54 protein-coding genes and 1 riboswitch (2 of these 55 cut by a window edge) are annotated in these 54981 nt (G+C 73.2%); of the genes, 36 read left to right on the top strand and 18 right to left on the bottom strand.

Translation table 11 applies throughout. The annotated features are described in order from the left end of the window. Together ACFYYN_RS27205 and ACFYYN_RS27200 are read right to left on the bottom strand one after the other, a co-directional pair. Window positions 1–173, bottom strand: the 5' portion of a protein-coding gene (locus ACFYYN_RS27205; protein ID WP_500547860.1) for a chaplin. 97 nt of this gene lie to the left of the window's left edge; 173 of the gene's 270 nt are visible here — the first part of the coding sequence; it begins with the start codon at window positions 171–173; its stop codon lies off the left edge, out of view. 37 nt (window positions 174–210) lie between these two features. After that, window positions 211–1383 (bottom strand): sialidase family protein, encoded by a 1173-nt coding sequence (locus ACFYYN_RS27200; RefSeq protein ID WP_500547859.1) that lies wholly within the window; start codon window positions 1381–1383, stop codon window positions 211–213. A gap of 291 nt (window positions 1384–1674) precedes the next feature. Here ACFYYN_RS27200 and ACFYYN_RS27195 point away from each other — a divergent pair, with 291 nt between their 5' ends. Further along, a complete protein-coding gene (locus ACFYYN_RS27195; RefSeq protein ID WP_500547858.1) occupies window positions 1675–3069 on the top strand; it encodes a C39 family peptidase in 1395 nt (464 codons plus the stop codon). Window positions 3070–3093: 24 nt separating this feature from the next. On the opposite strand, the gene ACFYYN_RS27190 is transcribed toward ACFYYN_RS27195, so the two are convergent. The 3 genes from ACFYYN_RS27190 to ACFYYN_RS27180 form a co-directional block, all read right to left on the bottom strand. Continuing rightward, window positions 3094–3441 (bottom strand): hypothetical protein, encoded by a 348-nt coding sequence (locus ACFYYN_RS27190; protein ID WP_500547857.1) that lies wholly within the window; start codon window positions 3439–3441, stop codon window positions 3094–3096. Further along, the gene (locus ACFYYN_RS27185; protein ID WP_500547856.1) at window positions 3384–5009 is read right to left on the bottom strand and encodes a M48 family metallopeptidase; all 1626 of its coding nucleotides are present in this window, start codon (window positions 5007–5009) and stop codon (window positions 3384–3386) included. Before ACFYYN_RS27185 ends, ACFYYN_RS27190 begins: the two co-directional genes overlap by 58 nt. A gap of 78 nt (window positions 5010–5087) precedes the next feature. Beyond that, a complete protein-coding gene (locus ACFYYN_RS27180; RefSeq protein ID WP_500547855.1) occupies window positions 5088–6755 on the bottom strand; it encodes an IclR family transcriptional regulator domain-containing protein in 1668 nt (555 codons plus the stop codon). Between the two features lie 137 nt (window positions 6756–6892). Here ACFYYN_RS27180 and ACFYYN_RS27175 point away from each other — a divergent pair, with 137 nt between their 5' ends. The 11 genes from ACFYYN_RS27175 (at window position 6893) to ACFYYN_RS27125 (ending at window position 16962) form a co-directional block, all read left to right on the top strand. After that, window positions 6893–7663, top strand: coding sequence for a CoA transferase subunit A (locus tag ACFYYN_RS27175; RefSeq protein WP_500356706.1), 771 nt, complete (start codon window positions 6893–6895; stop codon window positions 7661–7663). Then, a complete protein-coding gene (locus ACFYYN_RS27170; RefSeq protein ID WP_500547854.1) occupies window positions 7663–8319 on the top strand; it encodes a CoA transferase subunit B in 657 nt (218 codons plus the stop codon). The genes ACFYYN_RS27175 and ACFYYN_RS27170 overlap by 1 nt, the downstream gene beginning before the upstream one ends. After that, window positions 8316–9509 (top strand): thiolase family protein, encoded by a 1194-nt coding sequence (locus tag ACFYYN_RS27165; protein ID WP_500323335.1) that lies wholly within the window; start codon window positions 8316–8318, stop codon window positions 9507–9509. The genes ACFYYN_RS27170 and ACFYYN_RS27165 overlap by 4 nt, the downstream gene beginning before the upstream one ends. Before the next feature lie 11 nt (window positions 9510–9520). Further along, window positions 9521–10303: a protocatechuate 3,4-dioxygenase subunit beta gene (gene pcaH / locus ACFYYN_RS27160; RefSeq protein WP_500547853.1), complete on the top strand. Its 783-nt coding sequence runs from the start codon at window positions 9521–9523 to the stop codon at window positions 10301–10303. Further along, window positions 10300–10872 carry a protocatechuate 3,4-dioxygenase subunit alpha gene (gene pcaG / locus ACFYYN_RS27155; RefSeq protein ID WP_500547852.1) on the top strand — a complete coding sequence of 191 codons (573 nt, stop codon included), beginning with the start codon at window positions 10300–10302 and terminating at the stop codon, window positions 10870–10872. The genes pcaH and pcaG overlap by 4 nt, the downstream gene beginning before the upstream one ends. Continuing rightward, a complete protein-coding gene (gene pcaB / locus ACFYYN_RS27150) occupies window positions 10841–12271 on the top strand; it encodes a 3-carboxy-cis,cis-muconate cycloisomerase (protein WP_500547851.1) in 1431 nt (476 codons plus the stop codon). The genes pcaG and pcaB overlap by 32 nt, the downstream gene beginning before the upstream one ends. Window positions 12272–12431: 160 nt before the next feature. Further along, window positions 12432–13607 carry a bifunctional 3-oxoadipate enol-lactonase/4-carboxymuconolactone decarboxylase PcaDC gene (gene pcaDC / locus ACFYYN_RS27145; RefSeq protein ID WP_500547850.1) on the top strand — a complete coding sequence of 392 codons (1176 nt, stop codon included), beginning with the start codon at window positions 12432–12434 and terminating at the stop codon, window positions 13605–13607. A gap of 8 nt (window positions 13608–13615) precedes the next feature. Further along, window positions 13616–14797, top strand: coding sequence for a 4-hydroxybenzoate 3-monooxygenase (locus tag ACFYYN_RS27140; protein WP_500547849.1), 1182 nt, complete (start codon window positions 13616–13618; stop codon window positions 14795–14797). 82 nt (window positions 14798–14879) lie between these two features. After that, window positions 14880–15590: a molybdopterin-dependent oxidoreductase gene (locus ACFYYN_RS27135; RefSeq protein ID WP_500547848.1), complete on the top strand. Its 711-nt coding sequence runs from the start codon at window positions 14880–14882 to the stop codon at window positions 15588–15590. Further along, complete coding sequence (locus tag ACFYYN_RS27130; protein WP_500547847.1) at window positions 15574–16248, top strand: cytochrome b/b6 domain-containing protein; 675 nt, start codon at window positions 15574–15576, stop codon at window positions 16246–16248. Before ACFYYN_RS27135 ends, ACFYYN_RS27130 begins: the two co-directional genes overlap by 17 nt. Window positions 16249–16512: 264 nt before the next feature. Beyond that, window positions 16513–16962 carry a phospholipase gene (locus tag ACFYYN_RS27125; protein ID WP_500323349.1) on the top strand — a complete coding sequence of 150 codons (450 nt, stop codon included), beginning with the start codon at window positions 16513–16515 and terminating at the stop codon, window positions 16960–16962. A gap of 61 nt (window positions 16963–17023) precedes the next feature. Here the strand turns inward: ACFYYN_RS27125 and ACFYYN_RS27120 are convergent, their stop codons facing one another. After that, entirely contained in the window at window positions 17024–17521 is a 498-nt protein-coding gene (locus ACFYYN_RS27120) for a peptidylprolyl isomerase (protein ID WP_499515533.1), read from the bottom strand. A gap of 93 nt (window positions 17522–17614) precedes the next feature. On the opposite strand from ACFYYN_RS27120, the gene ACFYYN_RS27115 reads away from it, so the two are divergent. Beyond that, the gene (locus tag ACFYYN_RS27115; protein WP_500547846.1) at window positions 17615–18247 is read left to right on the top strand and encodes a GNAT family N-acetyltransferase; all 633 of its coding nucleotides are present in this window, start codon (window positions 17615–17617) and stop codon (window positions 18245–18247) included. A 67-nt stretch (window positions 18248–18314) separates the two neighbouring features. On the opposite strand, the gene ACFYYN_RS27110 is transcribed toward ACFYYN_RS27115, so the two are convergent. Next, window positions 18315–19322 (bottom strand): aldo/keto reductase, encoded by a 1008-nt coding sequence (locus ACFYYN_RS27110; RefSeq protein ID WP_500547845.1) that lies wholly within the window; start codon window positions 19320–19322, stop codon window positions 18315–18317. Window positions 19323–19956: 634 nt separating this feature from the next. Beyond that, a riboswitch (cyclic di-AMP (ydaO/yuaA leader) is annotated at window positions 19957–20148 on the top strand. Between the two features lie 2 nt (window positions 20149–20150). Between ACFYYN_RS27110 and ACFYYN_RS27105 the strand changes: the two genes are divergently transcribed. The 3 genes from ACFYYN_RS27105 (at window position 20151) to ACFYYN_RS27095 (ending at window position 24476) form a co-directional block, all read left to right on the top strand. Beyond that, entirely contained in the window at window positions 20151–21302 is a 1152-nt protein-coding gene (locus ACFYYN_RS27105; RefSeq protein ID WP_500547844.1) for a transglycosylase family protein, read from the top strand. Between the two features lie 205 nt (window positions 21303–21507). Next, the gene (locus tag ACFYYN_RS27100; RefSeq protein ID WP_499515537.1) at window positions 21508–22323 is read left to right on the top strand and encodes an SAM-dependent methyltransferase; all 816 of its coding nucleotides are present in this window, start codon (window positions 21508–21510) and stop codon (window positions 22321–22323) included. After that, window positions 22320–24476, top strand: a complete 2157-nt coding sequence (locus tag ACFYYN_RS27095; protein ID WP_500547843.1) for a putative bifunctional diguanylate cyclase/phosphodiesterase — start codon at window positions 22320–22322, stop codon at window positions 24474–24476. Before ACFYYN_RS27100 ends, ACFYYN_RS27095 begins: the two co-directional genes overlap by 4 nt. Before the next feature lie 30 nt (window positions 24477–24506). Here the strand turns inward: ACFYYN_RS27095 and ACFYYN_RS27090 are convergent, their stop codons facing one another. Further along, window positions 24507–25316, bottom strand: coding sequence for an alpha/beta fold hydrolase (locus ACFYYN_RS27090; RefSeq protein ID WP_500547842.1), 810 nt, complete (start codon window positions 25314–25316; stop codon window positions 24507–24509). Window positions 25317–25447: 131 nt separating this feature from the next. Here ACFYYN_RS27090 and ACFYYN_RS27085 point away from each other — a divergent pair, with 131 nt between their 5' ends. The 5 genes from ACFYYN_RS27085 to ACFYYN_RS27065 all read left to right on the top strand — a co-directional run bounded on the left by ACFYYN_RS27085 (window position 25448) and on the right by ACFYYN_RS27065 (window position 29242). Beyond that, entirely contained in the window at window positions 25448–26791 is a 1344-nt protein-coding gene (locus ACFYYN_RS27085) for an aminotransferase-like domain-containing protein (protein ID WP_500547841.1), read from the top strand. Window positions 26792–26926: 135 nt separating this feature from the next. Continuing rightward, window positions 26927–27310 carry a hypothetical protein gene (locus tag ACFYYN_RS27080; protein ID WP_499515541.1) on the top strand — a complete coding sequence of 128 codons (384 nt, stop codon included), beginning with the start codon at window positions 26927–26929 and terminating at the stop codon, window positions 27308–27310. Further along, window positions 27307–28278 (top strand): transcriptional regulator, encoded by a 972-nt coding sequence (locus ACFYYN_RS27075; RefSeq protein ID WP_500547840.1) that lies wholly within the window; start codon window positions 27307–27309, stop codon window positions 28276–28278. Before ACFYYN_RS27080 ends, ACFYYN_RS27075 begins: the two co-directional genes overlap by 4 nt. Before the next feature lie 80 nt (window positions 28279–28358). Further along, window positions 28359–28751 (top strand): roadblock/LC7 domain-containing protein, encoded by a 393-nt coding sequence (locus ACFYYN_RS27070; RefSeq protein ID WP_089223339.1) that lies wholly within the window; start codon window positions 28359–28361, stop codon window positions 28749–28751. Between the two features lie 116 nt (window positions 28752–28867). After that, the gene (locus ACFYYN_RS27065) at window positions 28868–29242 is read left to right on the top strand and encodes a hypothetical protein (RefSeq protein ID WP_500323363.1); all 375 of its coding nucleotides are present in this window, start codon (window positions 28868–28870) and stop codon (window positions 29240–29242) included. Between the two features lie 656 nt (window positions 29243–29898). Here the strand turns inward: ACFYYN_RS27065 and ACFYYN_RS27060 are convergent. Then, the gene (locus ACFYYN_RS27060; RefSeq protein ID WP_499515544.1) at window positions 29899–30333 is read right to left on the bottom strand and encodes a hypothetical protein; all 435 of its coding nucleotides are present in this window, start codon (window positions 30331–30333) and stop codon (window positions 29899–29901) included. 343 nt (window positions 30334–30676) lie between these two features. Between ACFYYN_RS27060 and ACFYYN_RS27055 the strand changes: the two genes are divergently transcribed. Further along, a complete protein-coding gene (locus ACFYYN_RS27055; protein ID WP_500323365.1) occupies window positions 30677–31855 on the top strand; it encodes an acyl-CoA dehydrogenase family protein in 1179 nt (392 codons plus the stop codon). 61 nt (window positions 31856–31916) lie between these two features. Here the strand turns inward: ACFYYN_RS27055 and ACFYYN_RS27050 are convergent, their stop codons facing one another. After that, window positions 31917–32354: a hypothetical protein gene (locus ACFYYN_RS27050; protein ID WP_500547839.1), complete on the bottom strand. Its 438-nt coding sequence runs from the start codon at window positions 32352–32354 to the stop codon at window positions 31917–31919. A 215-nt stretch (window positions 32355–32569) separates the two neighbouring features. After that, window positions 32570–33619 carry a LacI family DNA-binding transcriptional regulator gene (locus tag ACFYYN_RS27045; RefSeq protein ID WP_500547838.1) on the bottom strand — a complete coding sequence of 350 codons (1050 nt, stop codon included), beginning with the start codon at window positions 33617–33619 and terminating at the stop codon, window positions 32570–32572. A gap of 140 nt (window positions 33620–33759) precedes the next feature. On the opposite strand from ACFYYN_RS27045, the gene ACFYYN_RS27040 reads away from it, so the two are divergent. The 7 genes from ACFYYN_RS27040 to ACFYYN_RS27010 are packed head-to-tail and all read left to right on the top strand — an operon-like array spanning window position 33760 to window position 43074. Continuing rightward, on the top strand, window positions 33760–35064 hold the full coding sequence (locus ACFYYN_RS27040; protein ID WP_500323368.1) for an ABC transporter substrate-binding protein: 1305 nt from the start codon (window positions 33760–33762) through the stop codon (window positions 35062–35064). Window positions 35065–35078: 14 nt separating this feature from the next. Then, window positions 35079–36008, top strand: a complete 930-nt coding sequence (locus tag ACFYYN_RS27035) for a carbohydrate ABC transporter permease (protein WP_500547837.1) — start codon at window positions 35079–35081, stop codon at window positions 36006–36008. Continuing rightward, complete coding sequence (locus ACFYYN_RS27030) at window positions 36008–36826, top strand: carbohydrate ABC transporter permease (RefSeq protein ID WP_500323370.1); 819 nt, start codon at window positions 36008–36010, stop codon at window positions 36824–36826. Before ACFYYN_RS27035 ends, ACFYYN_RS27030 begins: the two co-directional genes overlap by 1 nt. Continuing rightward, a complete protein-coding gene (locus tag ACFYYN_RS27025) occupies window positions 36823–39171 on the top strand; it encodes a beta-xylosidase/alpha-l-arabinosidase (protein WP_500547836.1) in 2349 nt (782 codons plus the stop codon). The genes ACFYYN_RS27030 and ACFYYN_RS27025 overlap by 4 nt, the downstream gene beginning before the upstream one ends. After that, window positions 39168–40781, top strand: a complete 1614-nt coding sequence (locus tag ACFYYN_RS27020) for a glycoside hydrolase family 43 protein (protein WP_500547835.1) — start codon at window positions 39168–39170, stop codon at window positions 40779–40781. Before ACFYYN_RS27025 ends, ACFYYN_RS27020 begins: the two co-directional genes overlap by 4 nt. A 13-nt stretch (window positions 40782–40794) precedes the next feature. Then, a complete protein-coding gene (locus ACFYYN_RS27015; RefSeq protein WP_500547834.1) occupies window positions 40795–41760 on the top strand; it encodes an acetylxylan esterase in 966 nt (321 codons plus the stop codon). Between the two features lie 57 nt (window positions 41761–41817). Continuing rightward, complete coding sequence (locus tag ACFYYN_RS27010) at window positions 41818–43074, top strand: MFS transporter (RefSeq protein ID WP_500547833.1); 1257 nt, start codon at window positions 41818–41820, stop codon at window positions 43072–43074. Between the two features lie 83 nt (window positions 43075–43157). Here the strand turns inward: ACFYYN_RS27010 and ACFYYN_RS27005 are convergent, their stop codons facing one another. From ACFYYN_RS27005 to paaI, 3 genes are all read right to left on the bottom strand, one after another. Next, window positions 43158–43952, bottom strand: coding sequence for an ArsR/SmtB family transcription factor (locus ACFYYN_RS27005; protein ID WP_500547832.1), 795 nt, complete (start codon window positions 43950–43952; stop codon window positions 43158–43160). Between the two features lie 130 nt (window positions 43953–44082). Next, on the bottom strand, window positions 44083–45429 hold the full coding sequence (gene paaK, locus ACFYYN_RS27000) for a phenylacetate--CoA ligase PaaK (RefSeq protein WP_500547831.1): 1347 nt from the start codon (window positions 45427–45429) through the stop codon (window positions 44083–44085). Next, the gene (paaI, locus tag ACFYYN_RS26995; protein WP_326571081.1) at window positions 45426–45839 is read right to left on the bottom strand and encodes a hydroxyphenylacetyl-CoA thioesterase PaaI; all 414 of its coding nucleotides are present in this window, start codon (window positions 45837–45839) and stop codon (window positions 45426–45428) included. Before paaI ends, paaK begins: the two co-directional genes overlap by 4 nt. Window positions 45840–45947: 108 nt before the next feature. Here paaI and ACFYYN_RS26990 point away from each other — a divergent pair, with 108 nt between their 5' ends. The 7 genes from ACFYYN_RS26990 to ACFYYN_RS26960 all read left to right on the top strand — a co-directional run bounded on the left by ACFYYN_RS26990 (window position 45948) and on the right by ACFYYN_RS26960 (window position 52057). Then, entirely contained in the window at window positions 45948–47153 is a 1206-nt protein-coding gene (locus ACFYYN_RS26990) for a thiolase family protein (RefSeq protein WP_500547830.1), read from the top strand. Between the two features lie 109 nt (window positions 47154–47262). After that, window positions 47263–48246, top strand: a complete 984-nt coding sequence (gene paaA, locus ACFYYN_RS26985; protein ID WP_500547829.1) for a 1,2-phenylacetyl-CoA epoxidase subunit PaaA — start codon at window positions 47263–47265, stop codon at window positions 48244–48246. After that, a complete protein-coding gene (gene paaB, locus ACFYYN_RS26980) occupies window positions 48243–48551 on the top strand; it encodes a 1,2-phenylacetyl-CoA epoxidase subunit PaaB (RefSeq protein ID WP_319136252.1) in 309 nt (102 codons plus the stop codon). The genes paaA and paaB overlap by 4 nt, the downstream gene beginning before the upstream one ends. A 9-nt stretch (window positions 48552–48560) precedes the next feature. Further along, a complete protein-coding gene (gene paaC, locus ACFYYN_RS26975) occupies window positions 48561–49418 on the top strand; it encodes a 1,2-phenylacetyl-CoA epoxidase subunit PaaC (protein WP_500547828.1) in 858 nt (285 codons plus the stop codon). Next, entirely contained in the window at window positions 49415–49936 is a 522-nt protein-coding gene (gene paaD / locus ACFYYN_RS26970) for a 1,2-phenylacetyl-CoA epoxidase subunit PaaD (RefSeq protein WP_499515562.1), read from the top strand. Before paaC ends, paaD begins: the two co-directional genes overlap by 4 nt. Next, window positions 49936–51045 (top strand): 1,2-phenylacetyl-CoA epoxidase subunit PaaE, encoded by a 1110-nt coding sequence (gene paaE, locus ACFYYN_RS26965; RefSeq protein WP_500547827.1) that lies wholly within the window; start codon window positions 49936–49938, stop codon window positions 51043–51045. Before paaD ends, paaE begins: the two co-directional genes overlap by 1 nt. Window positions 51046–51115: 70 nt before the next feature. Next, entirely contained in the window at window positions 51116–52057 is a 942-nt protein-coding gene (locus tag ACFYYN_RS26960; protein WP_500547826.1) for an anti-sigma factor RsbA family regulatory protein, read from the top strand. Between the two features lie 64 nt (window positions 52058–52121). Here the strand turns inward: ACFYYN_RS26960 and ACFYYN_RS26955 are convergent, their stop codons facing one another. The 4 genes from ACFYYN_RS26955 to ACFYYN_RS26940 form a co-directional block, all read right to left on the bottom strand. After that, window positions 52122–52235, bottom strand: coding sequence for a hypothetical protein (locus ACFYYN_RS26955; protein WP_500547825.1), 114 nt, complete (start codon window positions 52233–52235; stop codon window positions 52122–52124). Further along, window positions 52222–53103: a YhjD/YihY/BrkB family envelope integrity protein gene (locus tag ACFYYN_RS26950; protein ID WP_500547824.1), complete on the bottom strand. Its 882-nt coding sequence runs from the start codon at window positions 53101–53103 to the stop codon at window positions 52222–52224. The genes ACFYYN_RS26955 and ACFYYN_RS26950 overlap by 14 nt, the downstream gene beginning before the upstream one ends. A 167-nt stretch (window positions 53104–53270) precedes the next feature. After that, window positions 53271–54419, bottom strand: a complete 1149-nt coding sequence (locus ACFYYN_RS26945; RefSeq protein ID WP_500547823.1) for an iron-containing redox enzyme family protein — start codon at window positions 54417–54419, stop codon at window positions 53271–53273. Next, window positions 54376–54981, bottom strand: partial view of a carboxylate-amine ligase gene (locus ACFYYN_RS26940; protein WP_500547822.1) — the 3' portion only. 651 nt of this gene lie beyond the right edge of the window; only the last 606 of its 1257 coding nucleotides appear in the window; its start codon lies beyond the right edge, outside the window; the stop codon is at window positions 54376–54378. The genes ACFYYN_RS26945 and ACFYYN_RS26940 overlap by 44 nt, the downstream gene beginning before the upstream one ends.

Below are 54981 nucleotides of genomic sequence, written 5' to 3'. Positions count from 1 at the left end.
TGGATGACGTTGCCGCTGGCGACACCGGGCGAGCCGACGGCGGCGGCCTGGGCCGAGGCACCGCCGTGGTCGTGGCCGCGACCGTGGCCGGTCGCGCCGGCGGCGCCTGCGGCACCCATCACGGTGGCGCCGGCGACGGCGGTCAGGGCCGCGGCCTTCGCGATGCGCATCATTCGTTCTCCTTGTGGACGATCGCTCTGTGGACCCTGATCAACGACCCCTGATGGCACCGGATGTGGGAATCCACCCGTTCGGGCCTTGCGTCAGCCGGGCGAACGTCAACGACTCGTACGGGGAGGTGGTCCCGGTCTCGTAGAGCAGACCGACCGTGCCGTCGGCGAGTTCGACGAGGTCGGAGTAGGCCGCGGGACGCTCGCTGACGGGGGGTTCGGACGTCCACGAGGCGCCCTGGTCCCCGCTGACCCGGAGGGTCATCCTGCGGCGTTTCCCGGGGTCGGCCGGGCCCGAGTACAGCAGCGCCCCGTCCCGGGTGTGCAGGACGCTGCCCTGCACCTCGGGGCCTTCCAGGGCGCCCTGCGGCCGGAAGATGCCGTCGATGCTGAGCCCGCCGTCGGAGCTGTAGGCGTCGGCGCGGGTGGGAGCGGAGAACCCGCGGTCGTCACGGCTGTTGACGTAGACCCGGCCGCCGGGGAGTTCGGCCATCGTGCTCTCGTTGAGGTTCAGCCAGTCGCCGGGGAGCGCCTGGACGAAGCCGATGTGCCAGTCCTGGCCGCCGTTGTCGCTGTAGAGCGCGTGGGCGCCGTGCACGGTCACGCCGGCCAGGACGGACGTGTGGTTGGCGGGCACCAGCAGACGTCCGGCGTGCGGGCCGCTCCTCAGGGCGATGGCGTGCCCCGGACCCGTCGCGTACCAGCGCCAGTTGGCGGGTTTGACCTCGGAGGTGATGTCGCGGGGCGGGGACCAGGTCAGGCCGCCCGAGTCGCTGTGCAGTTCGTAGACGAGCCGTTCCGGGCCGGTGTCGCGGCAGATCAGCAGCACGACGCGCCCGGTGCGGGGATCCACCACCGGGGCGGGATTGCCGAAGGTCTCGGTACCGGCGTCGGCGATCGTCCGGAGCGGCTCCCAGGTGCAGCCGCCGTCGTAGGAGCGCCGGAGCACGACGTCGATGTCGCCGTCGTCCGCCCCCGAGTTGCGGCGCCCCTCGGCGAAGGCGAGGACGGTGGTCCCGCCGATGCGTACGACCGCCGGGATGCGGAAGGTGTGGTAGCCCTGCGTCCCGGACCGGAAGGGCACCGACGTCGCGCAGGGGGCCGGGAGCGGTGTGGCCGCCCCGCCCGCGGACGCCTGCCACCCGGCGGCCCCGGTGAGCAGCAGGGCGAGGCCGGCCAGCGTGCGTCTGCCCCTGGCGGCGGCGAGTGTCATCGGGCGGTTCCTCCGGGCGGCGTGCGGTCGGCCAGCGGCGCCACATTCTCACCGGTCGTCCTGGGTCGCCGTATGACACTCCGTTCGACGTCTTTCCGGTAGTTCAATATGAGGAATTAGGCCGAAACGGCGGCGGATATGCTTGACGGTTTACCGGGTCCCGTCCTTGTCTGTGTCAGAGGTATCGACCAATGAACTTGCCCGGATCCTTTCGGGGCGCTGGTCGAAAAGCCCGCGTGGAGCGATAGTTGTGCACCTGTCGTCCATGCCCATGACAGGGGGACACCCGCCATGACCCGACCGACCCCACGTCGTACGGTGCTGGCCGCCGCCATCGCGGCGGCAGCCGCGGCGACGACCGCCCCGCGGGCCTTCGCCGCGTCCGGCGCGGACGACTGCGACCTGGCCGACGACGTGGTGGGCAGGCCGGGCGCCCACGACGGCGACGCGGCCGCCGTGGAGTACCGGGCCTGGACGCGATGGGCCGACTGGTACCGCGGACGGGGCTCCGGCACCGGTGTCGTACCCGGTCCCCGCCCCGGCGTGGCGATCCTGCGGCCCACCGGCACGATGGAGTACACCGACCCGCACACCCGGATCACCGCCACGTGGGAGACCGCCACCTGGACCTCCCCCGAGCACACCCCGCGGCACCCGGCGACCGAGATCGTCGCCTCCTGGAACGCCCGTACGCCACCCGGCACCTGGATCCAGGTCGAGCTGGGCGCCACGTACACCGACGGCAGCCGGTCCCCCTGGTACGTGATGGGCCGCTGGGCCTCCGGCGACGCCGACATCAAGCGCACCTCCGTCGACGACCAGAGCGACGGCAGGAGCAGCGTCTGGACCGACACCCTCTCCGTCGACGACCCCGCCTCGGGCCTGCGGCTCGCCTCGTACCGCCTGCGGCTCACCCTGCTGCGCACCCCCGGCTCCCGGGTCACCCCCACCGTCTGGCGGCTCGGCGCCATGGCCTCCGACGTCCCGGACCGCTTCACGGTGCCGGCGTCCGTGCCGGGCGTGGGAAGGGGGGTCGAACTGCCCGTGCCGCGCTACTCGCAGGAGATCCACAAGGGTCAGTACCCGCAGTACGACAACGGTGGCGAGGCCTGGTGCAGCCCGACGGGCTCCCAGATGGTCATCGAGTACTGGGGCCGCGAGCCGGCCGCCGCCGACCTGGCCTGGGTCGACCCCTCCTACGCGGACCCCCAGGTCTGCCACGCCGCCCGCTACACCTACGACAGCCAGTACGAGGGCTGCGGCAACTGGCCGTTCAACGCGGCCTACGCGGCCACGTACCACGACATGGTCGCCGTCATCACCCGGCTGCGCGGCCTGAACGACATCGAACTGCTGATCAGGGCCGGCATCCCGGTGATAACGTCCCAGTCCTTCCTCGCCTCCGAACTCGACGGCGCGGGGTACGGGACCTCCGGGCACCTGATGTGCGTCATCGGCTTCACCGCCGACGGCGACGTCATCGCCAACGATCCCGCGAGCCCCGACGACGCCTCGGTGCGCCGCGTCTACAAGCGGTCGCAGTTCGAGACCATCTGGCTCAGGACCAAGCGCTACACCGCCGACGGGCAGCTGCGCAGCGGCACGGGCGGTGTCTGCTACCTCTACTGGCCCCTGCGGCCCTCGGGCCGCCAGGCCCGGGCCCTGCAGCGGATCGGGGTGTTCTAGGCCCCGGCGGCCCGGCGGCCGGGGTCAGCCGCCCGAGGGTACGGGAGCGAGCGGGCGCAGCGAGAAGCTGATGCTCGGGACGGGCAGCAGGCTCGGCAGGTAGGTCGGGTGGATCGGGTAGGTCGGGCGGTACGAGGGGAAGGCCGTCCGCCAGTCCTGGGCCGGCTGGTAGCCGGTCGCTCCGGGTAGGCCCGGGCCGCATTCCAGGCTGCCGTTGACGACGTGACAGGGCGTCCCACCGGGCGGCGGCGTCGTGCCGTCGCCGCCGCCGGCGATCGCCACGACGATCCCGACGAGGGCGGCGGCGCCGACCGTCACGAGCCCGACGCGGGTCTGGTGCTTCCTCTGCTGCTCCGCGTCGGGGTCCACCACGGTCGTGAACCGCCATCCCTGGAAGGACGGCTCCTTCGCGTCGCCCGGTCCCTCCGCCAGCCACGGATGCGCCGGATCGGGCGGTCCCGAGCGGTCGGGGTCCACGTCCAGGAGTGTGAGGTGGAGGCGCAACCGGTCAAGTTGGGGCGGCTCGGAGAGCGCCTCCGTGACGAGCACGCGCAGCCCGTCGTCGGCCAGGCCGTCGCACACCAGGCGGGTGCTCCCGCCCCACAGGGGGACCCAGGCGGCCCGCCCCTCCCGAAGCAAGGTGTGGCCCACCAGCGCGTGCAGCGACTGCGCCAGCTCCTCGCCGGTGCCGTCGACTCCCGGGCCAGCGCGCCCGGTCCGTCGTCGGCGAGCAGGCGCAGCACGGTGTCCAGCCCCGGGAGCCGCTCGCCGGTCGCGCGCGACGCGGCACGCAGGAGGTCCCAGGCACGCGTGCCCGCAACGCGGTTGGCGGAGAGCTTGATCCAGCGCTCCCACGGGACGGTCGTCCGGCTGTGGGCCAGCGGACCGCGCAGTTCCCCGAGCACACGTCCCACGTCTCCGGGGAGCAGCCGGAGCGCGCCGCTCCCGTCGTCCTCCCCGGGCGGGACGTCGAGTTCCCGCAGACGGCGCAGCCTGAGACCGAGCGGCGGGTGCGAGTCGCGCCGGTGCGGGCGGACGCGGTCGTCGTCCACCGGTACGCGCCGGACGCCCAGCTCGCCGAGGAGCGAACGGAACGCCAGGTAGGGGTTGTCGGGGTGCATCCCCACCAGGGCGGCCGGATCGAGCCATTCCTGCTGGAACCTCCGCCACGCCACCGCGGTGCCGTGCGTCGCGCGCAGCGCCGACGCCGTCACCTCGCGCCCGGCCAGGCGTGCGGCCGTGCGGTCCGCCTCCAGCTCCTGGCGGCGTCGTACCGCGAAGGTGAGCCACCGGAAGACCAGCGCGTACAGCCGTACGGAGCCGCGCATCACGAGGTGCGGGAGGGAGAACCACCTCGTCCCGGTGTTCCACTGGCCGAGGGTCGTGGCCAGGGCGGCGTCGCACCGGTACGCGACGGCCCCGAAGCGCGTGTGACGGTGGGAGAAGTGGCCGAACTCGTGGGCCAGCACGGCCCTCAGCTCCGCGTGGGTGAGGCTCGCCAGCAGGGGCAGGCCCAGGTGGAGCCGGCGCTGCCCGGACAGCAGGCCCAGCGCGGCCCCGTCCTCGGACACGGACGCGTTGGCGTCCCCGGTCAGCAGCAGCACGTCAGGCGGGCGCGCCCCGACCTGCCAGGCGATGCCGGTGGCCAACTCCCACAGCGCGGGGGCCTCTTCGCGGGACACCGGTACCGCGTCCGCCCGCAGCGGCGGCGCCCTGGTGATCGCGCCCAGCCCCTGGACGATGCTTAGCAGCAGCGGGACGGCGGCCGCCGCGACGATGACACCGCGCATGGCGAGGTCGGCGTGACCGTCCCGGGCCGCGAGCAGGAAGAGGCCGAGCAGACCCAGCACGCCGAGCCCGAGCCCGCCGATCAGCACGACCAGACCCGCCAGCAGCACGATCGCCAACAGCGCCCGTAACGACGCCCACACCGCGCCCATCGGTCACCCCCTCGCGTCCCCCGTGTCCCTCGATGATGCCCGCTCGCGGACGGCGTGGACCACTTGTCCACAGGCCCCTCAGCCGACCGGTACGCGCGCGTAACGGCCCACCACGCACAGGTCGTCGCCGATGCGTGCGGCGGCTTCGAGGAGCGGGGGCAGCAGTTCGGAACGCGACTGCTCCACGGAGCGGCGGCTGGCGTGCATGGAGACGTTGATCGCGGCCACCACCCGGCCGCCGCGGTCGCGGACGGGGACGGCGATGGACCGCAGGCCCTCCTCCAGCTCCTCGCTGACCAGGGCGTGCCCCTCGGCGGCGACCTCGTCGAGGACACGGGCCAGGCGCGGTGCGTCCGTGACGGTGTGCCGGGTCAGCCGTGCGAAGCCGGTGCGCGCGAGGTGTGCCGCGCGGTCCCGGGCGGGCAGCCCCGCCAGCAGGACGCGCCCCATCGCGGTGGCGTAGGCGGGGAAGCGGGTGCCGACCGTGATGTTGACGCTCATGATGCGGACGGTGGGCACGCGCGCCACGTACTGGATGTGCTCGCCGGACAGCACCGCCATCGACGCGGAGTCGTGCACCGCCCCGACCAGTTCGATCAGATGGGGCAGGGCGATCTCGGGGAGCGTCAGCCGCGACAGGTGGGCGCAGCCCAGCTCCAGCACGTGCGGGGTGAGCCGGAAGAGGCGGCCCTCGGAAGCGATGTAGCCCAGGTGCTCCAGGGTGATGAGGGAGCGCCGCGCGGTGGCGCGGGCCAGCCCGGTGGCCTCGGCGACGGCGGTGAGGGGGAGTTCGGCCCGGCCCCCGCCGAAGGCGGTGAGCACGGCGAGCCCGCGGGCCAGGGACTCCACGAACTCCGGCCCGAGCTCCTGCTTGGAGGCCCGCGTCCAGGCGGCGGGCGAGGGCGACGCGTCGGTGGGGGAGGGGGCGGGGGCGTCGGCGGGCCGTGAGAGGGCGTCCTCCATGGCCGCGACCGTCTCCCGCAGCCGGGGCAGCACGGCCTCGCGCAGCGACTCGGCGCTGTGCCTGCTGGTGTGGCTGACCACGCTCACCGCGCACACCGGCTGCCCGGCGCTGTCCCGTACGGGCACGGCGACGGCGATCAGTCCCGGTTCGATCAGCTGGTCGTCTGCCGACCAGCCGTGGGTGCGCGCGGCGGCGACCCGCTCCGGGAAGGAGGCGGCGGCGTCACCGTGTCCGCGGGGCAGTGCGGGGAAGCCGGTGTCCAGCGGGTCCGCCGCGCGGCGGTGGCGCCACCGTTCCCATCCGGCGTCGTCCCAGTCGCCCGCGAAGAGCGCCCCGGGGGCGCCGCGCTCGGCCGGCAGCTGGTCGCCGATGCGGAAGGTCAGGGACATCGCGCGGCGCCGGGTCGCCTGGTGGACGAAGCGGACCCCGTCGCCGTCCGGCACGGCGATGGACACGGACTCGTCCAGGCCGTCGGCCAGGGCGTCGGCGAGCGGTCCCAGCAGGTCGGGGAAGCGGCTGGCGGCGAGGTAGGCGTTGCCTAGTTCCATCAGCCGGGGGGCGAGGACGGCTTCGCGGCCCTCGACCCGCAGGTAACCGGTGCGGACGAGCGTGCTGACCACCCGGTCCACCGTGGACCGCGCCAGGCCGGTGGCCCGCACGAGGTCGCCGACCGAGCGCCGGCCGTCGGCCGCGGCCAGCTCGCGCAGCACCGCCAGTCCCCGGACGAGGGGGCCGACGGCCTCCTGCGGCGGGGGCGCGGTCGCGGTGGTCAGCGGTGTCATCAGCACTCCAGCGTGGCGAAACGTCGTCGAAACCGTACCGCCCCGGAACGTTGACAGAGCGGGCGCCCGAGGATCACACTCGGGCACAAGCAATTGTGAACTTAAGTTCACTGGACGAACAAGAAGGTGGGCGCAGGATGGACAAGGTGGTCGCCTCGGCCGCTGAGGCCGTAGCGGACGTCCAGGACGGCGCGTCGCTGGCGGTCGGCGGCTTCGGCCTGAGCGGCGTGCCGAACACGCTGGTCCAGGCCCTCTACGAAGCCGGGGTCAGCGGTCTCGCCGTCGTCTCCAACAACTGCGGCGCCCTCGACTCGGGCCTCGCGGTCCTGCTCGCCGCGCGCCGCATCGCCCGTGTCACCGGCAGCTACATCGGGGCCAACAAGGAGTTCGCCCGCCAGTACCTGGCCGGCGAACTGGAGCTCGAACTGATCCCGCAGGGCACCCTGGCCGAGCGCCTGCGCGCCGGCGGCTGCGGCATCCCCGCCTTCTACACCCCGGCCGGCGTCGGCACCCAGGTCGCCGAGGGCGGCCTGCCCTGGCGCTACGACGGGGACGGAGGCGTGGCACTGGCCTCCGAGCCGAAGGAGGTGCGCGCGTTCGACGGCGTCGAGTACGTCCTGGAGCGCGGCATCACCACCGACTTCGCGCTCGTCCGCGCCGCCAAGGGCGACCGCCACGGCAACCTGGTCTTCAACAAGGCCTCCCGCAACTTCAACCCGCTCGCCGCGATGGCCGGCCGGATCACCGTCGCCGAGGTCGAGGAACTCGTCGAGCCCGGCGCGATCGACCCCGACCAGGTGCACCTGCCCGGCATCTTCGTCCAGCGCGTGGTGGCGCTCACCCCGGAGCAGGCCGCCGACAAGAAGATCGAATTCCGTACGGTCACGGCCAGGGAGGTGCGGGCCTGATGGCCTGGACACGCGACGAGATGGCCGCCCGCGCGGCCCGGGAACTGCGCGACGGCGAGTACGTCAACCTCGGCATCGGCCTGCCGACGCTGATCCCCAACCACCTCCCCGAGGGCGTCGAGGTCATCCTGGAGTCCGAGAACGGCATCCTCGGCACGGGCCCCTTCCCCGACGAGGACGAGGTCGACCCCGACCTGATCAACGCGGGCAAGGAGACCGTCACCGTCCTGCCCGGCGCGGCCTTCTTCGACTCCGCGCTGTCCTTCGGGATGATCCGCGGTGGCCACATCGACACCGCCGTGCTCGGCGCCATGCAGGTCTCCGCCCGCGGCGACCTGGCGAACTGGGCCGTCCCCGGCAAGCTCGTCACCGGCATCGGCGGCGCGATGGACCTGGTGCACGGCGCCCGGCGGGTCATCGTCACCATGACCCACACCGCCAAGGACGGCAGCCCCAAGATCCTCCAGGAATGCGCGCTGCCGCTCACCGGCCGGGCCTGCGTGGACCGGATCATCACCGACCTGGGCGTCCTCGACGTCACCGACGGGGGACTCGTCCTCGTGGAGACCGCCCCCGGCGTCACCACGCAGGAGATCCTGGACAAGACCGCGGCCCCGGTGCACGTCGCCCTCGCCGCAGAAGGGAGCGTCCGATGAGCGGGCAGCTGCGTGAGGTGTACGTCGTCGACGCGGTCCGTACCCCGGTCGGCAAGTACGGCGGCGCCCTGTCAGGAGTGCGTCCCGACGACCTCGCGGCGCACGTCGTGGCCTCGCTGGTGGCCCGTACGCCCGAGCTCGACCCGGCCCGGATCGACGACGTCTTCTTCGGTGACGCCAACGCGGCGGGCGAGGACAACCGCAACGTCGCCAGGATGGCCGCACTGCTCGCCGGGCTGCCCGTCACCGTGCCCGGCACCACGGTCAACCGGCTCTGCGGCTCCGGCATGGAGGCCGTGATCCAGGCCGCCCGCGCCGTGGCCGTCGGCGACGTCTCCGTCGCCATCGCCGGCGGTGTGGAGTCCATGAGCCGGGCCCCCTGGGTGCTGCCCAAGCCCGAACGCGCCTTCCCCGCGGGCCACCAGGAGCTGTACTCCACCACCCTCGGCTGGCGCATGGTCAACCCGAGGATGGACCCGCGGTGGACCATCCCGCTCGGCGAGAGCGCGGAGCTGATCGCCGACCGGCACGGCATCACCAGGGAACAGCAGGACGCCTTCGCCGTCGCCAGCCACGAGAAGGCGGCCCGCGCCTGGAAGGACGGCCTGTACGAGGCCGAGGTCGTCCCGGTCGACGGCGTGGACCTGCCGCGCGACGAGACGATCCGCGACACCACCTCCATGGAGGCGCTCGCCCGCCTCAAGCCCGCCTTCCGCAAGGACGGCGGCACCGTCACCGCGGGCAACTCCTCGCCCCTCAACGACGGGGCGGCCGCGCTGCTCGTCGTCGACGAGGAGGGCCTGAAGGCCACCGGACGCGAGCCGCTCGCGCGCATCCGCGCCTCGGCCGTCACCGGCATCGAGCCCGACTACTTCGGCCTCGCCCCCGTCGAGGCCGTCCGCAAGGCGCTGGCCAAGGCCGGCAAGGGCTTCGGCGACCTCAGCACCGTCGAGCTCAACGAGGCCTTCGCCTCGCAGGTGCTCGGCTGCCTCGCCGGATGGCCCGAGCTCGACCCCTCGATCGTCAACCCGCGCGGCGGCGCCATCGCCGTCGGCCACCCGCTCGGCGCCTCCGGCGCCCGCATCGCCGGCGCCGTCGCCCACCAGCTCGCGGCCGCGGGTTCGGGCACCGGCCTCGCCGCCCTGTGCATCGGCGTCGGGCAGGGTCTCGCCCTCGTCCTGGAAAGGTAGGAGCCCTCCGCATGAGCAGCCCCCTCACCCAGGGCGAGATCTCCGCCGAGATCGCCGACGAGCGCGCGGCCTACGCCAAGCGACGTGCCGACGGCGGCGCCGCCGAGGACCACCCCGACCGCGGCTACGCCCCCTACCGGAGCAGCGTCCTGCGCCATCCCAAGCGCCCGTTGGTGGCGGCGGGGCCGGCCGCCGGCGACCCCGAGGCCGTGGAGCTCTCGGGCCCGGTCTTCGGCGTCACCGACGTCACCGCCCTCGACCACGACCTGACGCGGCAGCACCAGGCCGAGCCGCTGGGCGAGCGCATCAAGGTCACCGGGCGCGTCCTGGACCGCGCGGGCCGGCCCGTGCGCGGCCAGCTCGTCGAGATCTGGCAGGCCAACGCCTCCGGTCGCTACGCGCACCAGCGGGACGACCATCCCGCCCCGCTGGACCCGAACTTCACGGGTGTCGGCCGCACCCTGACCGGGGACGACGGCACCTACGAGTTCGTCACCATCAAGCCCGGCGCCTACCCCTGGCGCAACCACCTGGGTGCCTGGCGCCCGGCCCACATCCACTTCTCGCTCTTCGGCCCGGCGTTCACCCAGCGCCTGGTCACCCAGATGTACTTCCCCGGGGACCCGCTCTTCGCCTACGACCCGATCCTGCAGTCCGTCACCGACGACTCGGCCCGGCAGCGGCTGGTCGCGACGTACGACCACGACCTGTCCACCCCCGAATGGTCGCTCGGCTACCGCTGGGACATCGTCCTGGACGGCCCGGCCGCCACCTGGATCGAGGAGGGTCGATGAGCGGCGAGGCACCCGGCCCCACGCCCTCGCAGACCGTGGGCCCCTTCTACGGCTACGCGCTGCCGTTCCCCCAGGGCGGCGACCTCGCCCCCGCCGGGCACCCGGACACCGTCACCGTCCACGGCTGGGTCTACGACGGCGCGGGGCAGCCCGTCCCCGACGCGCTCATCGAGGTCTGGCAGCCCGCCCCCGACGGCTCCCGGCACGGCGCCCCCGGTTCGCTGCGCCGCGACCAGGTCACCGGGGCGGTCCTCGGGCGCGACGGACTGGTCTTCACCGGCTTCGGGCGCGTCGCCACCGACGCGGACGGACACTACGTGATCCGCACGTTCCCGCCCGGCGGCGTCCCGTACCTGTCGCTGATCGTCTTCGCCCGCGGTCTCCTCCACCACCTGCACACCCGGGTCTACCTCCGCGACGCCGAGGGGGACCCGCTGCTCGGCTCCCTGGAGCCGCAGCGGCGTGCCACCCTGGTCGCCACTCCGGAGGGCGGGCGCGTCCACCGCTTCGACGTGCGGCTCCAGTACGACGGAGTGCATGAGGAGACGGTCTTCCTTGCCTTCGACTGACCCCGCCGCGGACGTCGGCCTGCTCTCCCCGGTCCGGGCCGGGTCGGCCGCCGAGGAGGCGACCGGGGACGCGGCCTTCGTACGGGGCATGCTCGACGCGGAGGCCGCACTGACCCGGGCGCAGGCCGCGCTGGGTCTCGCGCCGGTGTCCGCGGCGGCCGCGGTGACCGCCGCCGCGGCCGAGCCCGGCCGGTTCGACCCGCGCGACCTCGCGCTGCGCGCCCGGGCCGGCGGCAACCCGGTGATCCCGCTGGTCGCCGACCTGACCGAGGCGGTGGGGGAGCGGGACGCGGACGCCGCCCCCTATGTGCACCGCGGCGCCACCAGCCAGGACATCCTGGACACCGCGGCGATGCTCGTCGTGTCCCGCGCGCTGGGCCTCGTCCTGGACGACCTCGCCGCCGCGGCCGGGGCGTTCCGACGGCTCGCCACGGAGCACCGCGACACCCCGATGCCGGGACGCACGCTGACGCAGCACGCCGTCCCCACCACCTTCGGACTCAAGGCGGCCGGCTGGCGCTCCCTGGTCCTGGACGCGTACGACCGGCTGACCGCCGTCCGTGGCGACCTGCCCGTGCAACTCGGCGGTGCCGCCGGCACGCTCGCCGCCTTCGGCGCCTTCGCCGAGGCGGACGGCACCGCCCCCGGCGTGAACGCCGCCGCCGCTCCGCGGCTCCTCGCCGCCTACGCCGCCGAGACCGGGCTGGCGGAACCCGTTCTCCCCTGGCACACCCTGCGGACGCCCATCGCCGACCTCGCGGGGGCACTCGCCTTCGCGGCGGGCGCGCTGGGCAAGATCGCCGCCGACGTACTGGTGCTGTCGCGCACCGAGGTCGGCGAGGTCACCGAGGGCGCCGGCGGCGGTTCCTCGGCCATGCCCCACAAGGCCAACCCCGTCCGCGCCACGCTCATCGCCGCCACGGCCCGCCAGGTGCCGGCGCTCGCCGCCGTGCTGTACGGCTCCCTGGCCGCGGAGGACGAACGCCCGGCCGGCGCCTGGCACGCCGAATGGCAGCCCCTGCGCGAGGTGTTGCGCCTCGTCGGCGGCGCCGCCCGGGACGCCGCCGGACTCGCCGCGGGCCTGCGCGTCCACCCGCACCGCATGCGCGAGACCCTCGGCACGACGGGCGGTCTGGTGGTCACCGAACGTCTCGCCGCGGCCCTGACCGCTCTCATGGGCCGCGGCGAGGCCAAGTCCGCCCTCGCACGGGCCTCCAGACGCGTCGCCGAGGAGGGGATCGCCCTCGACGACGCCCTGGCGCAGGACCCGGCCCTCGGCGGCCTCCTCCCCGAGGGGCGCCTCCGGGAGCTCACCGACCCCACCCGCTACACGGGGTCGGCCGGCGCGCTCGTCGACCGCGCCCTGCGCCGCCCCGGCCCCGCGGGGACGTCCTCGTGACCGCCCCCGCCCCCGCCCCCTTCCGCGACCCGGGCCGATCGGGGTACGCCATGTCCGGGGGACTTCGGCCCCGGGCGGGCGCCCGCCCGGCCGCCGGGCCCTGAAAGGGCGCCGTGACACCGCCGTACGCACCCGTCAGCACCATCCGCGAGGAGCCCGCATGAGCACGCCGCACGAGGCCGTGGAGCCCCGACTGCCGCACCACCGGGTGGACGGCGCGCCGGGCCTGCCGCCGCTGATCCTCGGGCCGAGCCTGGGCACCTCGCTGGCCGTGTGGGACCCGCAGGTCCCCGCCCTCGCCCGCGGGCACCGCGTCATCCGCTGGGACCTGCCCGGCCACGGCGGCAGCCCCGCCGCGCTGCTCCCGGAGGACGGCACGGTCGAGGACCTGGCCCGCTCGGTGCTGGCCCTCGCCGACGCGCTCGGCGCCGACCGCTTCGCCTACGCCGGCGTCTCCCTCGGCGGGGCCGTGGGGACCTGGCTCGCGATCCACCACCCCGAACGGGTCGCCGCGCTCGCGATCGTGTGCTCCTCCGCCGACTTCGGCGACCCGGACGGGTGGCGGGAACGCGCGGCCCTGGTCAGGGCGAAGGGCACGGGACCCGTCGCCGACACCGCGGCCACCCGCTGGTTCACCCCGGAGTTCGCCGGCGACCGCGCCGTCGGCGCCCTCCTGGACGACCTGCGCGCCGCCGACCCGGAGGCGTACGCGACCCTCTGCGACGCCCTCGCCGCCTACGACGTACGCGCCGACCTGTCCCGGATCACCGCGCCCACCCTCGTCGTCGCGGGCCGCGGCGACCCGGCGACCCCGGTCGCGGACGCCCGTGTCCTCGCCGACGGCATCCCCGGGGCGAGCCTCACCGAGGTGGCGCACGCCGCCCACCTGGCCGGCGTCGAGCGCCCGGCCCCCGTCCTCGCGGCGCTCCTGCAGCACTTCGCCACCGAGCCGGCCGCCGACGACGGCGCCCGCCACACCGAGGGCATGGCCGTCCGCCGTGCCGTGCTCGGCGACGCGCACGTCGACCGGGCGGTCGCCCGCACCACCGCCTTCACCGCGCCCTTCCAGGACTTCATCACCCGCTACGCATGGGGTGAGATCTGGACCCGGCCGGGCCTGAGCCGCAGGACCCGCAGCTGCATCACCCTCACCGCGCTGGTGGCCCACGGCCACCTGGACGAGCTGGCGATGCACGTGCGCGCCGCGCGGCACAACGGCCTGACCTGGGAGGAGATCCAGGAGGTCCTGCTCCAGTCCGCCGTCTACTGCGGCGTTCCCGCGGCCAACGCCGCGTTCGCCGTGGCGAACCGCATCCTCGAGGAAGAAGAGGAGTAGGAGAACACATGCAGCTCCACACCACCGTCGCCATCGTCGGTGCCGGTCCCGCGGGCCTCCTGCTGGCCCGTCTGCTCCACCGCTCCGGCATCGACTGCGTCGTCCTGGAGAGCCGCGACCGCGAGTACGTCGAGCAGCGCCAGCGCGCCGGGATCCTGGAACAGGGCACGGTCGACGTGCTCCGCTCGTCCGGCGCGGGCGCGCGCCTGGACCGCGAGGGCCTCGTCCACGACGGCATCGAGCTGCGCTGGGACCGCCGCTCCCACCGACTGGACTTCCCGGCCCTCACCGGCGGACGGCGCGTGTGGGTCTACGCCCAGACCGAGGTCGTCAAGGACCTGATCGCCCTCCAGCTCCAGGACGGGGCGCCGCTGCTGTTCGGCGCCCATGTGCACGCGGTCGAGGGGGCCGATACGGACCGCCCGGTGGTCCGCTACCGCCACGAGGGCCGGGAGGAGACCCTCACCTGCGACTACGTCGTCGGCTGCGACGGCTTCCACGGCGTGACGCGCGCGGCGGTCCCGGAGCACGCCCGGCGGACGTACGAGCGGGTGTACCCCTTCTCGTGGCTGGGGATCCTCGCCGACGTCGCGCCGTCCTGCGAGGAGCTGATCTACGCGCACTCGCCCCGCGGTTTCGCGCTGCACAGCATGCGTTCCTCCCAGGTCAGCCGGCTCTACCTGCAGGTGCCGGGCGGCACCGATCCCGCCGAATGGTCCGACGAGCGGATCTGGGACGAACTGGACGCCCGCTTCGCCGTCGACGGGGACTGGAAGCTGGAGCGCGGTCCCATCACCTCCAAGGCCGTGCTGCCGATGCGCAGCTTCGTGACCGAGCCGATGCGCTGGGGCCGCGTGCTGCTCGCCGGCGACGCCGCGCACATCGTGCCGCCGACCGGCGCCAAGGGCCTCAACCTGGCGGCCGCCGACGTCATCGTCCTGGCCCGTGCCTTCGCCGCCCTGGCGGAGACCGGTTCCTCCGCCCTGCTCGACGCCTACTCCGACACCTGCCTGCGGCGGGTGTGGCGTGCCGAGCACTTCTCCTGGTTCATGACCACGACCCTGCACACCGACCCGGCGCAGAGCGATTTCGACACCCGGCTGCAGATCTCCCAGCTCGACCGCATCGCCGCCTCCCCGCACGCGGCGGCCGAACTCGCCGAGAACTACGCGGGCCTGGAGATCGGTTAGCCCGGGACCGAACCTCTTACGCCTTGCTTACGTGCGGCCCCGGCGGTCCGCAACCGCCTCGCGCGGGCTTACGGTGAGGGGTATGGAAGGCAAGGGCACGCCGGTCGGCCGGCGCGTGGTGCTCGGGATGCTCGGGCTGGGCGCCCTGGGGGTGGCGTTCGGCAGCCGCGCGCAGGACGGACTGGACTCGGCGCTCTCCCAGGTGGCGGGGAAGGACCCCACCGGGCTCAGCGGACTGCTCCCCGGGGGCGGCGGCTTCCGCATCTACAACGTGGCGGACTCCGTTCCCCACCGGGACGCGACCGACTACCGCCTCACCGTCTCCGGCCTCGTCGACCGGAAGGCCACCCACACCCTGGCCGAACTGCGGGCGATGCCGCAGACCAGGATGGTGCGCGACGTGCAGTGCGTGACCGGGTGGCGCGTGCCGGGCACGCCCTTCGAAGGGGTGCGGCTGTCCCACCTCCTCGACCTCGCGGGCGTGCAGGACGGTGCCGGCGCCGTGCGCTTCACCTGCTTCGACGGGGTGTACAGCGAGAGCCTCACCCTCGAACAGGCCCGCAGGGACGACGTGCTGGTCGCCCTGCGGATGCAGGACAAGCCGGTGACCACGGCCCACGGCGGCCCCGTGCGGCTGTACGTGGCGCCGATGTACTTCTACAAGTCCGCCAAGTGGCTCTCGGGCATCGAGGTCACCCGGGACGTGCGGCCCGGCTACTGGGAGCACTACGGCTACGACGTCGACGCCTGGGTCGGCCGCTCGAACGGACGCCACGATGACCCCACGTCCTGAGACCGTGCGCCGCTTCACCCGTGGCGAGCGCTGGGTGCACCGCAGCACGGCCGCCCTGATGCTGGTCTGCCTCTTCACGGCGGCGGCCCTCTACCTGCCCCCGCTCGCCGAACTTGTCGGCCGCAGGCGGCTGGTGGTCACCGTGCACGAATGGTCCGGCATCGCCCTGCCGCTGCCCGCCCTCGCGGGCCTCGCCTCCCGCGCCTTCCGGCGCGACCTGCGGCTGCTCAACCGGTTCGCCCCCTACGACCGGGGCTGGCTGCGGGACGTGCTGCGCCGCGTCCCCCACGACCGTCGTGCGGCGGGGAAGTTCAACGCCGGGCAGAAGCTGTACGCGTCCTTCGCCGCGGGCGCGGTGCTCGTCATGCTCGGCACCGGGCTGCTGATGATGTTCCCGCACCTGAGCGGCTTGGTGTGGCGTACCGGCGCGACCTTCGTCCACGACTGGCTGGCCCTGGCGGTGGCCGTGGTGGTCGCGGGACACCTGTGGATGGCGGCCGACGACCCGCAGGCGCGGCTGGGGATGCGCACCGGGTTCGTCACGCCGGAATGGGCGCGCCGCCACCATCCGCGGTGGGAGCGTACGGAGTCCGAGGAGCCTGGGGAGCACGGCGGGTCCGGGGAGCCCGGGGACCGGCCGCGCACCCCCGCGGCCTGACGCCCCGTAGGGGCGGACGTGCGGCCCGCGGGTCCAGCGGGTCAGTGAACCAGACAACGGTGTCAGCTTCTTGACGTGCCGTCGACGCCCGCCGTCGGCGGCACGTCGTCATGTTCATGTAATTTTTGCCGTCCGGCATCTACTCGCATAGACCCCTGGGGCCCCATCCTGGCTTCGCACACCAGTACCACCTGTTCGGTTCCGCATCCGGTTGCACCGCCATGCCCGCGCGTCACACCGCGCCCGTCAGTGACTGGAGTCCCCATGCGCCGAATCACGACCGGCTTCGCCGCCACCGCGGTCGCCGCCGTCGCCACCGTCGTCTTCACCGTCCCCGCCCAGGCCGCCCCCGCCGACAAGGCCCAGGTGCTCGCCGGTTGGACCCAGACCAGCGCCTCGAGCTACAACGCCTGGTGGTCCGCCCGCGGCAACCAGGGCGCCTGGGCCGCCTACGGCTTCGACTGGTCCACCGACTACTGCAGCAGCTCCCCGGACAACCCCTTCGGCTTCCCGTTCCAGAACTCCTGCGCCCGGCACGACTTCGGCTACCGCAACTACAAGGCGATGGGCTCCTTCTCCGCCAACAAGAGCCGCCTCGACAGCGCCTTCTACGAGGACCTCAAGCGCATCTGCGCCGGCTACAGCGGCGCCACCGCGACCGCCTGCAACAGCACCGCCTGGACCTACTACCAGGCGGTCAAGGCCTTCGGCTGACCCGTACGCCGAGCGGCCCGGCACCGGTCGTTCCGGTGCCGGGCCGCTTCGCGGAGCCGGGTCAGGCGACCGTACCGGACTTGGCGATCTCGACGCGGGCGCTGGTCGCGCCGGTGCGCGAGCCGAGCGACTCGATCTTCTTGACGACGTCCATGCCGTCGACGACCTCGCCGAAGACCACGTGCTTGCCGTCGAGCCAGTCGGTGACGATCGTGGTGATGAAGAACTGCGAGCCGTTGGTGTTCGGGCCCGCGTTGGCCATGGAGAGCTGGCCGGGCTTGGTGTGCTTGAGCTGGAAGTTCTCGTCGGCGAACTTCTCACCGTAGATGCTCTTGCCACCGGTGCCGTTGCCGGCGGTGAAGTCGCCTCCCTGGAGCATGAAGTCGGGGATCACGCGGTGGAAGTGCGAACCCTCGAAGCCGAAGCCGTGCTCGCCGGTGGCGAGCTCACGGAAGTTCCGCGCGGTCTTGGGGACCACGTCGTCGAACAGGGTGAACACGATCCGTCCGGCGGGCTCGCCGTCGATCGTGATGTCGAAGAACACGTCGTTGCTGTTCATGCCCCCATTTTCGCATCCATCACGCCCGGCCTCCGACGCGCCCCGCGGAAACGCGCTTGACGGGTGACCCGGCCGGACACCAGCATCCGGGGCATGCCCGAACCCGTGACCCTGGAAGGCAAGCACGTCCGCCTGGAGCCGCTGAGCGCCGCCCACGCGGACGGGCTGCTGCGCGCCGCCGACGAATCCCGCGACACCTACGCCTACACAAAGGTGCCGGCCGACCGCGAGGCGATGGCGCGCTACGTCGAGGAGGCCCTCCAGGACCAGGCGACCGGGGCCGCGCTCCCCTTCGCCGTGCGGGACGTCCAGCGTGACACCCTGATCGGCTCCACGCGGTTCCTCGACCTCGACCACTGGACGGCCACCCCCGCCTGGCCCGCCGGCCGCTCCGTGCCCCGCAGCGGCGCGGTGCCCACCGTCGCCGAGATCGGCAGCACCTGGCTCGGCGCCTCCGCCCAGCGCACCCCCTGCAACACCGAGGCGAAGCTGCTGCTGCTCACCCACGCGTTCGACGTATGGGACGTGTTGCGCGTCACCCTGAAGACGGACGCGCGCAACGCGCGCTCCCGCGCGGCGATCGAGCGCATCGGCGGCCGTTTCGAGGGCATCCGCCGCGCCCACACCCTCGCCGTGGACGGCACCGTCCGCGACAGCGCGTACTACTCCATCGTCGCCGGCGAGTGGCCCGGCGTCCGCGCCGCGCTGGAGGCCCGTCTCGTCTGAGCCGGGCACCGACGCGGAAGGGCGGGCCCCTGCGGGGGCCCGCCCTTCCGTACGTGCGGAGCGGCCGTTACGGGATGCGGACGCCCGCCTCCGCCGAGAGGCGGTCGATCTCGGCGAGCTCGTCCGCGGTGAGCGGGCCCGCGTCGAGGGCGGCGAGGTTCTGGTCGAGCTGGGCGACGCTGCTCGCGCCGATGAGGACGGAGACGACCCGCGGGTCGCGCAGCACCCAGCTCAGGGCCAGCTGCGCCAGGGTCTGACCGCGCTCGCCGGCGAGCTTGTTGAGGGCGTGCAGGAAGGTGAGCTTCAGCTCGGTCAGGGCGTCGCGCTTGAGGAAGTGGCCGAGCGCCATCCGCGAGTCGGCCGGCACGCCCTGGAGGTATCGGTCGGTGAGCTGGCCCTGGGCGAGCGGCGAGTACGCGATGAGCGCGGTGCCGGTGTCGCCGACGGCGTCGAGGACCCCGGCCTCCGGGTCGCGCTGGAGGATGCTGTAGGCGGCCTGGTGGATCAGCAGCGGGGTGCCCAGCTCGCGCAGGATCTCCGTCGCCCGGCGGTGCGCCTCGGCGGGGTAGTTGGAGATGCCGGCGTACAGGGCCTTGCCCTGGCGGACCGCGGAGTCCAGGGCGCCCATGGTCTCCTCCAGGGGCGTGTCCGGGTCGAAGCGGTGCGAGTAGAAGACGTCCACGTGGTCCAGGCCCATGCGGCCCAGCGACTGGTCCAGCGACGAGAGCAGGTACTTGCGGCTGCCCCATTCGCCGTACGGTCCCGGCCACATGTCGTACCCGGCCTTGGTGGCGATGAAGAGCTCGTCGCGGTACGGGCGGAAGTCCTGGGCGAAGAGGGTGCCGAAGTTGGCCTCGGCCGAGCCGGCGGGCGGGCCGTAGTTGTTGGCCAGGTCGATGTGGACCACGCCGCGGTCGACGGCGCGGCGCAGCACCGCGCGCTGGTTCTCCAACGGCGAGGTGTCGCCGAAGTTGTGCCACAGGCCCAGGGACACGACGGGCAGCAGGACCCCGCTGCGCCCGGTCCTGCGGTATTCCATCGAGGCGTAGCGGTCGTCGGCGGCGAGGTAGGGCACGCGAGGTCTCCCGGGCGATGTAAGAAAATGTGCGGGATTGGGAGGCTACCGTCGCCCAATCGGCGCTGTCACGTCCGTTCTCCGGACGGCGGCCGTCGTGCACGTCCCCTTTCTCGCCCCGCCGGAGGGGTGGTTGTGGCGCACGCCACACCGCGGAACGCCTCGGCGCGGCCCGTCCGGGAATCGCGGACCCTCCTCGGCGGTTGCATCCGGGGGGCGTTCCTCCGGGGGGACCTCAGGACGGCGCGGTCCGGGGCGGGTTGGACCGGAACACGTCCTGTCTTATCCGGCATTAAGCCGCCTAACCGGACATATGCGGCCACAGTGCATGCGTAGGGAATCGATGCGTGATGGGTGTCACGCGCCGAACACGCAGCGGAGGCCATGGGCCACGCAGCGTCTAATGTTCCCGCCGAATTTCACCGGGTGATATCGCGCAATTACCGTGGGACAGTTTTCCGCCTACACAGAGCGGACACTTCTCACCTAAAGTCACAGAAGCGGATGATCGACTTGCGGTCCGCCGGGGGGCGTGATTCTGGTCCTTGCTCCGGGACGATTCCGTCGTTTAGCTTCCAGATCTCGCAGGACAAATTCCTGCGAGATTCTTCCGGGTAGAACGCCTAGTCCTGCCGCTGCCCGGACGCCGGATGACAAGACCGCACGGCAGGAGCGGGGGACCCAGGTAGTTTGCCGTTCCCGTTGGTCTCGGGACGGCTAGGGGTGAAGTCGCAGCGACATGCCTTTATTTGGCATGCCCCATTGCGGCCGGGCATCTCCAGCCCGAACCCGACAGCTTACCTCGCAGGCGTCGGAGAGGAATTCGGCATGCCCGGTAAGGGAAAGCACCGTCGTCCGCGGAACACCCGCATTACCCGTATCAGCGCGCTGGCCGGCACCACCGGCGCCGCCGTGGCGCTCCCGATCGTCGGCGCCACCGGTGCCCACGCCGCTCCCGTGAGCGTCTGGGACAAGGTCGCGGCCTGCGAGAGCACCAACAACTGGTCCATCAACACCGGTAACGGCTTCTACGGCGGACTGCAGTTCACCCAGAGCACCTGGGCCGGCTTCGGCGGCACGAAGTACGCCCCGCGCGCCGACCTCGCGACCAAGGCGGAGCAGATCGCCGTCGCGGAGAAGGTCCTCGCGACCCAGGGTCCGCAGGCCTGGCCCGTGTGCGGTCCCAAGGCCGGTCTGACGAAGGCCATGGCCAACCCGTCGGCCACCCCGCAGAGCGTCTCCGGCACCGCCGCGAAGCCGGCTGCCAAGCCCGCCGCCCCCGCCAAGAAGGCCGAGGCGCCGAAGGCCGCCACCGCCAAGCCGAAGAGCGCCGGCGGCTCCTACAAGGTCGCCGGCGGCGACACCCTCTCCAAGATCGCCAACGCCCGGTCGGTCGAGGGCGGCTGGCAGAAGCTGTACGCGAACAACGAGTCGGTCATCGGCGGCGACCCGAACCTGATCTACCCGGGCCAGGTCCTGTCCCTGGGCGAGAAGGCCGCCGCCAAGAGCGCGCCCAAGGCCGCGAAGGCCGCCCCGGCCGCCAAGCCGGCCGCCGCCAAGGCCGCCAGCACCTCCGGCTACACCGCCCCGCTCGACCACGTCACCCTGGGCACCGCCTACCACCAGGCCGGTGCCATGTGGTCCAAGGGCTACCACACCGGTGTCGACTTCATCGCCTCGACCGGCACCAAGGTGAAGTCGATCGCCGGCGGCACCGTGGTCTCCGCGGGCTGGGGCGGTTCGTACGGCAACCAGGTCGTCGTCAAGCACGCCGACGGCCGGTACTCGCAGTACGCCCACCTGTCCGCGCTGTCGGTCTCGGCCGGCCAGTCGGTCTCCGCCGGTCAGCAGCTGGGCCTGTCGGGCGCCACCGGCAACGTGACCGGTCCGCACCTGCACTTCGAGGTGCGCACCACCCCCGACTTCGGCTCCGACATGGACCCGCTGGCGTACCTGCGTGCCCACGGCGTCAACGTCTGATCGGACTGATCGACCGTCATCCGTCGGTAGGCTGTGCCCTGTTCCCCGTTTGTAGGGAACAGGGCACATGCCTTTGGTCTGTGACCGAAAACGGATCGAATATTTCCATTTCTTGTGTCCTCTCGAACGGTCGATCAGTAGCCTCTCTCGCACGTGGTCGTGTCCACGACCACGAATCCTGATCGCCGACGAGCTGGAGCCGTTGATGGAACGCCCTGCCTGGGCCCCCCAGGGGATCGATCTTTCCGTGCCGAGCGTGTCCCGCATCTACGACTACTACCTGGGCGGTTCGCACAACTTCGAGGTCGACCGGGAGGCGGGACGGCGGGCCATCGAGGCCTTCCCGGGGCTGCCGAAGATCATGCAGGCCAACCGGGCGTTCATGCGCAGGGCCGTGCGTTACTCCGTCGACCAGGGCATCACCCAGTTCCTCGACATCGGCTCCGGCATCCCCACCTTCGGGAACGTCCACGAGGTCGCCCAGGCCGCCAGTCCCGGCGCGCACGTCGTCTACGTCGACCACGACCCGGTCGCCGTCGCCCACAGCCGTGCCGTGCTGGAGGGCCACGAGAACGCCGCCATCGTCGCCGCCGACCTGCGCTCGCCCCGCGACATCCTGGACAGCGCGCAGGTGCGCGGGCTCATCGACCTGGAGCGCCCGGTCGCGCTGCTCCTCGTCGCGGTCCTGCACTTCCTCGAGGACGCCGACGAACCGGCCAAGGCCGTGGCCGAACTGCGCGACGCCATCGCCCCCGGCAGCCTGCTGGTCGTCACCCACGCCTCGGTCGAGGGAGGCCCGCGCAGACCCGAGGAGGGGGAGCGGGTCGAGAACGTCTACCGCAGCGCGAGCTCGCCGCTGATCATGCGGTCGCGGGCCGAGGTCGAGCGCTTCTTCGACGGCTTCGACCTCGTCGAACCCGGCCTGGTCTCCGCGCCATTGTGGCGCCCCGACGGCACGGACGACGACGAGCTCGACCCGGTCGTCTTCAGCGGGTTCGCGGGCGTCGGCCGCAAGGCGTGACCGTGAGCAGGGAGCCCGGCCCGGAGCCGGAGCCCGCCGACAGCCTGCGGCGCTTCGCGATCATCTGGAGCCGGGCGATCTACCCGGCCACCGCCACCTCCATGACACGCGGCGAGTTCGAGGAGTACCTGCTCCCGCTCGCCGCGCGTCTCGACGCCACGCTGCGCGCGCAGCCCTTCGACCCCCGCCCGGCCGCGGAGGTCGGCGCCGCGCTCGTGGCCGCGCACTGCACCGACCCCGAGGCGCTGCCCCGCATCCTCGACGTCGTCGACGCCTACCTGCTGCTGTACTGCCCGCCCGGCCCCGCCCTGTTCCCCGAGGACGGCCGCACCCGCTGCAACCGCCTGCAGCACTGGGTGGCCGCCGGGTACGCCCGGGCCCTGCAGGAACGCACGCGGACCGAGCAGGAGGCACTCTCCAAGGCGGCGCTCGCCGCCCGGGCCGCCACCGAGCAGGCCCTGCACGAGAGCGAGGTCCGTTTCCGGGCGGTCTTCCAGGACGCCTCCATAGGCATCGGCATCGCCGACATGGACGGCCGCATCCTGGACGTCAACGCCGCCCTCACCACCATGTTCGGCGGCCTGGAACGCCACATCCGCAGCAGGAACGTCTACGACTGGGCGCACCCCGACGACGCCCCCGAGGTCTGGGAGATGCAGCGCCAGCTCAACCGGGGCGAGCGCGACCACTACCGCATCGAGAAGGCCTACTACCGGCCCGACGGCACCGCGCTGTGGACCAACCTGACGGTCTCCCTGCTGCGCGACGCCGGCGGGACCCCGCAGTACATGCTCGCGCTGATGGAGGACATCACCGAGGAACGCCTGCTCAGCGAGCGGCTGCGGTACGAGGCGACCCACGACGCGCTCACCGGCCTGGCCAACCGCAACCTCTTCTTCGAGCGACTGGAGCAGACGCTGAACGGCCCCGAGGGCGTGGGCGTCGGCGTCTGCTACCTCGACCTGGACGGCTTCAAGGACGTCAACGACAGCCTCGGCCACGCCATCGGCGACCGGCTCCTGGTCGCCGTCGCCGAACGCCTCCAGGCCTGCGTCACCTCGCCCGACCAGCTCGTGGCCCGCATCGGCGGCGACGAGTTCGCCGCACTGGTCGTCAACCCCGCCAGCCGCGCGGACATCACCGGCCTCGCCGACCTGATCCTGGCCGCGCTGGCCGACCCGATCCGGGTGGACGGCCGCGAGCTGTCCGTACGGTGCAGCATCGGCATCGTCGAGGGCCAGGCCGGCTCCCTGGGCCCCGCCGAGGTGCTGCGCAGCGCCGACATCACGATGTACCGGGCCAAGGCCGCAGGCGGGAACCGCTTCGAGCTGGCCGACCCCGACTCCGACGCGCGCGCCATCACCCGGCACGGGCTGACCAATCGGCTGCCGACGGCCCTGGAGCGCGGCGAGTTCTTCATCGAGTACCAGCCGCTGGTACGGCTCGGCGACGGCAGCGTCCGCGGCGCCGAGGCACTGGTGCGCTGGTGCCATCCGGTGCACGGGATCCTCGGTCCCGACCAGTTCATCCCGCTCGCCGAGAGCACCGGGCTGATCGTGCCGCTCGGCCACTGGGTGCTGCAGCAGGCCGCCTGGCAGGCCCGGGACTGGCAGTTCCCGCGCAGCGACGGCCACCCGCTGCGGATCAACGTCAACCTCTCCCCGGCCCAGCTCGGCCACCCCGGCCTCGTCCCGGAGACCCTCGCGGTGATCAAGGACGCCGGGCTGGAGCCGACCGCGCTGTGCCTGGAGGTCACCGAGAGCGCCTTCATCGGCGCCGACGAGGAACTGCTGCGCCCGTTGCGGGAGTTCGCCGAGCTCGGCATGGCCATCGCCCTGGACGACTTCGGCACCGGCTACTCCAACCTCGCCTCGCTGCGCCGGCTGCCCATCACCACGCTCAAGCTCGACCGCTCCTTCACGCGCGGGATGCAGCAGCAGCAGGCCGACCCGGTGGACGTGAAGATCGTGGAGATCGTCGTCGACCTGGCGCACACCCTCGGGCTGTCGGTGACGGTGGAGGGCGTCGAGACCGGCACCCAGGCCGAGCACCTGCGCGCGCTGGGCTGCGACACCGCGCAGGGCTGGTACTACGCGAGGCCCGGCCCGCCCGACCGCCTCCACTCGCTCTCGCTGGTCGACACCACGCCCTGAGCAGACGGGCGGGGTACGGCGCCCACCGGCTCAGGGACGCACGTCGAGGACGTCGAGGAACCGCCGCAGAGCGTCGTTGAACTCCTCGGGCCGCTCCAGGTTCGGCAGGTGCCCGGCGTCCTCGACGACCACGAGCCGCGAGCCGCGGACGGCCGCGTGCATGGCCTCGGCCTCGGCGACGGGGGTGTACACGTCGTCCCGGCCGACCACGATCAGCGTGGGCACCCGGACCGCGGCCAGCACGGCCCCGTAGTCGGGCCGCCGGGCCCGGCCGCGCAGGGCCGCCGCGGCGCCCTCGGGGGAGGTGCCGCGCATCATCCGCAGCACGTGCGCGGCCACTTCGGGGAGCGCGGTCACGTTGCGGGGCGTGATCATCCGGTCGAGCACCTCGCCGGCGTAGCCGTCCATCCCCTCGGCCAGCAGCCGCTCCGCCATCGCGTCCCGGGCCTGCCGCCCCTGCGCCGTCTCGGCGCCGGGGAAGGTGTCGGCGAGCACGAGCCCGGCCACCCGGCCGGGGAACAGCCGCTGGAACTCCATGACGATCTGACCGCCCATCGACAGCCCGCCGACGACGGCCTCCGGCACGCCCAGGCGGTCCATCAGGGCGGCGATGTCGCGGGCGAAGGTCTCCAGCGGGGTGACCCCCGGGACCGCCTCGCTCGCGCCGTAGCCGCGCAGGTCAGGCACGACCACCCGGCGGCCGGCCGCCGCCGCGGGGACCTGCGGGGCCCACATCGAGCGGTCGAAGGGATGGCCGTGCACCAGCACCAGGGGGGTTCCGGGCCCGTTTCCCTCGTCGTCGTACGCCAGTGTGACGCCGTTGACCGATGCCGTCGCCAAGGGGATCTCCTCGTCTCGCACGTTCCCCTCCCCGCAGGGGAGTTGACCGCGATGCTAGGTTCCCCTCCGCGCTCGGTGCAATAGCATCTTTGCTCTCGGTGCAATAGAGGAATCGCTTCGAAGGGGGAACGGTGAGGGACGACTACCGCACGATCGCCGACGCCGTGGCGGCCGACATCGCCGCGGGACGGCTGCGCCCCGGCGACCGGCTCGTACCGCAGCGGACCTTCGCGCGGGCGTACGGCATCGCCAACTCCACGGCGATCCGCGTCTACGCCGAACTCGCCCGCCGCGGCCTGGTCGTGGGCGAGGTGGGACGCGGCACCTTCGTGCGTGCCGCATCGCCCGCCACGGGACCCGCCCTCGCCGAGCCGGCCCCCCAGCGGATCGACCTGGAGCTGACCCACCCCGTCGCCGAGGGCCAGTCGCAGCTGCTCGCCCCCGGGCTCGCCGCGCTGCAGCGCCCCGACGTCCTCGGCGCCGCGCTGCGCCCGCTGACGGCCGCGGGCACCCCGACCGCGCGTGACGCCTTCGCCGAACTGCTCTCCCGCACCGGCCCACGCCCCGACCCCGGGCGGCTGCTCTTCGCGGGCAACGGACGCCAGGCCATCGCCGCCGCCCTGGCCGCGCTCGTCCCGCCCGGCGGCCGGCTCGCCGTGGAGGCGCTCACCTACCCCGTGGTCAAGGCGCTCGCCACACGGCTCGGGATCGCCCTCGTCCCCGTCGCCTGCGACGAGCACGGGATGCGTCCCGACGCCCTCGCGGAACTTCACCGGGCCGCCCCGCTGCACGCGCTCTACACCCAGCCCACCCTGCACAATCCGCTCGGCGTCACCATGCCGGAGGGCCGCCGGGCCGAACTCGCCGACGCCCTCGGCCGGCTGGGCCTGCACGCCGTCGAGGACGCCGTGTGGGGATTCCTCGCCGCGGACGCCCCGCCGCCGCTCGCGGCGTACGCCCCCGACCGCGTGGTCCTGGTCGACAGCCTCTCCAAGCGGCTCGCCCCCGGGCTCACCGCCGGCGTCGTGCTCACTCCGCGGGAGCTATCCGCCCCGGTTTCCGCGGCCTTGCGCTCGGCGGGCACCGCGGCCTCCGGTTTCGCGCTGGCCGCCGCCTGCCGGTGGATCGCCGACGGCGCCGTCGACGCGGTGGTGGCGGCCAAACGGCGCGACGCGGCCGCGCGGGCCCGCATGGCCGCCGAGCGCCTCGCCGGGTTCTCGGTCACGGCGGATCCGCGTGCCTGCTTCTGCTGGTGGCGGCTGCCCGGATCCTGGCGCGCCGACACCTTCGTCGCGGCCGCCGCCCGGCAGGGCATCGCCGTCACCCCCGCGGCCGCCTTCGCCGCGGGCCGCGGCAGCGCGCCGCACGCCGTACGGATCGGCCTCGCCTCGCCGTCCCTGCAGGTCCTGGACGACGCGCTGGGCGTCCTCGCGCGGATCGCCAGGGGCGGTCCCGAGGACAATTGCGCCGACTGATCACAAGGGGCGGCGAATCCTAGCGAGTCGCCCGCACATGCCTCCGGAAAATGCCCCAACTCACCTTTTTCGCGTACGGGATGAGTAACGTTCCGTGCTGTTCCGTATACCAGAAGTGGCGGCGAAGGGGTGCGCGTGCCCGGCATAGACGAGTGCCTTTCCGAGGCGCTGGCGATTCCCGGTGTGCTCGGGGCGAGCGTGGTCGACTGGAGCAGCGGCCTGCTCCTCGGGGCGGTCGGGCAGGAGCCGGGACACGGTCACGAGGCGGCCGCCGCGGACACCACCGAGGCGGCGCGGGCGGTCGTGGAGGGCGGCACCTTCACCGCGAAGGAGTCCGGAAGGGTGCCGGTCGAGGACATCATCATCACCGCCCCGGGGAGTTACCACCTCATCCGCTTCCTCGACACCTCCTTCGACAGCGACGTCATCCTCTACCTGTGGCTGGACCGGTCGATGGCCAACCTGGCCGTCGCCCGGCTCGGGCTGCAGTCCATCGCCGAGCGGCTGGTGCTCGTATGACGGGCACGGAGGCGGGGCGGCCGGCACTGGCCGTGCGCGGTCTGCCCCGGCGCATTCCGGCGCGCGGCAGCGCGCCGGCCCAGGTCCGCGCCGGGGTGGTGGGCGCGTACGCCTTCACCGCCGCACTGGCCCGGCTCGCGGAGGCGAGGGCCAGCGGGGCGCTGTACGGATCGGCGGGGGCGGTCTACCTGCGCGACGGGGCGATCGTCCACGCCGAGAGCCCCTGCGCCCCCGACCTCGGGGTACGGCTCATGGCCTGCGGGCTGCTCTCCCCGGACCAGTGGCGCGAGGCGGTCACCACCGCGAGCGCCGAGCGCGGCGTCGGCGGGCACCTCGTCGACACCGGGCGGGTGGCCCGCGGGGAGCTCGAGCTCTGCCACCTGCTGGCGCTCTTCGACGCCTCCTACTTCACCCTGCTGCCCGACTCGGAACCCGACCGGTTCCAGCCGGGTGCCACCTCCCGGCTGGGTCCCATCTCCCGGCCGGTCCCCGCCCAGCGCGTGGCCAGGGAGGCGCAGCGGCGCCGCGCGCAACTGGAGCGGGCCTGGCCGTGGGACGACACCGACGCCGGCCCCGTCGTCCCCCGCTCCGAGGGCGAGGCGCGGGGCGGCCGGGCCAGGGCCCCCACGCCCGCCCAGTTGGCGGTGCTGGCGGCGGCGGACGGATCCCGTACGCCGGTCCAGATCGCCTGGCACCTGGGACGTTCCGCCTTCGCGACCCTGCTGGACGTCCGTCGGCTGGCCGCGACCGGCCGGATCAGCATGCCGGTCCGCGCCCAGGCACCCGCGGCTCCGGCTCCGGCCCGCCCAGCGCCCGTGCCGCCCGCGCCGGTGGCGCCCGCGCCGCTGCCACCGGTGGCGCCCACGCCCTTCGCCCACGGCGGACCGCAGCCGGCGGTCCTGTCGTCCTCCGATCCCTCAGTCGCCCTGTTGCTACGACTTCGTGCCGCCCTGGAGGCCCGCCTGTGAGCGCCCTGCCGACCCGCCCGGCGCCCGCCGAACGACCGTGGAGGAAGGCTCTGCGGCAGCTCGCCGGAAGGAGACAGCTGGTGGCACTCGAAGCCGATGTACTGGCCGAACTCCGGAGCCTGCGGGCGAGGGTGCCGCACCTGACGGGCGGGCTCGTCGCCAGCGTCGACGGCCTGGTCGTCGCGCACGACCTGAGCGGGCCGGAACCGGAGGGGGTCGCCGCGCTGACCGCCGCGGCACTGGGCGTGGCGGCCCGCATCACGGAGGCCACCGAGTGCGGCGGCTTCCGGGAACTGCTCGTCAGGGGCGACCGCGGGTACATCGCCGCGTACGCCGCCGGCGGGGCCATGGCCCTCGCCCTGGTGGCGGGACCCGGCTCCAACGTGGGCCGCCTGCACCTGGAGGCACGCCGATCCAGTCGACGGATCGAGGATCTCGTCGACCTCGCGCTCCAACGTCAGGAGCGGAAATGACCGCAGGACCCAGCTCATCAGCCGACAAGCCGTCGGGCACCGCACGCGGCCGCGCCGTTACCGGACCCAGGCATTCGTCACGTCAGAGAACTCAACGACAAGGAAGTGAGACCGCAATGGCCAACACCGAGACCGCGCTGAAGGATGTCATGACGTCGATCGAGGGCGTCCTGGGCGTCGCTCTCGTGGACTACGGCAGCGGCATGGCCCTGGGCACCCTCGGGGGCTCCAAGGACCTCGACCTGACCGTCGCGGCCGCGGGCAACACCGACGTGGTCCGCGCCAAGATGCGCACCATGGAGATGCTCAACCTCAAGGAGCACATCGAGGACATCCTGATCACGCTCAACACCCAGATCCACATGATCCGGCTGCTGACCGGCCGCTCGGGCAAGGGGCTGTTCCTCTACGTCGCGCTGGACAAGGACCGGGCGAACCTGGCGATGGCCCGCCACCAGCTCAGGCGCATCGAATCCGACCTGGAGGTCTGACCCGCCCCCCACGAGCCCGCGGCCGAGGGCGGCCCGGCACATGAGGCGCAGGCCGACGTGTGCCGGGCCCCGCCCTGCCGCGGCCGGGGGTCACGCGGCCCCGGTGACCGGCAGACGTGCGGCGAACATGCCCTCCACGGCGCTCCGTTCGGCCTCGTCCGGCTGGATGCGGTGGCACGAGGTTCCGGCGGTGCTCCGGGACATCAGGCTGGAGCGGGGCCCGGGCTTCTGCCTGGCGGCAGATGTGGACGGTGCCGCGGCCGGGTTCCTCCTGTTCCGCGTGGGGCCGGCCGTCGAAGGCGACGATGCGGACGTCCGCGAACCGGCCGGGGGAGCACCGGCTCGAACGCCACGTTGTCCACCGCCTCGTTCCACGCGGCGACGCCTCCGGTGACCGCGCCGGTGAACTCGCCCGCGGCCGCCACGGCGGGCAGCACCGAGCGGCGCCGGAGATGGGGGATGCGGGGCATGGGGAGGCTCCTTCGTCCTGCGGGGGCGGGTGCGTGCCGGTCCCGCCGGTCGGCAGGTCGCGCACACGCCTCCCGTAGGCCTTGGCCGTCGGTGCAGGTCACGTCGCTGATGTTCGGGACGTGACGGTGCGGTCCGACCGGCGGTGGCGCTCGCGGAGGGCGACGGGGCGGGGCCTCCCCGGCCCGCTACCGGCTCGTGGCGGACGCGGGTGCCGAGGGCGATGCGGCGGAGTGGCCGCCGTGGTGCGCCCCCTCCTCGACCCTGCCGCCCAGCTTCTCGCGGACCGGCGCCAGCGCCTCGGGATCGGCCTCCACCACCCAGCGCTCCCCGATCAGGTAGGAGCCGCCGTACGGCTCCGCCTCCTCCAGCCACGACTTCTGGCCGGCCTCGCTGGTGAAGGTGAGCATCACATAGGCACCGCGTGCCGTCGTGCACGCCCCCTGGCGCAGCTCCTTCACGTCGGTCTGCAGCTGCGGGGTGCACCCGACGGCCTCGCCGATCCGCTCCAGGGCGACCGGACCGCCCGCCGCATCCGTGTCCTGGCCGCCGCAGCCCGCCACCGCCAGCGCGACGACCGCCACCGCGGCCACCTTCGGGCCCCACGCACGGAACACGGACACCGGCATCACCTTTCCTCGACTCCTGGCGCGGGCGACACACGCCCCGCACGCGCACCGCGCGCGGGACGACGCTAACCCGAACGGCCCCATGACCCGTACAGCCTTGCGAAAAGCCCGCCCATGGGCGCGCGGTATGAAAAAATCCGCCGCCGCACGCTCCGGAGGGCCTGGCACCCCGTGACTCCGACACCTCCGATCGGGCATACTCCAACGCGCCGAAGCCGCAGGTCGGACCATGCCGTGACCCGGCAGGAGACCATCGGTCTACGGTCGACAACCCGGTAGCGCCGCCACACCCTGTGCGGACGCTGCCGCAGCGCCCGACAGGGAGGAGAGTGCCGCCATGTCCCACGACGGCCTTCAGCCGGTGGACCGACAGCTTCCCACCGAGGAGGCCCGCGACCTGCTCGCGCTCGTACGCGAGCTGGCCCAGCGGGAGATCAAGCCCAGGGCGGCCGAGGAGGAGGACGCGGGCGTCTTCCCGCGCGAGGTCTTCCGCCTCATCGGCGAGGCGGGGCTGCTCGGACTGCCCTACCCGGAGGAGCACGGCGGCGGTGGCCAGCCGTACGAGGTCTACCTGCAGGTCCTGGAGGAACTGGCGGCGGCGCGCCTGACCGTCGGTCTCGGGGTGAGCGTGCACACCCTGGCCTGCCACGCGGTCGCCCAGTTCGGCAGCAAGGAGCAGCGCACCGAGCACCTGCCGGCCATGCTCGGCGGCTCCCTGCTCGGCGCCTACAGCCTTTCCGAGCCCGCCTCCGGCTCCGACGCCGCGTCCCTGCGGACCCGTGCCACCCGCGAGGGCGACGCGTGGCGGATCGAGGGCACCAAGGCGTGGATCACCCACGGCGGTGTCGCGGACTTCTACACGGTGCTCGCCCGCAGCGGCGCCGAGGGCCCGCGCGGCATCACCGCGTACCTGGTGCCCGGCGACGCGGAGGGCCTGACCGCGGCGGTCCCGGAGAAGAAGATGGGCATGAAGGGTTCGCCCACGGCCCAGGTCCACTTCGACGGCGTGACCGTCCCCGACAGCCGCCGCGTCGGCGACGAGGGCCAGGGCTTCACCATCGCGCTGGCCGCGCTCGACTCCGGCCGCCTCGGCATCGCCGCCTGCGCCATCGGCGTCGCCCAGGCCGCGCTCGACGAGGCGCTCGCGTACGGGATGACCCGGCAGCAGTTCGGCCGTCCCGTCGTGGACTTCCAGGGGCTGCGCTTCATGATCGCCGACATGGCCACCAAGATCGAGGCCGGCCGGGCGCTGTACCTCGCGGCCGCCCGGCTGCGGGACGCGGGCCGGCCGTTCTCCCGGCAGGCGGCCATGGCCAAGCTGTTCTGCACGGACGCCGCGATGCAGGTGACCACGGACGCGGTGCAGCTGCTCGGGGGCTACGGCTACACCGCCGACTTCCCCGTCGAGCGCTACATGCGCGAGGCCAAGGTGCTGCAGATCGTCGAGGGCACCAACCAGATCCAGCGCATGGTGATCGCCCGCAGCCTCGCAGGGCCGGAGAGCAAGGAGCACTGAGACGGTCGTGCCGCGCCGCCCGACGGGGGCGGCGCGGCACCGTGCGTACGGTGGGCGCGGGTCAGGCCGCGCGCTGGAACGGCACGCGGATCGGCTGCGAACCGGGTCCGCCCACGTGGGAGAACGGCTGCGTGCGCCAGTCCAGCCCGGCGGGGAGCGTCAGCAGCGCGCCCCACTCCGCGTCGTCGTCCCGGGCGTCGCCGGGGGCCGGAGAGGCCTCGGCGGTGGCACGCCCCGAGCCGGGGCAGACCGTCAGCCCGAAGGGGTTCCAGGGCGAGGCGCACAGCGCGTGCTGCGGCAGGACGTCCTCGTCGGTGAAGAGCGCGATCGGGCGGGCGCAGTCGGGGCAGTGCACCCGGAAGATCTCAAAGCCCTCGTCGTCGAAGGCGTCCTCGGCGTCGTCCGCCGTCAGCAGCTCGAACGGCTCGCGACGTTCGTGCTCCTCCTCGAGCGCCACCAGCGTGCGTTCGCCGCGGCTGTGTCGTGCATGGGTGCGCATGGGTGCATCTCCCCCTCAGAAGAACGCCCACCAGCGGGGCAGACCGGGCTCTCGGCCTCGGCCATAGCGAGCATTTCCCGCCACCCGCCCGCGGTAATCACCGCCACTCCGAAAGGCGTTGACATCGGGTGTGGCCTTCGTCACACAGTCGTCCGCGAGGGTGCCCCGCGCCCCCGCCGGCGATGCCGTGCGCCCGCTCCGCGCCCTTCCGGGGGTCAGTCCTCGCGCGTCGCCGCGGCGTCGCGCGGCGCTGCGGTGCTCTTCCTGACGACCAGTCTGACACCCAGCTCCATACGGGTGTTGCTCTTGTCGCCGGCCTCGTCGGGCTGGGACAGCCGGAGCAGCATCCGGGCGGCCTCCTCGGCCATCTCGACCAGCGGCTGGTTGACGGTGGTGAGCGACGGGCTCGCCCACTGGGCGAGCGGGATGTCGTCGTAGCCGACCACGGACAGGTCGCGCGGCACCTGCAGACCCTTGACCCGGGCCGCCTCCAGGACGCCGAGCGCCTGCAGGTCGCTGCCGGCGAAGATGGCGGTCGGCGGGTCGGGCCGCTCCAGCAGGGCGAGGGCCCCGTCGTGCCCGCCCTGCACGTGGAAGTCCCCGTAGCGGATCAGGTCGTTGTCGACGGTGAGCCCCGCCATGCCCATGGCCGAGCGGAAGCCGTCGAGACGGGCCAGGGAGCACAGCATGTCGTCGGGCCCGGTGATGATGCCGATGCGGCGGTGGCCGAGGTCGATGAGGTGCCGGGTGGCCGCGACGCCGCCGGCCCAGTTCGCCGAGCCCACGGACGGGACGTCGGGTTCGGGATCGCCGGCCGGGTCGATGATCACGAAGTTGATGGCCCGTGAGCGCAGCTTGCGCTTTATGTCGTCGGGCAGCGAGGAGAAGACCAGGACGACGCCGAGCGGCCGGCGGCGCAGCACGCCCTCGATCCACTCGGGGCCGGGGGCGTGGCGGGTGCCGCTCTCGGTGAGCACCACGCTCATGTTGCGGCTCTTGGCGACGTTCTCCACGCCCCGGATGAGCTCCATCGCCCAGACGCTCTCGAGCTCGTGGAAGACGATCTCGATCAGCCGCGACTCGGGCTGGGTGGGGGAGGGGCGCTGGTAGCCGTTCGCCTCCAGCAGGCGCTCGACCTTGCTCCGGGTCGGCGCGGCCACATCGGGACGTCCGTTGAGCACCTTCGAAACTGTCGAAAGTGAGACGCCCGCTTTCGAAGCCACGTCGGCCAGGGTGATACGGCCCTCGGTCTCATCATCACGCATGCGGCACAGGATAGAGCACCGCCCTTCGGTAACGGTTTGGTCGCGTCAATTCCACGCTGTTGACCCCGGCGAGGAGGGAGCCTACGGTCCGTCGTCAGGCGAATTTCGGCAAAGCGGCCGAAACTTTCGAGAGGTCGATCATGAAGAAGCGTGCGTGGTTCCCCCGTGCCGTCGCCGGCGGCGCGACACTGGCACTGGGCCTGACCCTGACCGCCTGCGGCGGCGATGGCGCCTCCGCGGGAGGCGATTCCGGGACGATTCACGTCCTCGTGTACGGCGACTCCGCGAACAAGGTGGAGAAGGCGATCGTCGCCGAGTTCAACAAGACCTCGAAGGTCAAGGCCGTCCTCGACACGGTCCCCGGCGCGGACTACCAGCAGAAGCTGCAGACCGTCATCAACACCAAGCAGGCCCCCGACGTCTTCTTCAACTGGGGTGGCGGCAGCATCCAGCCGTTCGTGAAGGCCGGTCTGCTGCTCCCGCTCGACGACTTCATCAAGAAGGACCCGGGCCTGAAGGACAACTTCCTGTCCTCGGTCTTCAACACGGCGGTCGTCGACGGCAAGTCCTACGGCGTGCCGATGCGCGGCACCCAGCCGGTGCTGATGTTCAACAACAAGAAGGTCCTCGCGGACGCGGGCGTCCAGCCCCCGCAGACCTGGGACGAGCTCATCGACGCGGTCAAGAAGCTCAAGGCCAAGGGCGTCACCCCGATCGCGCTCGGCGGCGGCGACCAGTGGCCGACGCTGATGTGGTTCGAGTACCTCTACGACCGCGTCGCCGGCCCGGAGCTGTTCACCAAGGCGCTCGGCGGCGACAAGAGCGCCTGGGAGAGCGAGGACAGCAAGAAGGCGCTGGGCATGCTCAAGGAGCTCATCGACGCCGGCGCCTTCGGCACCAACTTCGACTCGGTGAAGTTCACCGACGGCGGCTCGCCCCAGCTCCTCGCCAGCGGCAAGGCCGGCTTCGAGCTCATGGGCTCCTGGGAGTACTCCACTCAGCAGGACGCCAGCCCGGACTTCGCCAAGAACGACCTCGGCTACACCAACTTCCCGACCGTCACCGGCGGCAAGGGTGACGCCGCGAACGTCGTCGGCAACACCAACAACTTCTACTCGGTGCTGAAGAAGACCGAGCACCCGGAAGCCGTCGCGGAGTTCCTCAAGCTGATGTACTCCGACGACTTCGTGAAGCAGCAGCTGGCCATCGGCAACCTGCCGACCACCACGAACACCACCAAGTTCCTCGACTCGGCCGACAACCCGGACTACCTGAAGTACCAGTTCGACCTGGTCCAGAAGGCACCCTCGTTCCAGCTGTCGTGGGACCAGGCCTACCCGCCGTCGGGCATCACGCCGATCCACCAGGCCGTGCAGCAGTTCTTCAACGGCCAGGTCGACGCGGACGGCTTCATCAAGGCCATGCAGGCCCTGCCCACCTCCTGAGAGCGACGTCCCGCATGGTCTCCCTCACTGCCTCCGTGACGGGCAAGCGGCAGACGCAGCGCCCGGCCGGCCGTACCATCGGCCGGCCGGGCCTCGCCTGGGCGCTCCCCGCCACGATCTTCTTCGCCCTGTTCGCCGTCGTGCCGCTGGTGCTGGTGGCGGTCCTGTCCTTCACCACCTGGAGCGGACTGGGCTCGCCCGAGTTCGCGGGCTTCGACACCTGGGTCCGGGTCTTCCAGGACCCCGTCATGATCAAGAGTCTCTGGCTGAGCGTGCTGCTCACCGTGCTGGGCGTCGTCGTCCAGACCCCGCTGAGCATCCTGCTCGGCGTCTGGGCGGCCGGTCCGGAGCGCAACCGCGCCGTGCTGTCGGCGGTCTTCTTCGTGCCGCTGCTGCTGTCCGCGACCGCCGTGTCGGTGCTCTGGCGCGCGCTGCTCGACCCGAACTTCGGTGTGCCCTCGCAGGCGCGCTGGCTGTTCGGCGACGGCAACCTCTTCGGCACGCAGACCGCCGCGATCGGCGTGCTGGTGTTCGTCAGCACCTGGCAGTTCACCCCGTTCCACGCCCTGATCTACCAGGGCGCGACCCGGGCGATCCCGCAGGTGCTCTACCAGGCGGCGCAGATCGACGGCGCGGGCACCGTACGGCAGTTCTTCCACATCACGCTGCCGCAGCTGCGCAACTCGATCATCACCTCGATGATCCTGATGATCGTCGGCGGTCTCACCACCTTCGACACGGTGCTGATCCTCACCCAGGGCGGCCCCGGCACCGACACCACCATCAGCGCCTACTACATGTACGACAAGGCCTTCAAGGGCTTCGACTTCGGCGCGGGCGCCGCGGTCGCGCTGATGCTCGTCGTCGTCGCCACCGTGATCTCACTGATCGTCGTCCGCGTCTCCGGCTACGACAAGATGTCCGGCACCAAGGAGGGGCTCTGATGAGGCGCCGCCCCAACTACCTGGCGGGCCTGGGCGCCCTGCTGTGGCTCGCGCTGGTGGGCCTGCCGCTGTACGTCATGCTCGGCGCCACCGTGCAGACGCGCGAGGAGTACAGCGCCAACGGCCCGCTCGCCTTCCCCCGCTCCTTCACGCTGGACAACTACGTCCAGGACTTCAGCAACGGCTTCGGGCAGTACTTCCTCAACACGGTCGTCGTCACGGTCAGCGTGGTGGCCATCGTGCTGCTGCTCGTGCCGCCGCTGGCGTTCACCATCGTCCGCAACCGGGGCCGCGGCACCTCCGGGGTGTTCCGGCTCTTCCTGCTGGGCCTGGCCATCCCCGCGCAGGCCGTGATCGTCCCGATGTTCTACGTCATCAGCAAGGCCGGGCTCTACGACAACCTCATCGGCATCATCCTGCCGACGGCGGCGTTCTGCCTGCCGGTGTGCACGCTGATCCTGACCGGCACGATGCGCGACATCACCTCCGACCTGTTCGAGGCGATGGCCATGGACGGCGCCTCCGTCCGGCGGACCTTCTTCCAGCTCGTCCTGCCGCTGTCCGGCAGCGGGCTGTCGACGATCGTCGTCTTCTCCGCCCTGCAGGCGTGGAACGGCTTCCTCTTCCCCCTCGTGCTCACCCAGTCCGAGGAGACCAAGGTGATCACGCTGGGCCTCTACAACTTCCGGACCCAGTACGGCATCAACATCCCCGGCCTGCTGGCCGCCGTGGTGCTGTCCACGATCCCCGTCCTGCTCGTCTACCTGTTCGCCCGCCGTGCCCTCGTGCAGGGGCTCATGGGCGTCGGAGGAAAGTGAACGACAACGTGACCGCCGACTCCCGCGTCGAGGCGCTGATCCGCGACATGACCCTGGACGAGAAGATCGCCCAGCTCTACGGCGTCTGGGTCGGCGCCTCCAGTGAGGGCGCCGAAGTGGCCCCCCACCAACACGACATGGACGAGCCGCCCCGTCTGGAAGACCTCCTGCCGGACGGCCTCGGACAGCTCACCCGGCCCTTCGGCACCGTCCCCGTCGACCCCGCCCTGGGCGCGCTGTCCCTGATGCGCACCCAGCAACGGGTCGCCGCGGCCAACCGGTTCGGCATCCCGGCCATGGCCCACGAGGAGTGCCTCGCGGGCTTCGCGGCCTGGGGCGCGACCACCTACCCCGTCCCGCTGTCCTGGGGCGCCTCCTTCGACCCCGAGCTGGTCCGGGTGATGGCCGCGGCCATCGGCCGCGACATGCGCTCGGTCGGCGTCCACCAGGGTCTGGCCCCGGTCCTCGACGTCGTGCGCGACGCGCGCTGGGGCCGGGTCGAGGAGACCATCGGCGAGGACCCGTACCTCGTCGGGACCATCGCCACCGCGTACATCCAGGGCCTGGAGTCCGCGGGCATCGTGGCCACCCTGAAGCACTTCGCCGGCTACTCCGCCTCCCGCGCCGGGCGCAACCTGGCGCCGGTCAGCATGGGCCCGCGGGAGCGCGCGGACGTCGTCCTCCCGCCCTTCGAGATGGCGGTCCGGGAGAGCGGCGTCCGGTCCGTGATGCACGCGTACACCGACACCGACGGCGTCCCCTCGGCCGCCGACGAGGAGCTGCTCACGGGGCTGCTCCGGGACACCTGGGGCTTCGACGGGACCGTGGTCGCCGACTACTTCGGGATCGCCTTCCTCAAGACCCTGCACGGCGTCGCCGCCGACTGGGCGGACGCGGCGGGCACCGCGCTGCACGCCGGCGTGGACGTGGAGCTCCCCACCGTCAAGACCTTCGGGCAGCCGCTGCGGGACGCCGTCGCCGCGGGCCTGGTCGACGAGAAGCTCGTGGACCGCGCGCTGCGCCGCGTCCTGACCCAGAAGGCGCAGCTCGGCCTGCTCGACCCCGGGTGGAGCCCGGTGCCGTCCGCGCTCGCCGGGGCCGACCTCACCGATCCGCAGGGCCTGCGCGGCACGGTCGACCTGAACTCCGCCGCCCACCGGGACCTGTCGCGGCGCCTCGCCGAGCGGTCCGCCGTCCTGCTGAGCAACGACGGCACCCTGCCCCTGGGGCGGCCCGCCCGCATCGCGCTCGTCGGCCCCCAGGCGCAGACCCCGACCGCCGTGCTGGGCTGCTACTCCTTCCCCGTGCACGTCGGCGCCCAGCACCCGGACACCCCGCTCGGCATCGACCTGCCCACGCTGCGCCAGGCCCTGGTGGCGGAGTTCCCCGGCTCCGAGATCGTGACCGTGGCGGGCTGCGGCGTCGATGACAGCGATGTCTCCGGCATCGCGGCGGCCGTACGCGCGGCCCTGGACGCCGACGTGGTGGTCGCCGCGCTGGGCGACCGCGCCGGGCTCTTCGGCCGCGGCACCAGCGGCGAGGGCTGCGACGCGGAGTCGCTCACCCTGCCCGGCGTGCAGCAGCGGCTGCTCGACGCGCTCCTCGACACGGGGACGCCCGTCGTGCTCACCCTGCTGGCCGGCCGCCCGTACGCCCTCGGACGGGCCGTGGACGAGGCCGCGGCCGTCGTCCAGACCTTCTTCCCGGGACAGGAGGGCACCCCGGCCCTGGCCGGAGTGCTGAGCGGGCGCATCAACCCGTCCGGGCGGCTGCCGGTGAGCGTGCCCCGGCACCCGGGCGTCCAGCCCTCCACCTACCTCGCCGCGCCGCTCGCGCGGGCCAGCGAGGTCTCCAACATCGACCCGGCCGCGGCCTTCGGCTTCGGCCACGGGCTGACGTACACGGCCTTCGAGTGGTCCGCGCCGCAGGTGCACGGCGGCGCCGACGGCCGGGCCGTCACCGGCACCGACGGCGAGGTCGAACTGTCCTTCACCGTCCGCAACACCGGCGGTCGCGCGGGCAGCGAGGTCGTCCAGGTCTACCTGCACGACCCGATCGCCTCCGTCGTCCAGCCGGTGCAGCGGCTCGTCGGCTACCTCCGGGTGCCGCTGGAGGCGGGCGAGGCGCGGCGCATCGGCGTCACGGTCCCCGCCGATGTCGCCGCCTTCACCGGCCGGGACGGCCGCCGCGTCGTGGAACCGGGGGAGCTGGAGGTGCGGCTGGCGGCCTCCAGCACCGACGTCCGGTTCACCGTGCGGGCCGAACTCACCGGCCCGGCACGGCAGGTGGACCACACCCGGCGGCTGCACGCGCTGGTCACCGGCGCACCGGAGGAGTCCGGGTGAGCCTGCCCGAAGGGACGGGGGAGGCGGCCGTGTCGACGGTGGACGTCGCCAACCCCGTCCTGCCGGGCTGCCATCCCGACCCGAGCGTCTGCCGGGTCGGGGCCGATTTCTACCTGGTGAACTCGACGTTCGAGTACTTCCCGGGCATCCCGGTGTTCCACAGCCGCGACCTGGTCCACTGGCGGCCGATCGGGCACGTCCTGGACCGGCCCTCGCAGGTGGACCTCGGCACCGTCGCCTCCTCCGAGGGGATCTTCGCCGCGACGATCCGGCACCACCGGGGCCGCTTCTACGTCGTGACCACCCTGGTGGGCGGCAGCGGGCGGGGCGGCACCTTCGTCGTCACCGCCACCGACCCCGCCGGGCCGTGGAGCGACCCGGTGTGGCTGGACGACGCGCCCGGCATCGACCCCTCCCTGTTCTTCGACGACGACGGCCGCGCCTGGTGCACCGGCACGCGGCTCGCGGAACCGGGGGAGTGGGAGGGGCAGACCGACGTCTGGCTGCGGGAGTTCGACGCCGCGGAGCTGACCCTCACCGGCCCCGAGCACCTGCTGTGGCGCGGCGCGCTGCACGGCGCCGTGTGGGCCGAGGGACCCCACCTGTACACGGTGGACGGCCGCTACTACCTGCTGGCGGCGGAGGGCGGCACCGAGCACGGGCACGCCGTCAGCGTCGCCCGCGCCGACCACGTCACCGGTCCGTACACCGGGAACCCGGCCAATCCGGTCTTCACCCACCGGCACCTGGGCCGTGACTTCCCCGTTGTGGGCGTCGGCCACGCCGACCTGGTGCGCACGGCGCAGGGGCAGTGGTGGGCGGTGCTGCTGGGCAGCCGTCCGTACGGCGGGTACCACCCCAACCTCGGGCGGGAGACCTTCCTCGTCCCGGTGCGCTGGGAGGACGGCTGGCCGCTCTTCGCGCCCGGCGTCGGCACCACGCTCGGCCCGTTCCGTCCGCCCGCGGTCGCCGGGTCCCCTCATGATCCCCACCCGGAGCCGGTGCGCGACGACTTCGACGGCCCACGGCTGGACCCGCGGTGGAACCAGGTGCGCACCGGGGAACCCTTCTGGTCGCTCACCGCACGTCCCGGCTCGCTGCGGCTGCCCCTCGGGCCTTCCACGCTCGCCGACGTAGGCACCCCCTGCTTCCTGGGCCGGCGCCAGCAGCACCAGGACGTCAGCGCGTCCGCGCTCCTCGACGTGGCGCCCGGGACGCCGCAGGAGTGGGCGGGGCTCGCCGTCCGCCAGTCCGAGGCGGACCATCTGGTGCTCGCGGTGGCCGGTGACGGGCGCGGCGACCGCCGCGTGCTCGCCGCGGTCCGCACGCGGGGCGAGCAACGCCTGCTCGCGCAGGCGCCGTTGCCCCCGGGCCCGGTGGTCCTGCGCATCCACGCCGAGGGTCAGCGCTACGGGCTGCGCTACGCCCCCGCCAGCGCCGGGCCCGAGGGCGAGGCCGAACTGACCTCCGTGGACGGCGGATTCCTCAGCTCGCCCCGCGCGGGCGGCTTCCTAGGCGTCTGGCTCGGCCCGTACGCCACCGCCCACGGCGCCTCCTCCACCACCGTCGCCGACATCGACTGGTTCGACTACCGGCCTCTCGCCCCCTGACCAGGAGCCGACGTTGTTCACCGATCTCCCCGAGGCCGAACTCCGGGACCACCGCAGCAGCCAGACCGCGCCCGCCGACTTCGACGACTTCTGGAGCACGACGCTCGCCGAGTCGCGCGCCGCCGGGACCGCGGCCGTCACCGTCACCCCCGCGCCCGGTCCGCGGCTGCACACGGTGCGCGTCTTCGACGTCACCTTCCCCGGCTACGGCGGCGAGCCGGTGCGGGCCTGGCTGCGGCTGCCGCACGGTGCCGAGGGACCGCTGCCCGCGGTCGTCCAGTACGTCGGCTACGGCGGCGGCCGGGGCCACGCCCTGGACAACCTGCTGTGGGCGTCGGCGGGTTTCGCCCACCTCCACATGGACACCCGTGGCCAGGGGTCGGGCTGGAGCCGCGGCGACACCCCCGACTCCGGCGCCACGGGCCCGCAGGCCCCCGGGATGATGACCCGCGGCATCGACGACCCGCGCACGTACTACTACCGCCGCCTGTTCACGGACGCCGTCCGCGCCGTGGACGCGGTCCGCACGCTGCCCTCGGTGGACCCCGGCCGGATCGCCGTCCTCGGCGCGAGCCAGGGCGGCGGCACCGCGCTCGCCGTGGCCGCCCTCGCCCCGGAGGTCCACGCCCTGGTGGCGCACGTCCCGTTCCTGTGCGACTTCCCCCGGGCCACGGTGATCACGGACGCGGACCCGTACCGTGAGATCGGCCGCTACCTCGCCGTGCACCGCGGCAACGCCGAGCGGGCCATGCGCACCCTGTCCTACTTCGACGGCGTCAACTTCGCCGCCCGCGCCCGGGTACCGGCCCGCTTCTCCGCGGCCCTGATGGACGAGATCACGCCGCCCTCCACGGTCTTCGCCGCGTACAACGCGTACGCGGGACCCAAGGAGATCGCCGTCTGGCCCTGGAACGGGCACGAGGGCGGCGCCATCGACGACGACGAGGAGGCACTGGCCTTCCTGCGCTCACGGCTGTGACGCCCCGCCCCGGCAAACCTGTTGCCGGGTACCGGACCCCCGGCTACGGTCGCCCTCATGTCCCTGGGCATGTACCGCCACGTCCTCATCCGGCCCGTCCTGACCTGGGGGGCCGTGGCCGTGGGGGCGCGGATGCCGGTGGCGATGGCACCGCTCGCGCTGGTGTTCCTGGTGCGGGAGCGGCCCGGTGGCTACACGTTCGGGGCGCTGCTCGCCGCCGCCTACGTGATCGGGGAGATCGTCGGGGCGCCCCTGCTCGGCATGCGGCTCGCGGCCGAGCGGGCACGGCCGCAGCTGGCGGTGGGGCTCGCGGCGGGCACCGTGGGCTTCGCCGGGCTCGGGGTCCTGCCCGATGCCCACCCCGTCGTCCTGGCCGGCTTCGCATTCCTGGCGGGGGCCGCTCCCGCCGCGGCCCCCGGTGGCATGCGGCAGCTGCTCACCTCGATCGTGCCGGAGCGGGCCGTGACGCAGGCCCTGAGCGCCGAGTCGGTGCTCACCTTCGGGATCTGGGCGGTGAGCCCGGCCGCGGTGACGGGGCTCGCGCTCGGCGTGGCCCCGTACACCCCGTTGCTGCTCGCCGCCGTCCTCATGGCGGCCTCCGTGGCCGGGCTGTGGGCGCTGCCCGCGGGATGGCGGGCCGACCACCGGGACCGCGGTGGTGAGTCGATGCTGCGGATCACGACCCGGGCCTGGCCGGTCTACGTCACCGGCGCCGCGTCCCTGTCCCTGCTGGCCCTCGCCGAGCTGATCCTGCCGGCGCTCCTGGAGCACCGGGGGATCGCACTCGGCCTCGCCGGGCCGCTGCTTGCCGGGTTCGCGGCCGGGTCGGGGGTCGGGTCCTTCCTCTACGGCCTGCGCGCCGGCTGGCCGGGGCGGTTGCCCGTGCAGTCGCTGGTCCTGCTGCTCGCGGTGTCGGCGTGCGTGGCGCTCGTCGCCGTACTGCCGTCGGCGCCGTGGATGGGCGCGATCCTGCTCGTCGCCGGTGTCCTGCAGGCCGGGGCGATGCTGACCCGGAACCTGCAACTGCGGCAGGTCCTGCCCGCCAGCGCGCTCGCCGCCGGCTACTCGGTGATGTACGCCGCCGTGGGCGCGGGCTACGCCGCGGCGGGCAGCCTCTCCGGTGCGCTGCTCAGGGTGGTTGAGCCGGACGTCGCAATTCTGGCCGGTGTCGGCCTGACCCTCCTGCTCACCGCCGTCGCGGCGGCCGGCGAGCGGTCGATGCGCGGGCGTACCGCCGGGGTCGGCCCGGACCTCGGCACCGCGGCAGACGGCGCGCCGGTGGGCGGTCGCGACGACGCCCGACACAGCCTGTAGCGGCGGCGGAGCGGCCAGGCCGTGGCGGAGCGGCCGGGCCGTGGCGGAGCGGCCGGGCCGTGGCGGAGCGGCCGGGCCGTGGCCTAAGCCTGCGGCCCGGGCAGCGGCTCGCCCGTCTCCAGCAGCGTCTTCAGCCCCGAGATGAGGGCGGGCCAGCCCTGGGAGACCATGCCCAGCACCCCGCTGTCCGGGTCGTGGGCCTCGTGGACGACGGTCAGCCTGACCGTCTCCCCGAGCGGTTCGATCTCGAACGTCACCTGGGAGCGGCGATCCCCGGCCAGGCGGGCGCGGACCTCCTCGCTCACCCCCGCGTTCCGAGCCCACTGCGGGGTGAAGGTGTGCCAGGTGTAGGAGAGCCGGCGCGGCGGATCGGACTCCAGCACGACCTGGGCGGGATCGGCGGTGCGGGCGCCGCCCTCCTCCCAGACCATGGCCGAGCCGGCCGCCCAGTCGGTCTCGAAGGCGACGCCCCAGTAGCGGCGGGTGAACGCCGGGTCGGTCAGCGCCTGCCAGAGGCGTTCGGGCGTGGTGCGGACGTAGGTCGTGTAGACGAATGCGGACTCGCTCATGGGTGCCTGCTCCAATGCCCTCTGGAGGTCGGCGAGCGCCTGCGCGCGCTCGCGGTCGTACCGGTCGATCCATCGTTCGGCGACGGCGTTGATCGGTGCGGCGTTGAGGTAGTGCAGCTTCTCCCGGCCCCGCCGGACCGTGGTGACCAGCCGGGCCTCCTCCAGTACGGCCAGGTGCTTGCTGACCGACTGGCGGGCCATGTCCAGCCCCGCGCACAGCTCGCGCAGGGTCTGCCCGTTGCGTGCGTTGAGGCTGTCCAGCAGCCGCCGGCGGCTGGCGTCGGCCAGCGCCTTGAAGACCTCGTCCATCCCGCTTCCCCGCCGTTCCGGAAATGCAGCCGTCCGGCTGCCTGTCAAACATAGGCAGCCGGACGGCTGCATGTCAACGCGGTGCGGCCGAGAGCGTGGGTGCGGGGGGCGTGGGTGCGGGGGCGCGCCGCTATCCGGCCCGCAGGTCCCGTACGCGGCGGATCTTGCCGACGGACCGCTCCACGGTGTCGGGGTCGACGACCGTCACCTCGACGCTGACGCCCACGCCGTCCTTGACGCCCGCCGCGATGGAGCGTGCCGCCTCCTCGCGCGGCGCGGCCCCGGCGTCGGGGCGCGCCTCGACGACGACCTCCATGTGGTCCATGCGGCCGCGCTTGGTGAGCCGGATCTGGAAGTGCGGGGCCACGCCGGGCGTGCGCAGCACGATCTCCTCGATCTGGCTGGGGAAGACGTTCACCCCACGCAGGATGATCATGTCGTCGGAGCGGCCGGTGATCTTCTGGATGCGGCGGAAGGCGGGGCGCGCGGTGCCGGGCAGCAGCCGGGTCAGGTCACGGGTGCGGTAACGGATGATCGGCAGCGCCTCCTTGGTGAGGGAGGTGAAGACCAGCTCGCCCTCCTCGCCCTCCGGTACCGGCTCGCCCGTGATCGGGTCCACCACCTCGGGGTAGAAGTGGTCCTCCCACACGTGCAGGCCGTCCTTGGTCTCCACGCACTCCTGGGCGACGCCCGGGCCGATCACCTCGGACAGGCCGTAGATGTCGACGGCGTGGATGTCCATCCGCTCCTCGATCTCCCGGCGCATCTCCTCCGTCCACGGCTCCGCGCCGAAGATGCCGATCCGCAGCGAGGTGCCGCGCGGGTCGACGCCCTGGCGCTCGAACTCGTCCAGCAGGGTCAGCATGTACGACGGGGTGACCATGATGATCTCGGGCTGGAAGTCCTGGATGATCTGCACCTGACGGGCGGTCATGCCGCCGGAGGCGGGGATCACCGTGCACCCGGCGCGCTCCGCGCCGTAGTGCGCGCCCAGGCCGCCGGTGAACAGGCCGTAGCCGTAGGAGACGTGCACCTTGTGGCCGGGGCGCCCGCCGGCGGCGCGTATGGAACGGGCCACCACGTCGGACCACATGGACAGGTCGTTCTCGGTGTAGCCCACCACGGTCGGCAGGCCGGTCGTGCCACTGGAGGCGTGGACGCGGCGCACCTGGTCCATGGGCACGGCGAACATGCCGAAGGGGTAGTTGTCGCGCAGGTCGGCCTTGGTGGTGAACGGGAAGCGCGCCAGGTCGTCCAGGCTCGCGCAGTCCTCGGGGCGCAGCCCGGCCTCGTCGAACTTCTTCCGGTAGGCCTCGACGTTGTCGTACGCGTGGCGCAGCGTCGCCCGGAGCCGGGTGAGCTGCAGCTCCCGCAGCTCTCCGGGGCCCAGCTTCTCGGCGGCGTCCAGCAGGCCGTCGGGGAGCGGCTCTCCCAGGCGCGCCCCCGCGGTCGCCCGGTCCGTCGGCTCGCTGCTCATCCGTTCTCCTTCGTGCGTCCGATGCTGCGGCTGCGCCCGCGGAACTCCGCCACCACCTGGTCGCCCCGCAGGATGCTCACGTCGTAGATGCCGCTGCGGCCGAAGCGGGTGCGCTCCTGCGCGGTGGCGACCAGTTCGTCGCCCTCGTGGACGGGGGCGACGAAGGAGATGTCCGCCCCGGCGGCCACCGTCACCGGGCCGTGGCTGTTGCAGGCGCAGGCGAAGGCGGTGTCGGCGAACAGGAAGAGGTAGCCCCCGTGGGCGATCCCGTGCCCGTTGACCATCGCGGGCGTGACGGTCATGCGCAGCACGGCCGTCCCCTCGCCGGTCTCCAGCAGCTCGATGCCCAGGCTCTGCGACGCCTTGTCGGCGGCGAACATGCTCTCCGCCGGGCCCTGGGTCGCGTCCATGGCATCCCTCACGATCGTCACCACCCTTGTGAACCGACCGAACATTCGGTTAGCGTGCGGCACCCAAGGTAATCCAGCATCCGAACTGCCTGTCAAGAGGTGGAACGCATGTCCCAGCACCTCCCCGCGCGACCCGCAGACGAGGTCTTCCTGATCGACGGCGCCCGTACCCCACAGGGCCGTTACGGCGGCGCTCTGGCGTCCGTGCGCCCCGACGACCTGGCGGCCCTGGTGGTCGGCGAGGCCGTGAACCGCGCCGGGATCCCGGCCGAGGCCGTGGACGAGGTGATCCTCGGTGCCGCCAACCAGGCGGGTGAGGACAACCGCGACGTCGCCCGGATGGCCGTGCTGCTGGCGGGCCTGCCGCACACCGTGCCCGGCTACACCGTCAACCGGCTCTGCGCCTCAGGGCTCACCGCCGTCGCCTCTGCCGCGCAGGCGATCCGCTCCGGGGAGGCCGACCTGGTCGTCGCCGGCGGTGTGGAGTCCATGACCCGCGCCCCCTGGGTGATGGCCAAGCCCGGCACTCCGTGGGCCAAGCCCGGCGAGGTGTACGACACCTCCCTGGGGTGGCGCTTCACCAACCCGCGCTTCACCCCCAAGGACACCCTGTCCATGGGGGAGACGGCGGAGGAGGTCGCCGCCCTCGACGGGATCACCCGTGCCGACTCCGACGCCTTCGCGCTGCGCAGCCACCAGCGGGCCGTCGCGGCTCAGGAGGCAGGGCGCTTCGACCGCGAGATCGTGCCGGTGGCGGTCAAGGACGGCGAGGTCACCCGTGACGAGGGCCCGCGGCCGTCCACCACCCTCGAGAAGCTCGGGGCCCTGCGCACCATCTTCCGCGCGGACGGCATCGTGACCGCCGGCTCCTCCTCGCCGCTCTCCGACGGCGCCGCGGCCCTCGTGGTCGCCGGCCGAGCGGCCGTCGAGCGCTACGGCCTCACGCCCCGCGCCAGGATCGTCACCTCCGCCACCGCCGGGGTCGAGCCCCATCTCATGGGCCTCGGTCCCGTACCGGCGACGGAGAAGGCGCTCGCCCGCGCCGGATGGCAGACCGGCGACCTGGACGCCGTCGAACTCAACGAGGCCTTCGCCGCCCAGGCCCTCGCGGTCGTCCGCCGTCTGAAGCTGGACGAGGAGCGGGTCAACGCCGACGGCGGTGCGATCGCGCTCGGTCACCCGCTGGGCTGCTCGGGCGCCCGCATCCTGCTCACCCTCCTCGGCCGCCTGGAGCGCGAGGGCGGCCGCCGCGGCCTCGCCACCCTCTGCGTGGGAGTCGGCCAGGGTGTGGCGATGCTGGTGGAGCGGGTGTGAGCGCAGGCTTCGGGGACCGCGGGCGACCGTCGTCCACAGGGCTTGCCGGGTGCGGCAAAGTTCGTCAGACTGTAACCGAACGAATGGTCGGTAGGGGAAGCTGGTATCGATGACCACACCGAACGCCACCGTGCCGGCGGAGGGCGCGCAGGCGCCGCTCCAGGAGCACTTCGACGCCACGATCGCGCGGGACCAGCGCATCGAGCCGCGGGACTGGATGCCCGACGGCTACCGCAGGACGCTGATCCGGCAGATCGCGCAGCACGCGCACTCGGAGATCATCGGCATGCAGCCCGAGGGCGAGTGGATCACCCGTGCCCCGTCGTTGCGCCGCAAGGCCATCCTGTTCGCGAAGGTCCAGGACGAGGCCGGCCACGGGCTGTACCTCTACTCGGCCGCCGAGACCCTGGGCATCGACCGCGCGGACCTCACGCAGCGTCTGATCGAGGGCCGCCAGAAGTACTCCTCGATCTTCAACTACCCGACCCTCAGCTTCGCCGACGTCGGCGTCATCGGCTGGTTCGTCGACGGCGCGGCGATCTGCAACCAGGTGCCGCTCTGCCGCTCCTCCTACGGGCCGTACGCCCGCGCCATGGTGCGCATCTGCAAGGAGGAGTCCTTCCACCAGCGCCAGGGCTACGAGCTGCTGATGACGATGATGCGCGGCACGCAGGCCCAGCGGGAGATGGTGCAGGACGCGGTGGACCGCTGGTGGTGGCCCTCGCTGATGATGTTCGGCCCGCCCGACGGCGACTCGCCCAACTCGGCCGCGTCGATGGCCTGGAAGATCAAGCGCCACAGCAACGACGAGCTGCGCCAGCGGTTCGTCGACATGACCGTCCCGCAGGCCGGCAAGCTCGGCGTGACCCTGCCCGACCCGGAGCTGCGCTGGAACGAGGAGCGCGGCCGGCACGACTTCGGCACCCCCGACTGGTCGGAGCTGCAGCGCGTCATCAGCGGCGACGGGCCGTGCAACGCCGAGCGGATGGCACGCCGCCGCTCCGCACACGAGGAAGGCGCCTGGGTGCGCGAGGCCGCGACCGCCCACGCCGCCAAGCAGGCGGCCCGGGCAGAGGAAGGAGCCGTGGCATGAGCACCACCGGCGACAGCACGACCCGGGCCGAGTGGCCCCTGTACGAGGTGTTCGTCCGCGGCAAGCGCGGCCTGAACCACGTCCACGTCGGCTCCCTGCACGCGGCCGACGACCGCATGGCCCTCACCCACGCCCGCGACCTGTACACGCGGCGGAACGAGGGCGTGAGCATCTGGGTGGTGCGCTCGGAGCACATCGCCGCGTCCACGCGGGACGAGAAGGACCCCTTCTTCACGCCCAGCGCCGACAAGGTCTACCGGCACCCCACCTTCTACGACATCCCCGAAGACGTCCCCCACATCTAGGAGCAGGGCATGAGCGACGAGCACGTCTACCTGTCCCTGGCCGAGGGGCACGACGACAGCGACGCCCGCTGGGCCTTCGGCACCGGTTTCGAGGACCCGCTGCACGGCGTCGACACCGCCGTGCCCGACGGTGTGGACGCCGCGGAGCTGGCCGCCCACTGCCTGGCGCTGGGCGACGACGCCCTGGTGGGCGCCCAGCGCCTGGCCGAGTGGTGCACCCGCGCGCCGGAGCTGGAGGAGGAGGTGGCCCTCGCCAACATCGGGCTCGACCTGCTCGGCCAGGCCCGTCTGCTCTACTCCCGCGCCGGTCAGGTGGACGGCACCGGTCGCGACGAGGACGCCTACGCCTACTTCCGGGACGCCGCCGACTTCCGCAACGTCCGCCTGGCCGAACTTCCCTGCGGGGACTTCGCGTTCTCCATGGCCCGGCTGCTCGTCACGTCCTGCTGGCGGCTCGCCGTCTTCGAGCGTCTCGCCCGCTCCGCGCAGGACCCGGTGCTCGCCGCCGTCGCCGCCAAGGGCGTCAACGAGCTGACCTACCACCGGCAGTACGCCGCCGAGTGGGTGGTACGGCTCGGCGACGGCACCGAGGAGTCGCACCGCCGCATGCGGGCCGGCCTGGAACAGGTCGCCCCTTACCTGGAGGAGCTGTTCACGGCCGGCGCCACGTGCGGGGCCGACCCGGCCGGTGTGCGGGACGAGGTGACCGCCGCGCTGCGTCAGGTCACCGAGGCCGCCGGGCTGCCTGCGGTCCAAGCCGATCCCCTGCCCGGCCACGGCCGTGAGGGTGACCGCACCGAACACCTCGCCCCGCTGCTCGCGGAGTTGCAGGGCATCGCCCGCGCACACCCCGGAGCGGTCTGGTGAGCGCCGTGACCGTGCTCACCGACGCGCACCGGGCGGCCCGCGTGGCCGCCGAGGTGCCGGACCCCGAGCTGCCCATGCTGACCCTGGCCGACCTCGGCGTCCTGCGTGACGTCGAGGTCACCGGGGACGGCACGGTCGTGGCCGCCCTCACCCCCACCTACTCCGGCTGCCCGGCCATGGCGGAGATGCGCGCCGACGTGGCCGCCCGGCTGCGCGCCGCGGGCTTCGACCGGGTCGAGATCCGCACCGTCCTGGACCCGCCGTGGACGACCGACTGGATCACCCCCGAGGGCCGCCGCAAGCTCGCCGAGCACGGCATCGCACCTCCCGGTCCCGCGCCCCGGCGCGCCACCGGGCCGGTGCCGCTGGTGCTCACCGCCACCCGGCGCGACGTCGCCTGCCCCCGCTGCGGCTCGGCGGACACCGAGGAGACCTCGCGCTTCGCCGCCACCTCCTGCAAGGCCCTGTGGCGCTGCCGTGCCTGCCTGGAGCCGTTCGAGTACGTCAAGGAGATCTGATGGCCCCGACCATCCCCGCCCCGCAGGCGCCGGCCCCGCGGGTCCGCCGCCGCCCGGCCTTCCACGCCCTGCGGGTCGCCGCGGTCGAGCCGCTCTGCGAGGACGCCGCCGCCGTCAGCTTCGACATACCGCACGAGCTGGCCGGGGAGTTCGCCTTCGCGCCCGGTCAGTCCCTCACGCTGCGCCGCGAGGTCGAGGGCCGGGACGAGCGACGCTCGTACTCCATCTGCTCACCCGCCGGTGCCACCCCCCGCATCGGGGTGCGCGTGGTGCCCGGCGGCCTGTTCTCGTCGTGGCTGGTGCACGAGGTGCGCCCGGGCGACACCGTCGAGGTCATGGGCCCCACCGGTGCCTTCACCCCCGACCTCACCGCGCCCGGGCACCATGTCCTCATCGCCGCGGGCTCCGGCATCACCCCGATGCTCTCCATCGCCGAGTCCGTCCTCGCCGCCGACCTCGGGTCCCGGGTCACGCTCTTCTACGGCAACCGGCGCACCGACACCGTGATGTTCGCCGACGAGCTCGCCGAGCTGAAGGACCTGCACCCCGCCCGGTTCCAGCTCGCCCACGTGCTCTCACGGGAGCCGCGCGAGGCCGAGGTGCTCTCCGGCCGCCTCGACGCCGGACGGCTCGCGACCCTCGTCGAGGGCCTCGTCGACGTCCCGAACGCCGACCACTGGTGGCTGTGCGGCCCGCACGGCATGGTCGTCGACGCCCAGCAGGTCCTCGCCGGCCTCGGCGTGCCCCGGGAGCGGGTGCACCAGGAGCTGTTCTACGCGGACGACGAGCCGGTGACCCCGGTGCACCACGAGGACGCCGTGGCCGAGGGCCCGGTCAGCCAGGTCACCATCGTCCTCGACGGCCGTACGACCACGGCCGCGCTGCCCCGTGACCGCAGCGTCCTCGACGGCGCCCAGCGCACCCGCCCCGATCTGCCCTTCGCCTGCAAGGGCGGCGTCTGCGGTACCTGCCGCGCGCTCGTCACCGACGGCAAGGCCGAGATGCGCCGCAACTTCGCCCTCGAGGCGTCCGAGGTCGACGCGGGCTACGTGCTGACCTGCCAGAGCTACGCGGAGTCCGACAACCTGACGGTCGACTACGACAGCTGACGCCTCGTCGGCACCCCCCGCCTCCCGGAGCCGGTTGGTAAGGTCGGCCCGGGGGTGGGAGGTGGACGACGTGCTGAGCGAGGTCGGCGAGGTCTCCGACGCCGGGCCGTTCGTGCACCCCGCGCTGTTCTACCGGAACGCACGGGAGTACACGGCCGTCACGGTGCCTTTCGTGCTGGACGGGATGGCCGCCGGGGAGCCGGTCGCGGTGGCCGTGCCCCCACCCCGTCTCGCCCAGTTGCGCGCCGCGTTGGGCCCGCGCGGCGCCGAGGTGCACTGGGTCGACATGGAGCGGGCCGGGCGCAATCCCGGCCGCATCATCCCCGGTGTGCTGCGGGCCTTCGCCGACACCCGGCCCACCGGACGGGTACGGATCATCGGGGAGCCCGTCTGGCCCGGGCGGAGCGCCCTGGAGTACCCGGCGTGCGCCCAGCACGAGGCACTGATCAACATGGCGTTCGCCGGACGCCCCATGACGATCCTGTGCCCCTACGACGCCGCCCGGCTGGACGCCGCGGTGCTGGCGGAGGCCCGCGCCACGCATCCCGTGGTGGTCGACGGCGGCCGCGAGGAACGCAGCGCGCACTACGCACCGCGCCGGGTGATCGCCGCGCACAACCGGCTGCCGCACCCCCCGCACGGCGCCTTCGCCTTCGGCTTCGCGGAGCCGCAACTCACCGACGCCCGGCACGTCGCGACGGCCGAGGCACACCGACTGGGCCTGGGCGGCGAGCGGCTCGCCGAGTTCTCCCTCGCCGCCGGCGAACTGATCACGAACAGCGTGCTGCACGGCGGCGGGTCGGGCGTCGTCCGCGTCTGGGCGGGGGACGGTCACGTGGTGTGCGAGGTGCACGACCGCGGACGGCTGACCGACCCGCTCGCCGGCCGCCACCCCGCGTCACGGGACCGCCCCCACGGCAGGGGCCTGTTGATGGTCCACCGCATCGCCGACCTGGTGCGCCAGCGCACCGCAGGCGACGGCACCACCATCCGCTTCTACCTGCGAGCCTGACCGCCGGCGCGGGACCGGCGGGCGCGCGCGCCCGCCGGTCCCGCGGTCCGTGGTCACCAGAGGGTCAGCGGCCGAAGACGTCCTTGCCCACGTCCTTGCCCTTCTCCACGGCCTGCTTGGCGTCGCTGCCGACTTGATCCTTCTTCCCCTTCATGCGCAGGCTCTCATTGCCGGTCACCTTGCCCGTGGCCTCCTCCGCTTTGCCCTTCATCTTCTGGCCGGTGTGCTTGACCTTCTTCTCGGCACCCATGGGGTTCTCCTTCCAGGGCTCGATCAGCGCTTCCCTCCGCCTGCCCGGAAGGTCCTGAATGAAACCATTTGCTCGGATTCTGCAGATGGCGGCCCAGCAAGGCGCCCCCGAACACCACGAAACCCACCCCGATCAGCCAGCACTGCACGATCAGCACCGTGCCGACGGCCCCGTACGAGACGGCGTTGGTCACGATCAGCGGGGCGAACACGAAGGAGGAGAAGACCCGCAGCCCGATGAGGCCGACCATCGTCGCGACGGCCCCTGGCGCCAGCGCCGCCAACGGCACCTGCCCGGCCAGCAGGAAGTACTGGCCCCACCAGAAGAAGACGAAGCCCAGCACGACGGCCGTGCCGCCGCGGAACACCGTGTCCGGCCACCCCCCGCCCAGCACCACCCCGCTCTGCGCCTCCGCGAACAGGTACGCGGTCAGCGCCGCCAGCCACACCGCCCGCCGCCACACGTGGTGCCACGGAGTGGGCGGCACCTGCCAGATCCGGGTGTAGCCGACCTCGACGCACGCCGCGAAGGAGAGACCGAAGAGCGCCAGCGCCAGCAGGCTCAGACCGCTCGTGGAGCTGATCACCTTGCGTGGCGCGGCGAACAGCTCCCGCACGGCCTCCGCGGGCCGCGCCGACAGGCCCATGCCGTCCACGACCCACTGCGCGAAGCCGTTGCCGTGGAAGGGCAGGGCCGCGGCGACCACGATCAGCAGCGGGACGAGCGTCACCAGACCCAGTGCCGCGAACCCCATGGAGCGCTGCAGCAGCTCCAGTTCGCCCCCCTGGTGCCACATGCGGCCCGCCCGTGAGTCCCGCCACGACCGGTACGGATGCCGGAGCCACCGGGCCGCCCCACCTGCCATCGCGGGAGCCTCAGCGCACGGGGGCGCGGTCCGCCGCGAGGCGTGCCGTCTCCACCCGGGTTGCCAGGGGTTCTGAGCGCATGGCTCGTCCTCCTTGCTCAGGCCTGCTCGGCGGGCGGGACGCCGCTGCGGCTCGCTGCCCGGGCCTCATGAGGTGCACCTTCCCCGTACGACCCGGACGAACCGGACGGCACGGCGGGCCCCGGTACGGCGCGCAGCGAGGTGCGCCCGGCGCGCCACGCGCCCAGCAGGTGCTCCTCCAGGCGCCGCTCCACCAGCGCCATGGCGCGGATCCCCAGGACGACGTCGGCGGTGAGGTGCGGTTCGTGGGCCAGCAGGTCGCCGATGACGTCGCGACGCAGCACCTGCTCGTGCACCGCGTCGGCCTCGACGTGCTCCTCGTAGAAGTGCCGGCAGGCGGCACCGCCGCCGAGCCGGTCGATCGCCTCCACCGTCCGGCGGGCGGACGGCGGGGTGGAGATCTCGGCGGCCGCGAAGTGCCCCACGAGCGCCCCGCGCAGTTCCCGGCGCAGGCCCAGCCAGGAGATCAGGTTCACCGTGGCGAGGGTGACGGCCGGTACGGCGTCCACGTAGTGGCCGTAGGAGGCGTCCAGCCCGGCGTCCCGGAGCAGGTCGGCGTAGAGCCGCGCGTGCACGCGTTCTCCGCGCCCGCTCCCGAACTCGTCGTACTCGACGGCCACGAGCGCGGCCTTCGCCCGGCCGGTGAGCCTCGGGATGACCCATGCGTGCGGATCGGCCTCCTTCAGCTGGTAGACCGACCGGTGCACGAAGTACTCCCGCAACTGCTCCCAGGTGCCCTCGTCGCGGAGGAAGTGCGACACACCGCGCCCGTCGCGCGGCTCGCGCAGCAGCCCCTCCAGTTCCCGGTCGAGGGCCGTGCGGGCCGCGGCGCCGCCCGGGGTGGCCGGCAGCTCGGCGCGGAGGGCCGCCCCGAAGGAGCCCTCCATGGCGCCGCGCAGCGCGAGCAGCCCCGGATCCCACTCCCAGCCGGGGTGCACCCCGGCGAAACCCCGGTAGTGAAGTTCGTAGCAGACGTGCAGCGCGAGCTGTACGTCCTCGCCGTACGGATCGGCGGCCTCGACCGCTCCGGTGGACACCGGAAGGGCGGTACCCGGCGGCCCCTGGGTGAGGGCGCCGAGCACGGCCCGGGAGAGGGGGCCGCGCGGTGCGGGCGGCGTGGGCTCAGCGGTCCGGGGACCGGTCGAGAGGTCGCAGACCGTGTCCATCGGGTCCTCCGTGGGTCGGTGCGGGGACGTCCTGGGCGTACGGGCGTCCGCCGGTGCCCCTGCCCGCTGACGCCGGGGGCATGCGGCCGTCCGTCGCCGTCTGCTCGACCAGCATGTCCACCGCGGCGCGGGGGCCGCCCGCCGCCGCGGCCCGCCGCTGCCGGTCGGCGCCGCTCCCCGTCCGGGCGAGGGCGGCCGTGGCCTCGCGGACGAAGGCCAGGTCGCCGGTGTCCTCCAGCGCGGGCGCGACGCGCCGCAGCAGCTCGTCGCGCAGCGCCGTGGCGGGCACGCGGGTCTCCCGGACGGGATGGATCCCCGGGCCCGACATCCCGTAGCGGGCCGCCGACCAGAGCGCGGCCGCGGCGAGCTGAGCCGTCATGCGCGGGGGCGGGACGCCCCGGGAGAGGTCGTTGAGCGCCGTGCGCACGAGCGCCCGCGTGAGCGCGGCCTGCAATGCCGTCTCCCATGTCGCGCCCAGCGCGTCCGCGACCCGGACCTCCACCGTGGGCAGCCGCGGCGAGGGCCTGGCCAGCCAGAACGTCATGGCGTGGTCCACGAGCAC

The sequence above is a fragment of the Streptomyces sp. NPDC001902 genome (genome assembly GCF_042891295.1).
GTDB lineage: Bacteria > Actinomycetota > Actinomycetes > Streptomycetales > Streptomycetaceae > Actinacidiphila.
The sequence above is the reverse complement of the archived record's forward strand: the minus strand, read 5'-3'. Positions and strand labels throughout refer to the sequence as shown.

Coding starts and splice junctions, on each gene's coding strand:
- ACFYYN_RS27200 (WP_500547859.1), bottom strand. CDS start 1,383: ATGACACTCGCCGCCGCCAGGGGCAGACGCACGCTGGCCGGCCTCGCC.
- ACFYYN_RS27195 (WP_500547858.1), top strand. CDS start 1,675: ATGACCCGACCGACCCCACGTCGTACGGTGCTGGCCGCCGCCATCGCG.
- ACFYYN_RS27185 (WP_500547856.1), bottom strand. CDS start 5,009: ATGGGCGCGGTGTGGGCGTCGTTACGGGCGCTGTTGGCGATCGTGCTG.
- ACFYYN_RS27180 (WP_500547855.1), bottom strand. CDS start 6,755: ATGACACCGCTGACCACCGCGACCGCGCCCCCGCCGCAGGAGGCCGTC.
- ACFYYN_RS27175 (WP_500356706.1), top strand. CDS start 6,893: ATGGACAAGGTGGTCGCCTCGGCCGCTGAGGCCGTAGCGGACGTCCAG.
- ACFYYN_RS27170 (WP_500547854.1), top strand. CDS start 7,663: ATGGCCTGGACACGCGACGAGATGGCCGCCCGCGCGGCCCGGGAACTG.
- ACFYYN_RS27165 (WP_500323335.1), top strand. CDS start 8,316: ATGAGCGGGCAGCTGCGTGAGGTGTACGTCGTCGACGCGGTCCGTACC.
- pcaH (WP_500547853.1), top strand. CDS start 9,521: ATGAGCAGCCCCCTCACCCAGGGCGAGATCTCCGCCGAGATCGCCGAC.
- pcaG (WP_500547852.1), top strand. CDS start 10,300: ATGAGCGGCGAGGCACCCGGCCCCACGCCCTCGCAGACCGTGGGCCCC.
- pcaB (WP_500547851.1), top strand. CDS start 10,841: ATGAGGAGACGGTCTTCCTTGCCTTCGACTGACCCCGCCGCGGACGTC.
- pcaDC (WP_500547850.1), top strand. CDS start 12,432: ATGAGCACGCCGCACGAGGCCGTGGAGCCCCGACTGCCGCACCACCGG.
- ACFYYN_RS27140 (WP_500547849.1), top strand. CDS start 13,616: ATGCAGCTCCACACCACCGTCGCCATCGTCGGTGCCGGTCCCGCGGGC.
- ACFYYN_RS27135 (WP_500547848.1), top strand. CDS start 14,880: ATGGAAGGCAAGGGCACGCCGGTCGGCCGGCGCGTGGTGCTCGGGATG.
- ACFYYN_RS27130 (WP_500547847.1), top strand. CDS start 15,574: ATGACCCCACGTCCTGAGACCGTGCGCCGCTTCACCCGTGGCGAGCGC.
- ACFYYN_RS27125 (WP_500323349.1), top strand. CDS start 16,513: ATGCGCCGAATCACGACCGGCTTCGCCGCCACCGCGGTCGCCGCCGTC.
- ACFYYN_RS27120 (WP_499515533.1), bottom strand. CDS start 17,521: ATGAACAGCAACGACGTGTTCTTCGACATCACGATCGACGGCGAGCCC.
- ACFYYN_RS27115 (WP_500547846.1), top strand. CDS start 17,615: ATGCCCGAACCCGTGACCCTGGAAGGCAAGCACGTCCGCCTGGAGCCG.
- ACFYYN_RS27105 (WP_500547844.1), top strand. CDS start 20,151: ATGCCCGGTAAGGGAAAGCACCGTCGTCCGCGGAACACCCGCATTACC.
- ACFYYN_RS27100 (WP_499515537.1), top strand. CDS start 21,508: ATGGAACGCCCTGCCTGGGCCCCCCAGGGGATCGATCTTTCCGTGCCG.
- ACFYYN_RS27075 (WP_500547840.1), top strand. CDS start 27,307: ATGACGGGCACGGAGGCGGGGCGGCCGGCACTGGCCGTGCGCGGTCTG.
- ACFYYN_RS27065 (WP_500323363.1), top strand. CDS start 28,868: ATGGCCAACACCGAGACCGCGCTGAAGGATGTCATGACGTCGATCGAG.
- ACFYYN_RS27055 (WP_500323365.1), top strand. CDS start 30,677: ATGTCCCACGACGGCCTTCAGCCGGTGGACCGACAGCTTCCCACCGAG.
- ACFYYN_RS27050 (WP_500547839.1), bottom strand. CDS start 32,354: ATGCGCACCCATGCACGACACAGCCGCGGCGAACGCACGCTGGTGGCG.
- ACFYYN_RS27045 (WP_500547838.1), bottom strand. CDS start 33,619: ATGCGTGATGATGAGACCGAGGGCCGTATCACCCTGGCCGACGTGGCT.
- ACFYYN_RS27040 (WP_500323368.1), top strand. CDS start 33,760: ATGAAGAAGCGTGCGTGGTTCCCCCGTGCCGTCGCCGGCGGCGCGACA.
- ACFYYN_RS27035 (WP_500547837.1), top strand. CDS start 35,079: ATGGTCTCCCTCACTGCCTCCGTGACGGGCAAGCGGCAGACGCAGCGC.
- ACFYYN_RS27030 (WP_500323370.1), top strand. CDS start 36,008: ATGAGGCGCCGCCCCAACTACCTGGCGGGCCTGGGCGCCCTGCTGTGG.
- ACFYYN_RS27010 (WP_500547833.1), top strand. CDS start 41,818: ATGTCCCTGGGCATGTACCGCCACGTCCTCATCCGGCCCGTCCTGACC.
- ACFYYN_RS27005 (WP_500547832.1), bottom strand. CDS start 43,952: ATGGACGAGGTCTTCAAGGCGCTGGCCGACGCCAGCCGCCGGCGGCTG.
- paaK (WP_500547831.1), bottom strand. CDS start 45,429: ATGAGCAGCGAGCCGACGGACCGGGCGACCGCGGGGGCGCGCCTGGGA.
- paaI (WP_326571081.1), bottom strand. CDS start 45,839: ATGGACGCGACCCAGGGCCCGGCGGAGAGCATGTTCGCCGCCGACAAG.
- ACFYYN_RS26990 (WP_500547830.1), top strand. CDS start 45,948: ATGTCCCAGCACCTCCCCGCGCGACCCGCAGACGAGGTCTTCCTGATC.
- paaA (WP_500547829.1), top strand. CDS start 47,263: ATGACCACACCGAACGCCACCGTGCCGGCGGAGGGCGCGCAGGCGCCG.
- paaB (WP_319136252.1), top strand. CDS start 48,243: ATGAGCACCACCGGCGACAGCACGACCCGGGCCGAGTGGCCCCTGTAC.
- paaC (WP_500547828.1), top strand. CDS start 48,561: ATGAGCGACGAGCACGTCTACCTGTCCCTGGCCGAGGGGCACGACGAC.
- paaE (WP_500547827.1), top strand. CDS start 49,936: ATGGCCCCGACCATCCCCGCCCCGCAGGCGCCGGCCCCGCGGGTCCGC.
- ACFYYN_RS26950 (WP_500547824.1), bottom strand. CDS start 53,103: ATGTGGCACCAGGGGGGCGAACTGGAGCTGCTGCAGCGCTCCATGGGG.
- ACFYYN_RS26945 (WP_500547823.1), bottom strand. CDS start 54,419: ATGGACACGGTCTGCGACCTCTCGACCGGTCCCCGGACCGCTGAGCCC.